This window comes from Listeria rocourtiae FSL F6-920 (assembly GCF_000525975.1).
Classification (GTDB): Bacteria; Bacillota; Bacilli; order Lactobacillales; family Listeriaceae; genus Listeria_A; species Listeria_A rocourtiae.
In genome coordinates, this window is sequence record NZ_AODK01000027.1 from 1 (window position 1) to 57,671 (window position 57,671).

Below are 57,671 nucleotides of genomic sequence, written 5' to 3' on the forward strand. Positions count from 1 at the left end.
AAGTTTTTCGAGGAGTTGGCCGTTGAAGCTGGATCCGGAGGCGCTTCACGGGATTGCTGTACATGGATTACATGCTCGCTTCGCTCTCATGCATATTGAGGCTCTAATTCGGCATACTACGCTTCTTAAGAGCCACAACAAAGCTGAAACGGCCCGTTCAGCTCCGAAAAAAACTGGAGCGGCCGTAGTAAAAAGCCGCTCTTACTTTTTATGGAGGGCGTGAAGTTTTCGAGGAGTTGGCTAAGAAGAAGGCAGTTTCATTGCATTCAACTGCATATTGAGGTTCTAAAAAAGCATACTTCGCTTTTCAAGAACCACAACAAAGCTGGATCCGGAGGCGCTTCACGTGATGCAATACGTGGATTACATGCTATGCATATTGAGGCTCCAAAGAAATACAGTACATTTCCTTAGAGCCTCAACAACTTGACATTACATGCATACTAATCTATATTCTACATAGGTATTCGTCTATATACGAGGAGGTTAAAAATGAACTATGAAAAAACTTCATTAGTACTCAAAGCTATGGCAGATCCAAGCCGAATGAAAATCATCCACCTCTTATCATCCGGTAGTTTATGTGCCTGCGATGTCTTAAAACATTTCGACTTCACTCAACCAACGCTTTCCCACCATATGAAATCGCTAGAGAAGGCCGGAATCGTTTCTGTAACAAAACAAAGTCAATGGCATTACTACGCATTAAAAGAAACGTTTATAAGAGATTTCATGGATTCCATGGTACAATTACTTTCTGACCAGAAAAACCAATCATACACAAAAAAGGAGATAGTTATTACATGACATATGCACTCGAAATAGCAGGCTTAAAAAAAAGTATATGCGACCGGTGTCCAAGCGCTACGGGGGATTGATTTATCCGTACAAGAAGGGGATTTTTACGCACTGTTAGGTCCAAATGGTGCCGGAAAATCAACGACAATCGGTATTATTACATCACTAGTCAATAAAACGTCAGGAAAAGTAAAAGTTTTTGGCTATGATATTGATACAGATTTAGTCCGCGCAAAACAACAAATTGGGCTAGTTCCTCAAGAATTTAACTTCAATCCATTTGAAACCGTCCAACAAATCGTTGTGAACCAAGCTGGCTATTATGGTGTTTCTCGCAAAGAAGCACTAAAACGAAGCGAAACATACTTAAAACAATCTGGTCTCTGGGAAAAACGGGATGTCCGTGCTCGGATGCTATCTGGCGGTATGAAACGACGATTAATGATTGCCCGAGCTTTAATGCATGAACCGCGCCTTCTCATTTTGGATGAACCAACAGCCGGTGTCGATATCGAACTAAGACGTGAGATGTGGGACTATCTCAGAGAATTGAACATAAACGGTACAACAATTATTCTGACAACGCACTACCTCGAGGAAGCCGAAATGCTCTGTCGCAATATCGGAATTATTCAGTCGGGCGAGCTAATCGAGAATACAAGTATGAAAGCACTTTTAGGCAAATTACAGTTTGAAACGTTTATTTTTGACTTAGCGCCTTCTAGTAGGAGACCTGAGATTACAGGATATAAATACAATTTAGAAGACGATGCCACTCTTGAAGTCGAAGTAGAGCGCAATCAAGGAATTAATGACGTTTTTGAGCAACTGACCAAACAAGGAATTCAAGTTTTATCCATGCGCAACAAATCCAATCGTCTGGAAGAACTATTCCTGAAAATCACAGAAGAGACACACCAAGCGGAGGGGAATCATGTTTAATCTTTATTTTACAGCTTTAAAAAGCCTAGCAGTCAAGGAAACCAACCGCTATATGCGAATTTGGATTCAAACCTTAGTACCACCAGTCATTACGACATCTTTATATTTTGTTATTTTCGGTAACTTAATCGGAAGTCGGGTCGGCCAAGTTGGTGGATTTTCTTATATGGAATTTATCGTACCTGGACTTATTATGATGTCTGTTATCACGAGCTCCTATTCTAATGTATCATCTTCCTTTTTCTCGCAAAAATTCCAGAAAAATATTGAGGAAATATTGATTGCGCCAGTGCCTACACACGTTATCATTTGGGGTTTTCTCCTCGGAGGAATTGGTCGAAGTATTCTAGTTGGTGCGCTCGTAACACTTGTTTCCCTATTTTTCGTACCACTCGCTGTCCATTCATGGCTACTCGTCGTTCTCACACTACTCATGACAGCGATTCTATTCTCGCTAGCGGGTCTATTAAACGGTATTTTCGCCCAGTCTTTTGATGATGTATCCATTATTCCAACCTTTGTTTTACAACCGTTGACGTATCTCGGTGGTGTTTTTTATGCGATTTCGATGCTGCCGCCATTTTGGCAAGCCATATCAAAAGCCAATCCGATTGTTTATATGATTTCAGGATTCCGTTTCGGCTTCCTTGGAACGACAGATATTTCAGTCATGTGGTCTATCGCTATCCTTATTCTTTTTATCGTTGTGCTATACGCGATTTGTTGGTATTTAATCGACAAAGGACGCGGACTGAGAAGTTAATAGTGAAAACAATAGCCTAATCCCGATAACACTTGGGATTAGGTTGTTCCATTTTTATACATTGCCATCCTTCTCCTCGCATAATATACTAAAGAAAAATCGCTCTTGAAAGGAGCACAACATGAAGAAAAAAACATTCCTTATTCCAGGCATCATCATCCTCTTTTTTGCAGTAGGTGTTTTTTGGACAGTCCATACTTTGAATCAATCGCCCACAGCCAAACCGCTCAAAAGTGTCACCCAGAAATCCGTTCAACAGCTTTCCGAACAAACACAAGCCACGCTCCAAGCCTTAGCTAATTCAGGAGGCGATTCTGATTCACAGGAACAATTAGCAACACTTATCAAAAACGTAAACAGACTCGAATTAACGAATAATTCCAATAGTTTCTATGTCAAGAACTTGAAAGCCTGCTTAGAAGCACTACAACAATACAGATTTGGAAACGCCGATAAAAAAGCGCTCGGTAAAGTTTATCCTGCTTTTATCGAAAGTGAAAAGAAGTGCAGTGATATCACCAAAACAACCCAATATCAATGGTTTTACGCAGCTGCGGCAAACTACGAACAAGGTCTCAAACAAAAAGGTGTTATCACGCTAACGATGGTCGGTGATAACTCGTTTGGTACCTATCCCGAAACACCTGAACACCTCAAATTCGATAACGTTTTTAAGAAAAATAATGGCACCAACACCTATGTTTTTCAAAACTGTCTGCCATGGTTTAATTCAGATGACTATACGGTTATCAATGCGGAAAGTGCCTTTACGAACGCCACGAAAGCCGAAGTAAAAATGTGGCGTATCAAGAGTGACCCTGCACATGTCGCCTTTTTACCTGCGAGCGGTGTTGATGCAGCAAATCTAGCTAACAATCATACCATGGATTATTTTCAAATTGGTTATGATGACACCTTGGAAGCCTTTAAAGACAATAATATCCCTGTTTTCAATAAGGACATGCCGCTCATCACTAAAATCGGAGGTATCGAAACTGTCTTACTCGGCTATGATTGTCGCTCCAGTCAACAATCAACGAGCTATCTTGCAAAAATAGAATCCGACGTAAAGAAATACAAAAAGCCGAATACTCTAGTCATTGTAAATATGCATTGGGGTGTTGAATATCGTGAAACACCCGTAGATTATCAAACCCAATACGGTCATGCGATTATTAACGCCGGTGCTGATATCATCATGGGCTCCCATCCCCATCGTCTAGAAAGCGTCGAAAAATATAATGGCAAGTACATCGTGTATAGCATGGGTGACTTCGCTTTTGGAGCTGATCCAACGCTGCTTTCTCGGATGACCTCGATGTTCCGATTGCGCTTTACAGAAGATAATGGTAAGGTAGTCTTAAAAAATCTTTCCATCGTCCCAACTTATGAGAATTCAGATGGCGCCCTGCATGAAAATAATTATCAACCTCTTCCTGTTTTTGGCGATGATGCAAAGAAAATTGTGAATGAATTAATCAGAATAAGTAAGCCAATTCAAGGTGGAGTGACAGAGTACGACTACTTTGATCCCTTCATCTAAAGCTAAACTAGAAAGAAGGAAAAACATTTGAATGAAATATTTCAGTTACTAAAAAAGGGAAACAAGTCGGCGCTCACTGCTGCAATCGTCAACGTTCTTGTCTCTATTATTAAAGGAACCACCTATATATTTACAGGAAATGTGGCGATGTTCGCTGAAACGTTACACAGTCTAGGTGACGCTGCCAATCAATTTTTCGTGTTTGTTGGTTCTGCACTAAGCAAAAAACGCCCGACGAAGCGCTTCCCCAATGGTTTTGGTCGTGTCGTAAACCTTGTTCTTCTCGGCGCCGTTTTGATTGTAGGTATTATGGCATTTGAAACAATTAAAGAAGGAATTTCGCATATTTTCCATCCGACAGAATCGACCGGTTTTATCATTAACTTGATTGTTCTCGGAGTCTGTACCATTTTAGAAGGTTTTGTTCTCGTAAAAGCAATGCACGAAATTGCGCACGATGTTGGCTTGGAATCCCGCGGTTTGAAACTTTTCAAAGATAGTCTCGCGAATTTCGGTAAAGCAAAAGCCGCGACTCGTCTCGTTTTCTTAGAAGATTCCGTTGCAACTGGCGGTGGACTTTTGGCAATGATTGCAATTATTATTTCCTATTTCACACCGTACCATCAAGCAGAGGGAATCGCATCTGCCTTAATTGGGATTATGATGTTTATCGTTGTTGGTAAAGTATTCTTGGATAACGCAGCTGGGGCGATTGGTGAGTCCGATGAAGTATTGCAAGTACAAATTGGCCAACTCGTAATGAGCGATCCAGACGTTAAAGACATCCAAGTTATCACTGTTTTAAAAGAAGGCGACTTTTTCCATGTGGAAGTGGAGGTGGAACTCGATCCCGAAATGACGCTTGCACAAGTAGATGATGTCAAAGATCGCCTTGAAGAAAATATTCTAAACGTCAAAGGAGTTGTTGATGTTCTCGTTTCATTTGACGAAGATGATGCCATCCGAAGCTGGGAGTATGGTGACGGTAGGTAATTTACAATACGAAGAGGGTGGGACAAACTCATTTCTACACAAAAATAAGCAAGATATCAGGATTCCCTTTTTGAGGGTAGGACGTAAATATTGCTTGACACAAATCGAGCGAAAGCGTTTGTATTCAGGGGATTTGGTGGAAGCCGGAAGCGGAGTGTACGACTGTACATGAGAACCGGAAGTCCGCCAAATCCCCTGAATGCGAGCGCTTGTCGCCGATTTATTTGGGTTATGTCCCAGACCCTTTTTTAGTTGCAACTGAGTAGTACAAACAAAGATAGCGCAATCATTTCTGCCTTATCAAAATAACAATCTGAATACTTGCAAATTTTTTTAAATTTTTTCCATTGACTCTTTTCGTAAATTGCCCTATAATAGTCAAATAGTTAATTAAGTGAACTAATTATTTTTAAATCAAAAGGAGATTGAACATGACACAAACAGCACACGCGGAACAACCCGTTGATATTCACGGGAAACCTTATAATCGTATGTTATTAATGACAGTAATGCTTGTGGGGGCATTCGTTGCTATCTTAAACCAAACGATTCTTTCAACAGCTCTTCCGCACATTATGGTCGATTTAAACATTACAGCATCTACAGGGCAATGGCTAACAACAGCATTCCTACTTACTAACGGGATTATGATTCCAATTACGGCAATGTTAATCGGTAAAATTAACTCGAAAACGCTATTTTTAACAGCGATGATTGTCTTCACAGTTGGTACAGTAATCTCAGCTTTCTCAGATAGCTTTGCGCTACTTCTAACTGGGCGGATCATTCAAGCGGCTGGGGCCGGAATTCTAATGCCTCTAATGCAAACCATTTTCCTACTTATTTTCCCACCTGATCGTCGTGGGGCAGCGATGGGCATGGTCGGATTAGTTATCGCTTTTGCTCCTGCTATCGGACCGACTTTATCAGGTTGGATTGTGGATAGCTATGATTGGCACATGCTTTTCATTATCTTGATTCCAATCGCAGTTCTTGATATTATTTTTGCCTTTTTCGCAATGAGAAAAGTAGTTGAACTTACGAATCCAAAAATCGATATTATTTCGATCGCCCTTTCAACAATTGGATTTGGTGCCCTTCTTTACGGCTTTAGTAGCGCGGGTACGGATGGTTGGACAGACGGCCTTGTGATTACAATGTTCATCGTTGGTGCTATCGGCTTAGTCCTATTCATCTGGCGCCAACTAAAAATGGAAAAACCGATGCTCGAACTTCGCGTTTTCCAATCACCAGTTTTCACGCTATCCACTATTATCAGTGCGATTGTTATGATGTCTATGATTGGTGCAGAAATCGTATTACCACTTTATATTCAAAATATTCTTGGTGAAACAGCGCTACATTCTGGATTACTATTGCTTCCAGGTGCTATCGTGATGGGTGTTATGAGCCCAATTACTGGTATTATTTTCGATAAGATTGGGCCGAAATTGCTTGCGATTACTGGTATGACATTACTCGTAGCTGGAACAATTCCGTTTATGTTCTTGACAAAGGATACGTCTACTATGTACATTATCGTCTTTTATGCCGTGCGTTTCTTCGGTATTTCAATGGTTATGATGCCGATGTCAACAGCTGGTATGAACTCGTTGCCACTGAACATGATGAGTCACGGTACTGCGGTGAATAATACGATTCGTCAAGTTGCTGGTTCGATTGGTACAGCGATTCTCATTACTGTATTGAGTAACGTAACGAAAGACAATATGCCAGGAAAAGCATTAGCAATGTCTGATCCACAAGCATTCCAAAATCAAGCTATGACAGCAAACCTTGACGGCATGAAAGCGGCGTTTCTCGTTGCCGTAGCCTTTGCGGTTGTAGGCTTGATTCTAAGCCTATTCGTGAAAGATATTCGTCCTCAAGGAAAGAAAACTGTAACTAAATAATGAAAAAGAAACGTGTACGCTAAATTTTTTCTTAGCATCGCGTTTCTTTTTTCAGTGTTACTCGCAAAATATGCTAAGATAGTAAAATAAGTTGATATTTACAGAAAAGGGGATTTTTTTGCATGGAGTTTGTTTTGATTCTATTGCCGATTTTCGGGATTTTCGCAATTGGTTTTATTGGACAGAAAACGCTTAAGTTTGATATCCCGAATTTATCGAAGTTAACGCTTTATTTAATGTCGCCGTTTTTGGCGTTTAATACGTTCTATACGAATAAATTAACGATGGACTATGCCTATTTATTGATTTTTGTTGTGGGGCTTTGTTTATCTATTATCGCGATTATTTATGTCATTGCAAAGGTGATGAACTATGATATTCAAGATGCGTGCGCGATGATTCTTGCTTCGGCTTTTATGAACAATGGGAATTATGGAACGCCCGTTGTTTTGCTAATTTTTGGTGCTACTGGGCTTGATATTGCAGTTATTTTAATGGTATTGCAGCAGCTTGTAATGAGTACAATTGGGGTCTTCTTCGCGGCACGAGGCAGTGCGCAAACGGCCAGTATGAAAATGGTTTGGCAACGTGTCGTCCGGATGCCGGTCGCTTATGGGGCACTACTGGGCATTGTCCTCCAACTCATCCATCTACCAGTTCCAGCGGGCGTGATGACTTGTGTGAAATTGGTCGGGGATGCAGCAATTCCAACGATTATGATTGTATTGGGCATGCAATTAGCGGTTATCTCATTTCGCCGAATCGATATTACTAAAGTCTCGATTTCGCTTATTTTGCGTCTCCTCATTTCCCCTCTTATCGCTGTATTGTTCACACTTATTTTACCAGTAGATCCAATGACGAAACAAATCATGATTTTACTTGCTGCAATGCCAACAGCTGCTAACACAACTTTACTCGCAGTACAATTCAATACGAAGCCAGATCTCGTATCCAGCACAACTTTTATCAGCACTGTTCTTAGTATTGTCACAATTCCGGTTGTTTTATGGCTTCTTTTTCCTTGAAAGTGATGACAAATGAATTATGATATGATATAGTTAACAAATTGAACAAAATAGCAAACATATCTTCATGCAACTATGAGCCACCGCGCCGATTCGAGGCACGGTGTTCCTTCACGTCTGTCCCATAGCCAAATGTGAATCTATGAGCTAGGAGTGTGTCTATTTTTGGAAAAATTTAATTGTCGCTTCGGAGTACCGTAAACTCAATTTACTACAGACATTATTTAAGTCCCCGCAAACATATCAAAAGAAAGAGTTAGCTGACTTATTGCACTGCTCAATCAAAACACTAGAGCGCGATATTTTATCGTTGCAAGACCTGTTCAATCCTAACATCGCTCACGTATATGAAGACAGCTCTCGAAATATTTTGCTTTCTGTCGGTAAACATGTCAATTTCGACTACCTCTATGCGCTTGTCGTCAGCAGCTCTCATTTATATTTACTTGCAAAAGACATTTTTACTGGCAAAAAAAAATAATTTAGCCGAATGGGCGACTGATAACTATAGTAGCCTACCGACCATGTATCGCCGTATTCGTCAAATTGATACGTATCTGGCTGATAGTAACCTTGTTTTAGAAACACAGCCTCTTGCTATCAAAGGGCCTGAAATCAATCTTCGTTATTTCTACTACCAAATTTACAGTAAATCTTATCCCTACACTAAATGGCCCTTTCCAGACATCCCCTATGAAAACATCAATCGATTTATCCTCCAAGTAGAAGCCTTTTATCACATCCATTTTTCACTATCTTCACGAATTAAATATGCGATTGCAATTGCCGTTACATTAAAACGCGTGAAGCAAGAACACGCCTTTACCATCCAAAATCACTGGTTACAAAAATGGGATGAGCTCAATGCATTGCAACCTGAGAATGCCACCATTGATTACACCATTCTTGAAAAAATCATCGGCATGCCTCTTTCAAAACACGAACGCTATTTCACGCTAATCACTGCTTTTTGGACCCATTTTACGCATACAGATAGTTTTTTCCTAGAAGCTAGAGCGCAGTGTAACTCGGAAATTTACTTGCCAAACCACGTACTAGCCTCTGAACTTACTAGTATACTAGATGAATATCCTGACAACGAGAAAAATATCGCCCTCACAGAAACACTGGACTTCTTAGTAAACTTCACGTTTATCAATAAAATAAATGTTTTGCCAGATATCCCTCTTCCTCAAGTTTCTCCAGAAAAAGCTCATCTCTCCAAACAAATCCACAACATCTTAACAAAATATGAAGAAAATCCACATTTCTCATATATTCGCCCAAATAAGTCTGTGATTACCAATTATCTAGTTGCTGTTTATTACATCTTAATGCAGCAAGCCCAACAGCATGATGCCCTTCACGTCAAAATCATTTCACAAAACGGTTATTTATGGGAAGAGTTTCTTCGTGGCGAAATTAAGCGGAAATACTCTGCGGATCAAATTATCGTTTGCCAGGAAGTAACAACACACGAGCTACATTCTGGAATTGATTTAATTATTAGTGATTTTCCTCTTTATGAGCAAGCAGACATGCACACCAATGGATTGCTTTGGAATATCCCGCCTTCTCCTACAGATTATGCCCAGTTGGATACTATTTTAGAACGAGAAAAAGCATAAAAATAGCAGGAAAATCGGACTTAAGCTTAGAATCCGATCTTCCTGCTATTTTTATGGTATTAATAAAATTTTTCCGGTACTTTTTCTGCTCTCCAGCAAGTCATGTGCCGCTTTTCCATCTGATAATGCGAATTTCCGTGGCTTGTTCACTGTTATTTTCCCGGTACTAATCATTTCAAAGAGGGCATGCGAGCGCTTGATTCGCTCTTCTTTACTCGTTAAAAAACTCCACAAATCACCGCCAGTCAATGTTTTTGAAGCATCCATCAACATCCGTGGATCCACAGGTACAGGATCACCACCGGACATACCGTAAAAAAACGACTGTGCCTTTCTCACGAACAGTTTGGAAACTATCCATTAGCGTTGAACCCACAGAATCATAGACTACATCGATTTTTCCAGTTAATTTTTCGGCCCAACCATCACTGTACAATAAAACCTCTTCCGCGCCCAATTTCTGTGCAATTGCTGCTTTCTCCTCACTCGAAGTCAGACCAATTACTTTGCCGCCAAGCGATGTGATGATTTGCGTCAACATTTGGCCAACGCCACCTGCAACAGCATGAACAAGCGCCACATCCCCATATTTAATCGCATAGCTATCCTTTGCCAAATAGCTAGCCGTCAAACCTTGTAACAATACCGAAGCCGCGATATCATCTCCAATCAAATCTGGTATGGGAATTGCCTGTGTAACAGGGATCGCAACAAGTTCCGCATTTGCAAGTGGCACATCAACAAACGCTACACGATCACCAATCGTAAAATCCGTCACATCCTCACCAAGTGCTACAACAACACCAGCCCCCTCATATCCAAGCACGTATGGCGCTCCACCAACAAGGTGATAGTTCCCCTTACGACGATAAATATCTGCAAAATTCAAACCAATCGCAGTCATTTCTAGTAAAATTTCTCCCTTGCCAGCCACTGCATCTGGTATATCTACATATTGTAATACATCTGAACCTCCAAATTCATTAAACACCAATGCTTTCATCTTTCGCAGCTCCTTATATATAGAAAAAGCCCGCATCATCCGCGAACTTCTTCTTAATTCTAAATATTATTCGGCAGTAACTTGTTGTTTTACTTTTGCTTCTGCTTTTTCACGCATCCGCTCACGAACGCCTTTTTTCTTAATTTGTTTACTACGCAATTGCCCACATGCAGCATCAATATCTGTCCCATGTTCACGACGAACAACACAATTAATTCCTTTGCGTCTCAGTGTCTCATAGAATGCATCAATAACTGCAGCATCACTGCGTTGATACTGATCATGCTCGTCAACCGGATTGTAAGGAATCAAGTTCACCCAAGCCAAATGACGCTTCTCACCAATTAAAGCTGCCAGCTCAAGCGCTTCTTGCTTATGATCATTGACATCTTTTAGCATGATATACTCATACGTGATACGACGATTCGTTTTCTCCAAATAATATTCGACTGCTTCCATCAATTTTTCTAATGGATAGGTTTTGTTAATCCGCATCACACGCGTACGCAAATCGTTATTTGGTGCGTGTAAAGAGACGGCTAAATTAACACGAATATCTTCATTAGCAAAATCAATAATACGCGGTGCTAGACCACTTGTTGATACCGTAATATGGCGCGCTCCAATAGCTAAGCCCTTCTGATCGTTCACAACACGAAGGAAATCCATCACATTATCGTAGTTATCAAATGGCTCACCAATCCCCATGACTACGATATGGCTGACACGATCACCATTGCCCTTCGAATCCAGATAAAGTTGCACATTCATAATTTGTTCGACAATCTCGCCAGCGTTCAAATCACGCTGTTTCTTCAGCAACCCACTTGCACAAAAAGTACAACCGATATTGCATCCCACTTGTGTCGTTACACAAACACTAAGCCCATAAGAATGTGTCATCATAACCGTCTCAATCAAGTTACCATCCGATAATTGGAACAAATACTTCGTTGTCCCATCTTTAGATTCCTGTTTAATTTGTTCATTCAATGTGTGCATCGTGAAGTTCTCCTCCAGCATGTCCACACATGATTTATTTAAGTTCGACATTTGCGCAAATTCTGTGACACGTTTGACATAAAGCCAATCCCACACTTGCGTCGCACGGAATTTCTTCTCGCCCTTTTCCTCAAACCAGTCCCCAAGCTGCGCCATCGTTAACCCGTAAATCGAGCTTTTTCCCATTCTTCAAAAACCTCTTTTCAAAATTTCATTACGCCTTATCCAAATTATAACGGTTTTAGCGCCTCATCGCAAGGCTTCCTTTGCTGCATATTTGGCATGAAGTTCCGCAGTTTTAAAGATTGGTAGCGCAACGTCCGACTCACGAATCAGTAATTCCAGCTCCGTGCACCCCAAAACAATACCCTGCGCCCCTTCTATGCTCGCTTTTTCAATAATAGCTAGCACTGCAGTCCGCGATTCCTCACGGATAATACCCAGACACAACTCCTCAAAAATAATCCGGTTCACTATCTCCAAACCAGCATCAACTGGAATCTGGACTCCAATCCCGCTCCCTGCATAACGCCCTTTATAAAAATCCTCCACCATCGTATAACGCGTACCAAGCAATAAAATTTGCCCCAATCCCCGCTCCTGAATAGCCCTAATCGTCGGCTCCGCAATATGTATAATCGGAATCTTAATCATTTCTTCCACCTGATGTATCACTTTATGCATCGTATTCGTACAAATCAAAATAAATTCTGCACCTGCTTGCTCCAATTTCACTGCTGCATCCGCGAGCAATACCCCAGCCTCATACCATCTATTCTCTTGTTGCAACTTCTCAATTGCATAAAAATCCATACTATACAAAATAATTTCAGCTGAATGAAGCTCCCCCAATATTTCACGAACCTGCTCATTGATAATCCGATAATACTCTGCTGTTGATTCCCAACTCATCCCACCGATTAACCCGATTTTTCTCATCTCCACACGTCCCCTCCTAAAAAACTTAGCCCTATCTATGTCAAATAAGTATACCATGGAAAGAAGCTACCTAAAAACTCTTTTTGGATTGCATAGTGTTACGAAAGTGTAAGCTTCTTCATTCATAATGTCATCTTAGACAATGGTTTACAATTACTTTTATCGCTACACTGAATAGTATAAGTCATCTATAAATAGGAGGCATTTACATGGAGGTAATTCTACAAGCACAAAATGTTTGTAAAGTTTATGGTATAAAAGGAAATCTCTATACAGCTTTAGACAATATTAATCTGGAAATTGAGAAGGGGGCTTTTGTCGGTATCATGGGGCCAAGCGGTGCCGGTAAATCAACGCTGCTTAACGTCTTCTCCACCATCGACCAATCTACTTCTGGTGAAATCAAAATCTCTGGGCAAGAACTGGAAACAATGAATGAGGAACAGATGTCTTCGTTTCGTCGCGATAAGCTAGGATTTATTTTCCAAGATTATAACCTGCTCGATACACTGAGTGTTCGCGAAAATATCATATTACCCCTTGCACTCGCAAAACATTCTGTATATGAAATGGAAACACGACTAGAAGAAGTAGCCGACACATTCCATATTCGCGATATTTTAGATAAATACCCTAACGAAATCTCTGGGGGACAAAAACAACGAACAGCTGCAAGTCGCGCAATAATAGCCGATCCCAGTTTAATTTTTGCAGATGAGCCTACTGGTGCTCTTGACTCAAAATCAGCGACAGATCTATTAGAAAATTTAAAGAGACTGCATGAACAAAAATATTCAACCATCATGATGGTAACACATGACGCCTACGCTGCTAGCTTCTGTAAACGAATTTTGTTTATTAAAGATGGCACACTCTATACCGAGGTTTATCGTGGTGCACAAAGTCGTAAAGAATTTTTCCAAAAAATTCTTGATGTGTTATCACAGTTAGGAGGAGATATAAATGACATTATTTGACCTAGCAAAAAAGAATATAAAGCATAATTTCATTCACTATTTTCTCTACTTTGCCTCCATGATTTTCTCTATCATGATTTATTATACATTTGTATCACTGTCGAAAGATCCAAAAGTCGTTACTCGTATCGATAATGATGACAATCTTGCCAGTATTTTCAACGCATCATCTATCATCTTAATTATTTTTGTCGCTATCTTTATTTTATATTCCAATCACTTCTTTACCCGTAAGCGTAAAAAAGAAATTGGCATATACTCCCTTCTTGGTCTTCGTAAAAAAGAAATTGGCCGGATGCTCTTTTATGAGAATTTTCTAATGGGGGTTGTTGCTCTCGTTATTGGGATAGGTCTTGGTACACTCTTGTCAAAACTATTTGTCGCGATATTAATCCAGATCATGAAGCTTGATGCGATTAGTAATTTTGTCTTTTCTATCGATGCTATGGTTAATACGGTTTTGATTTTTATTATCATTACATTGATTACATCGATTACCAGTTACCGCATTATTTACCGAACGACATTACTTGATCTATTCCACTCAGAAAGTAAACGTGAAAAAACACCAAAAAATAATCCACTCTTAGCAATACTCGCGCTCATTTTAATTCTAGGTGGCTACTTTATTGCATTGCAACCCCTAATAACGGCGGATTCTATTTGGGGAAAAATCAAATTTGAACCTGGCATGCTAGTCATTCTGACGTCCGTTATTACCGGAACCGTGCTCTTACTTAACAACTTCCTGCCATTCCTACTCAATAAAATTCGTAAAAATAAACGTATTTTCTATAATGGCACGAATATTATAGGCAATTCACAACTTGCATTCCGAATCGCTTCAAACGCCAGAACGCTTTCTACTATCGCCGTTTTGACTGGCATGACATTGGTTGCAATTGGCATGGTTGCAGGCATCTATAATAACACCAATAAAGATGCTAGTTTAAATAATCCTGCTACTTTTGAATATCATATTGTGGATGAAAAAAGTAATAAAGCAGCATTAACACTTGCCCAAAACAACATACAATCCCCAATGGCTGGGCATCAGGAAACAACCATTAGTTATGTAAAAGCGACAAGTGATAGTAAAATGCCATTTGCATACGAGCCTAAAGATGGTTTTGCAGTTATTGGCCTTACAGCTTACAATAAACTACTCGCTCTAGAAAAACAAAATAGTTCAGAACTAGCACCACTAGAAAACGATGAAGCCATACTTATCTCACCTGATTCGGCTACTGAAAACGATGTACTAAATCAAAGCTTCACCTTAAAAAATAGCACCGATCAAAAAGTAACAATTACAAAAATCATTACTGACTTACCCTTTAGCACGCTTTATCAACTCATTATCGTCTCCGATGATATAGCAAAAACGCTACCTAGCAAAAATAACATAGCAATCCAGTCAATCATGATTGAGCAGCCAAAAGATGCCCTTGCACTTAGCAAACAAATGTCGAAAGTGCTTCCAGAAAATGCAATGTTTCGAAGTTATCCAGAGAATTACGACGCACTGATGAGAGGAAATGGTGTTCTGCTATTTATCGGTATGTTTATTGGTATGGTTTTTCTAGCCGCAACTGGGAGTATCATCTACTTCAAGCAACTAACCGAGGCCTATAATGATGTAGCAACTTATGATATTTTAAAAAAAATTGGTTTAGATCGAAAAGAAATTCGCAAAACCATTGCCAAGCAAGTACTCGCTACTTTTTTAATCCCTCTTATTTTAGGGATTACACACAGCTCTATCGCACTGATCTCCCTTGCCCACTTGTTGCAAATGAATATAGCATTCGCAGCCATTATAAGTACGGGAACCTTCACTCTGATGTTTATCGCTTATTACTTCATAACAGTAAATACGTATACCAATATTGTAATAGGCAAAAAAAGAAATGATGGATGACTTATTTTTTGTCTAAGTAGCATATACCCCTATCAATTCTTCTTTTCTACACTATTGTTTCTCATAGAAAAACCTCTTAATGTAAATTTTACAAATAAGAGGTTTTTCTTTTTCATCCTTTATGTCAATAAACAAACTCTGCAACAATTGCATCCACTGTCGTATTCTCATGTAAATCACTATGTTGCGCGCCCCCTCCTGTCACAACCTGCTCACTATAATCAGCCACCGCATCATCGAAAATCAGGCGTGATGCTAGAGCGCTCTGAACCGGCACAACACCATCTGATACAGAATCTCCATCCAAGTCTCCGGCAATCGAAAGTACCTTCAAGTTTGCATCTAAATTTCCATTTTCTTCAATATATGTCTGCAGCTCTGTAGTCCGCTTCTTCACATCCATAAAGTCCGTCGTAGCCGCATTATAATCTGTATCCAAATCATTAAATGGCGTCCCGATAACGACCATTTTTTCCATTCTCGGTGCCGCATCATCCACTAATTTTTCCGCATATGTCGTCAGCGCCAAGCCACCATTTGAGTGACCAATCGCGTTGTACTGCGTTACGTTATACCGCTTCTGAAGATCCTTCATCACCGTATCAATCCACTCTGCTTCTTGATCGATTGGCGCATCATTATTCTCAAACACTACTTGAATAAAGGGGTTTTGCGGCTTACTACTCAGCGTCCCTTGGTATTCTAGCGTGCCATCTTTTTGTACCAGCACAATGACCCTATCTGTAGATTTTCCATATGTAGACATAATTCGTGCAATCATCCCATTAAACGAATTCGCCGTTCCATGCGTTCCATGAACAAGCAAAATCGGCGTCGTCTTCGATAAATCAACATCCTTAACCTTCGCCGAATACGCCCTAATCGATCCAAAAACCGCAACCGCTAAAAAGAAACATCCACCAAACAACGCCAATTTCCGCCACATATCCCATCCACCCCTTCGACTTGCTATCATGCATTTACTTTACCCATAAAAGATGAACAAATTATTACTAAAATATTAGGTTTTAAAGAAGTTTTGAAAACGTGGTTTAAATCTTGATTATTTATATCCAATAAAATTTTAGGCCCTATTGATTGAGAAGGTTTTTAGTCTGACTGCAATCTATTCGTTTGGCTGGGGTTTCGTATGCATTTGTAAGTGTTACGGGTGGATTACATGCTCGTTTTGCTCTCATGCGTATTGGCGCTCTAACTCAGGCGAGATCTTTTTTGTATCCCATCTTATTCTCTGCTAGAATCGGGGGGCTCCTTTTTGCTTGCTTTGCTGGCTTATGGTTTCGCCTACTCGCTTACGCTCCTAGCCATATTGGCACTCTAACTCAGGGTGGGGCTTTTGAGCTCTATCTTATTCTCTGGTGGAATCGAGGGGGGGGTTCCTTTTTGCTTGCTTTGCTGCCTTTATGGTTTCGCCTACTCGCTTACGCTCCTAGCCATATTGGCACTCTAACTCAGGGTGGGGCTTGAGCTCTATCTTATTCTCTGGTGGAATCGGTGGGGTTCCTTTTTGCTTGCTTTGCTGGCTGATGGTTTCGCCTACTCGCTTGCGCTCCTAGCCATATTGGCACTCTAACTCAGGGTGGTTCTTGAGCTCTATCTTATTCTCTGGTGGAATCGGTGGGGCTCCTTTTTGCTTGCTTTGCTGCCTTATGGTTTCGCCTACTCGCTTACACTCCTAGCCATATTGGCACTCTAACTCAGGGTGGGGCTTGAGCTCTATCTTATTCTCTGGTGGAATCGGGGGGATTCCTTTTTGCTTGCTTTGCTGCCTTTATGGTTTCGCCTACTCGCTTACGCTCCTAGCCATATTGGCACTCTAACTCAGGGTGGGGCTCTTAGGCTCTATCTTATTCTCTGGTGGAATCAGTGGGGTTCCTTTTTTCTTGATTTGCTGGCTTCATGGTTTCGCCTACTCGCTTGCGCTCCTAGCCATATTGGCACTCTAACTCAGGGTGGGGCTCTTCGTAAGAGTGCCAATAATTACTTTGACACATAGAGTAATTCGTGTTATTATTACTCTACCAGGTAGAACACTGTGTGCGCAGTTGTATTTTTGAATATTTTGGAGGGGTAAAAAATGATAACTATAAAAAAAACATGTCGATCAGTTATTTAGTGATATTCCAGCGACGGAGGAGAGTTTGTTCATGAAAGAGGAGATTCTTCGTGGTTTGGAGGATAAGGTTGATATCTTGATAGCTAAAGGGAAATCGGAGGAGGATGCGGTTAATAAAGCCATTGTTGAGCTTGGCGATTTGACGGATTTGCGAATGGAACTGGCTGAGTATCGTGTGAAGCCATCTAAATCGTACCTTGCTTGGACGCATTTCCAATTTTCACTCGTTGGAACGGCGCTTATCATCGGCTTGCTTCTTTTTATTAATATTTATTATACGCCGACTGTTCTTTGGGTCGTTTTTCCAGCTTTTGCGATTGTTTGGTGGCCACTTGCAATGTACTTTAGATGTCTGCGTGTGCAAGGGGAGGTCATGAATTGAAGGGGTTAGTTAGCTTTTCCATTGTTGGAAGCGCGATTTGTATGTTTTTTCTCGTCATGCTGAATTTTTTCCTAACACCAACGCTTGATTGGAGTATCTATCCATGTATCGCCCTCCTTCTATGGCCTTTGTCAATGTATTTCGTCTACCGCCAAAATTTAACGCAGTTTGCTTTTTTCACTAGTTTCGTCTTCATTATTTTGCTAACTGTCATTAATTTGCGTGAGTCGCCAGAAGTGCTTTGGGTTTTATATGCTCTATATCCGCTCGTTTTCTGGCCAATTTTTACGTTTTTCGGAAAAAAAGCGTACACGATGACTGCCGCAGTGATTGGTGCTACGACAACAATTATTTATTACGCCTTGCTTAATCTAGCGTTCTCACCAAGTTATCCTTGGGTAATCGCGATTATTTTCGCTATCGGTTGGTGGCCTTTATCGCTATATCATTCCAAACACAAAAACTTTTTTGCTTTTTCAATCCAAGCAAGTATCTGGATTGGCGGTTTTGTGATTGGAATGAATTGGGCTTTCTCGCCAGACGTAATTTGGGCGATTTATCCGATTTTCGTCGTTGTTTGGTGGCCTATTTCCATGCATTTTTTTTAGTGCAAAACGTCACATGAGAACTTTATAATCTGACTCATGTATGGTACATTCAAATAGGAATATAAATCTTATTTGAAGGAGCTACTAAAATGGAAAATCAACTAGACGAAAAAGCTATTTTGCGGGCGCAGTTGACGAACCCTCGTTGGATGACGCTGACGCTCGCAATCATTTGTTCGCTGTTCGCAATATTTACTTTGTTAGGTGTGTTTGTTCTTTTTAGCTTGTCTACAGAAGGCATTAAAGCCGACGCCATCCATGCCTTAAAAATCGCTCGAATTTTAGCCTCTTTATTCTGTTTACTTTATGCTATATTCGCCTTACTATTGTTCAACAACTATTCCAAATTAAGAAAAGGAATTCTTGTCCCTAAAATGCTCTATTTTGCGCTAAGTGTATTCGTTATCTTATCCGCAGCGAATAGTATCTTCAGTGGCCAATTAGGCGGCGTCTTTTTACCACTTATTATCTTGTTATTCACAATCAAAATCATCTTGGATCTAGGGAAAATTAAATAGTTTATTAAGAAAAACTGCTGAGATTCAGCAGTTTTTTTTTGCGTTCACTAAAAAATAGAAAAACAACGCTATCTAACAAATTAAAGCATTACAAAAAATTTTTTTACAGTAAATATCAAAAAGTACTTTTTTTTTTTACTTTTTTAATATAAAATGACTTAGTTTCACCTTGAATTTAAAAGTAATATTTTTAACTTATATAGTATGAATCCGTTACCAAATTGTGTCTATTTTATGTCTATTTAACTTTTTTTTGTGTTTTTCATCGCATTTTTCTGGGTAACAAGTAAGGAAACGTACTTTTATCAAACGAATGTGTCGAAAAAGTGAAAACGGAGGTGTCGTTACCATGAAAAAATATGTTATTGCTCTTCTGCTAGCATTATTCTTGGTAATCGCTATAGGCGATAAAACATTTGCACAAACTGTCGCGGAACAAAATATGTCACTAAATAATTGGAAGATATCTTTGACTGGTAAAGCTTTCCCCACTTCCAATATTGCTTTAAAAGTAGCTTTGAACGAAAAAGAGAAGGCTCTACAACAAAGTGTGCTCTCTAGGCTAAATAAAGATTCCAAGAAAAATTATCTCTTTTCAAATATAACAGCCTGGAAAACTAGCCCTACACAAATGACAATGATTGCTCTTAACATTGAGAAGATGGCAACTTTATATCAAACTCCTAACTCAACTTATTATCGTAATGCCGCTTTAAAACAGGATATCCTCTATTCTCTTAATTGGCTGTATACCAATATTTATAACGAAAAAACGGTTAGAACAGATAAAAACTGGTATGATTTCCAAATTGGTACACCAATCTCACTGGTAAATGTCTTTACTTTGATGAAAGCAGATATTCCAAACGCTACTTTACAAAAATATTTAAAGACAATTGACTACTTTGAACCAAAAGCAGCCAATGCCAAAGATGTAGGAACTGGTGCTAACCGTGTCGACAAAAGCTTCGTCATAACATTGCGCGGTGTTCTTGGTAATGACCAATCTAAAATCAACCTTGGAGCTGATATGGTGAAACGCGCTTACATGCCAGTAACTTCCGGTGATGGTTTTTATGCCGATGGCTCTTTTATTCAACATACAAACACGCCTTACACAACAGGGTATGGTGCGGCCGTTCTTGCTCGCAGTGCAGATTTTTATCAACTGCTTTCTGGAACAAAATCGCTGAGTAATTTCCGCTCCCTACCAACTATATTTACTTATTTAGATACTACTTACCTTCCTGCTTTTTATAAAGATGAGGTTCTTGATATGACTCGTGGACGTAGTGTTTCTCTAAAAGCAGTCACTAATCAACAGGTCGCCAATACAATGCTCTATGATATGTTTACAATTAGTCAAAAAAATACGAACGTTACCTATCGCAATAAGTACGCCCGAATTCTGAAATCTTCTATTATCAGTCAATCCTTAAATCCTGATTTTTACAAAAACCTAACACTCGCACAGGCACAAACATTCCAATCTATACTACTCAACAAGAAAATAATCGGCACCTATCCAGCGTTGACCCAAAACAAAATGATGTCAGCCGCCAGTCAAATGATTGATACAAAACCTGGTTACGTAGCTGGAATTAGTATGTTTTCCAAAAAAATCTCCGCATTCGAGACCATTGGTGGCCAAAATAAGCTCGGTTTCTACACAGGAACTGGCGCTTTCTATCTATATAACGATGATCAAGCCTTTGAAGGAAGCTACTATCCAACTGTTGATATGACTAGCTTAGCCGGCACAACAACAGACCACAAAACAAAACCAATTGTTGCAGATAACTTAAAATATTTCAACACTCAAGCATGGTCTGGCGGTGTATCTGATCAGCAAAACGGCTCCGCAACGATGCATTACAGTATGAAAAATGTAACTGGAAGCTCGCTCGAAGCTCGCAAATCTTGGTTCTTTTTAAACGGCAAAATTGTGGCGCTTGGTGCCGGTATCACATCGAAAGAAAACTTAAACACCGAAACCATTGTCGAAAATAGAAAATTATATAATACTCGCCTTAATACATTTATCGTCGGAGGTCAAACTATCAATCTTGGTCAAACAAAGAATATCAATACAAAATGGGCTCATCTAAACGGAGCGCTCCCAAGTCAAAGTATCGGCTATGTTTTCCCAACGGCTACAAACGTCACAGCCTACAAAAAAACGAAATCAGGCAATTGGAATACTTTAAACTCTCGCAACGGCAGCATCATTGCAAATGCAGACTATGCCGGCATCACAATATCTCATGGCAAAAAGCCTACAAACAAATCTTACAGCTACATCATTTTACCAGGGAAATCCAAGCAAGCAACCGAAGCTTACAGCAAAAAAAATCGATGTTGAAATCCGTGCCAATAATTTGAATCAACAAGCCGTATTCGATAAATCACAAAATCTTTGGATTGCGAATTTCCGTCAGGCTAGTACACTAAATGGTATTGTCGCTCAAACTCGAGGCTCCATCATGATTCGTAAATCAGCAACTCTACAAAAAGTAACTCTTGCAGATCCATCAATGGAGCAAAATAAAATCGTCTTTTTAGTACCAAAAGTTACTGGTCACAAAGTAAAAAGTAAATCCCCAGAAGTTAGCGTTACAACATCTGGTAAAAATTGGCGCATCCAAGTGAATACTTCCGCAAAAAACGGAAAATCCTTCAGTGTTAATTTCGGAAAATAATATTTAAAAAGACACTAAGATGAGTAGGCGAGACCATGGCCGTGGTCTTTTACCTACTCATCTTAGTATCTTTTATTTAGCGTTCAATACATGCAATAAAAGTTGCATAATCCTTCAGCCCTAGAATATCCGCTCCATCATGCTCGTTCAATACATAATAAAGATAACTAAAAACCTTTAATTCCGTACTCACATTTGGATTTACACAAGCAACTAAAGCATTTTGTACCATTGTTCCATCCACAAGTACGCTATGCTCAAGATGCACAAACACCGCAAAAAATGCTTGATTGCGCTGCGTTGTACAGTGTGGTAAGGCCAAATGGTTAATTACTAAGTTGTTGCCTTTTTGCTCTCGTTCTTGAATTTTAATTGACTCATCTGCACTTAGAACTTCTCGCGCCTCTAATTCTAAGCAGATTCCTTCTACAATTGCATTCCAATCATCTTCCGGCTCATTGTTGTATGTCATCGCTAAGTTTTCAGGGAAAAATGTTCGGATATTTCTACGTACATCAATTTTTTCCAACATATCTTGAATCGCTCGTAACTCTGGCTTCGTGATGACCTGCTTCACATCCATGCAAGCTACATCACTGAACTCCTGAAAAGTAGGGTGATTATTCAAAATTAGCTTAATATCCTGTTGTTCGAGCGCCATTTCCAATTCTTTCCGATGCGTCACGATGATGACCTCAACTCCTTGTATCTCTTTCTCAATCATCTGCTTGTTGATGCTCGCAACCGCATATTGATCTGAAAACAGGAGAACCTTCGCCGCAACCTGCTTCATCCGTTCCATCGCACACGAAAAATAGAGCCCAATTAAGTCAATATCATACATTTCAATGCCAAACGCTTCATTCGCACTCGACACAAAAGCAATACTTAAGTCAAAAGCAAGTGGATAGACCGCCTTAATATTGGCGATATTATGCAACTTCCGGTCATGAAGAATAATCGGGTATGCAATACTCCGCCTCAGATGTCCCACTAACTGCTCCACCAACTCCAAATCATAAACGGGTGTGCTATACTGCTCCGCCAGTCGTTGCAACATTACCTGAATCTCAGCCTCTGTCACTGATTTGGCCTTCTTTTGTTGCTCTTCCATGAAAAAGTGAATCAACCCTTCTGAAAGCGAAAACCTTGTCGTTACATTTTTCACTCCATCATCCAACACATCCGCAGCCAAAATTAAACTAACCAAATGGGCAGAATGAATATTCGGATAATAATTCGCCTCAGTCAGCGTCCTTATTTCTTGCAATAAGCTCCGATAATCATCCTGCGAAATCCCCAATCGCTCACAGAAAAAAGAAGGATTTTTATCAATCAAATTCGCAAGCAAAATCATTTTCCGGTACAACGGCTCATCCAAATAATGTCCATAATTCGGCTTCGATTTAATATCCAAGCGTTTTGTGTAATGTCTCCGCAAAAAGATAATTTTCTCCGATATCATCGGTTTTGACAAAAACAGAGTAGCAGCTAAATCATCTAATGTCCGAAAATCATGGCGTAGTAGTTCCAACAAAATGAGCTCATCATCATACATTGACTGGTGCAAAAGATTTCTATAAGCCACTTTATCCTGAATATGCAATTGATAACCACCCGCTTGACTCGAACTAATGCCTCCAATCGCTTGAAGCAAATGATTTATTTGAGAAATATCCCGCAAAATCGTTCTTTTGGATGTTCCTGTCAATTTTGCAAGTTCTAAGCCGTTTGCTTTCCCATTTTCGAGTCGTTCCATGATTTGTACTTGTCGCTGATTTAGCATCGTTTTACCCCCTTAATGTTAACATTGCCTTATGCATCCGCTCTAAACCATCGACTAATTTACTTCTTGAACAAGCCACGTTCATTCGCAAAAAGCCTTGTCCCCCATACGTTTCACCTGGCATAATAGCCACTTTCCCAACGTGTATCAACGCTTCTTGCAAGACGTCTTTCGTTACGCCCAACGCCGAAATATCAAGCCAAGCTAAATATGTTCCTTCTGGTATTTCAAATTTAATTTCCGGTAGATAGCTTGCTAAATAATTTTTCAAAAAAATGCATATTACTTTCCAAATGCACCACTAGCTCATCCACATAGTCCGCGCTCTCATTATAAGTGGCCATCGTGGCATACATCCCTAAAATACTAACAGAAGAAAGCGCATCACGCTGTTTCAATTGTTTCAAGAAATCAGCACGCAAATCCTCATCTGGTACTAACAAATAAGATCCCATCAAACCCGGCGTATTCATCGTCTTGCTTGCTGACGTGCAGATACACATATTAACAGGTTGCTCTACTAGGCTCAAGATTGGCGTATAACGCGCATCTCCATACACAATGTCCATATGAATATCATCAGAAATGATAAAAACACCATGTCGCTCACAAAGTTCAATAATAGCGCTTAATTCTGCTTTTTGGAAAACACGTCCCGTTGGATTATGTGGATTCGTCAACAATAAGATCTTCGCTCCCCGCAACTGTTTCTCCAAAAGTTCAAAATTAACACGATAAGTACCATTATCCCATAAAAGCTCATTTTCGACTAGCTTACGATTATTCTCCTGAATCAGGCTATAAAAAGCATCATACATCGGCGAAAAAACTACAACCCGATCCTGTTCCGCACTTTTCAAACGCAATAAAACCGAAATCGCATAACAAACCGTTGGGCTATACAGCACCCAATCCATTTCAATATGCGTATGAAACCGCTTCTGATACCAATTTACAATACTACCTTTAAAAGCTCCATGATTCCATCGTGAATACCCAAAAACTCCGTGCGCCACCCGTTCCTGAATTGCATCAAGCACTGGCGTTGCCACTTGAAACTCTGTATCCGAAATCGAAAATGGCAATAAGTCTGCTTCCCCAAATCGATCCTCAATATAATCCCACTGCGTACAATATGTATTTTTACGATTCACAACCTCATTAAAATCGTATTTTCCCATCCCAATTCAGCTCTTTCCTATGAGAAGCCCAGCGCGTCCGCCAAGCTTCAAATTTTTATCCAATGTAACGACAAATTTCAGCATCTTTCTCTGTACCATATCCCTTAAAAAACGCTCAATCAGCTTTACCGAACTATAATAATCTGTCTTTGAAATCATTGATAAATTCGCATACAAGTAACGTGTTGGCAAACAGGACGCCACAAATGGACGACCACCAATATTTTATGCCATTTCTATCAAACACTGCTTCAATTTTCGATGAGGGATTCGGTACAAAAGTTCACGGACTTCTTGCCCATCACCACTAGTTCCCGATGCCATCACCAGTTGTTTCAGTAAATTCGTCTCCATCTTTACGTTTCGCCTCTTTCCGTTTTAACCACCATGTTTTCAGCACAATAATGAGGAAAATATTCAACGCTAAACCAAATGCTAGAACAAGATAGAACCAGTACCACGGCGACATTAAACCAATAAGCGGATCAAACATTCCAATTCCAGGTGCTAGCCTTTGAATTCCAAACATAATGGTCAACATCCCAGTGATACCACCACTTAACGTATTCGCCGTAATCATTGGCAATGGAGCAGCAAGCGCATATGGAATCGCCGGCTCTGTCGCAACCGTCGAACCAACAATAATCGAACTAATCGCTGCACCTTTTTCTTGTTTCGTAAATAATTTTGGTGCTAAGAAAGTCGAAATACCAGCAGCCATTGGAGGCATCAATGCAACAACACCAACAATCGCGTACCAATCATAAATTCCTTTGTCGAGCAAAGAGAAACAGAAGAACCAAGCCGTTTTGTTCACCGGTCCACCCATGTCAAACGCAAGCATCGCGCCAACTAAGAACGCCGCAGCTAGTTTCATTTCAGTGGGAATCGTGTTCAAGAAATGAAGCATACCATCCATCATACTACCCATCACAGGTCCTAATACATAAAACGTCAAAATCCCGAAGATAAATAACGTCACAAACGGAATAAGCATCGAACCAAGCAGTGGCTGCAACGCTTTGCCCAGCTTCACTCTTCGGAAGTATTTTACAAAATAACCAATTGCAAGTCCTAGAACTACCGCACCTAAGAATCCAGCACCCGACTCCGTTCCGAGCATCGTATTGTCATTCGCCAAATACGTGACCAGAAACGCAGGTGCAAATGCTGGTTTATCGCCAATCGAACTCGCAATATAGGCCCCCATAATCGGAATCATGAACTTGAAACCTAAGTAACCAATCGTTTCAACGACCCAAGCAAACGACGGATCACCATTCGCCATGTCCACATATGGCATTCCAAACTGTACGAGCATATTTGCAATCGCAACGAGTAAACCGCCACCGATAACGAACGGTAATGCAGCCGAAACCCCTGCCATCAAATGGCTCATCACGCTTCCAGTCGGTGCCTCTTGACTCCCCATTTTAATGTTGTTATCCGCTGTAAATAATGTTGCCTTGCCTTCTAAGTCATCGTAAATCGTCTCAATCTGCTTCAAAGCCTCCGAAACCTTCAGCTCAACAACCTTCTTATCAGCAAAACGGAATCGGTCCTCCTCACTAATAGTCCGTCCCAACGCCAGAATCACATAGTCTGCCGCCTTAATTTCCGCTGGTGTCAAATGATTCTCTACACCACTCGCGCCTTGCGTCTCCACTTTTATCGTATATCCTAAGGAAACTGCCTTACGCTCTAGGGCTTCTGCCACCATATACGTATGCGCAATTCCCGCAGGACAATTCGTAATCGCTACAATATTTAAACTTGTCATCTTTACTCGCTCCCTTTTATGAAATAACCCCTTGAACTAGCGCTAAAATCTCATTTTCCGTCCCCGTTTTCAATTTTCCAACAAACTCTGGATCCACCAATTTTCGACTCAACTGCGACAACAATCGTAAATGCTCCTGCCCGCCAGTTTCCGGTACAAGCAGACAAATCCAACATTGTACTGGCTGTCCATCCATTGCTTCCCACTCTACTAAATTAGCTCCACGACCTACTAAAACACCCACTTCCGATACAAAAGCTGATTTTGCATGTGGAATCGCAATCCCCCCACCGAAACCAGTTGTAGACTCATCTTCTCGCAAACAGAGATCCTTATAAAAGCCCGCTGCATCCGTTACCTTTCCATTTTCTACAGCTAAATCCGCCAATTCCCGCAAAATTTCCGATTTCGTTGTACCTTGCATTGCTACATTTATTCCACTAGTCATCATGATTTCCATTACAATCAACTCCAAATTCTATATTACTTGTCTTTTTGACACCATTTCTTTGTCCTATTTCAGTATAGTTGATAACGCTTACTAAAAAAACAACAGAAATGTCACACTGATGATGACAGAATAGACGCGAATTATTTAAAGTAATATTTGAAACTTTTATTCTTTGTTTTTTATCTCTAAATGCTAAGCGGTAGTTTTATCGTCCATATGTGAAATCTTTATGAACTTTCCAAAGTAAAATGTATGCTATGTTCAACGTACTTGACGCTTCGTTGCATAATCCAAAACTTTTTTCTTAATTCCAGATTTTAGTTCACTATTCATATAAAATTATTAATAATACCTTATAATCATATAAGAGCTTATAAAATTGATGAACAGCTCCAAAAAAAGAATTTTTCATTACTTTTATAGAAGCGTATCTATCCTTTTTATAACCCTATTCCTTCCATTGTGAATCCCATTGCCTTTTACTGGTTCACCCGCTAAACTAAAAATAGAACCTAAAAGGGAGGAATTATTAATGAAACAGTTTTTCAACAAGCGTGTCGCTGCCCTAGTCATTATTTTTGCAATCTTTTTTGCATCTTTTGCACCAGCAGCAAACGCAAGTATTCTTAATCCAGCTATCTACACAGTTTCTGGAACAGTTTACGCAGATACAAACGGCAATGGTGTGATGGAATTGCACAACTTAGATTTACCACTGGCAAACATGACGGTAACACTTCACAAAACATTAGCCGACGCACAAGCCGGAACAAATGGAGTAGCAACAGCGAAAACAAATGCAGTTGGAGTTTATAACTTCACGAAACTTGTAAAAGGGAACTACTTCATCAAGTACGGCACAGAATCAACAACAAAGCCAGTCGTTCAAGCGAATTCAGCAACGGATGCAGCTGGTAAACAAATCGCAGGAATCGCTGCGGTTACAATCAACACACTAAACGTTGTCACTTGGGCTGATTTAGCAACAAAGAAAACAACAAACTTAACAATGACACCGTTCCAAGACCTAAATGGTAACGGCACAAAAGAAAGCAATGAGTCAATCATGGACGGCAAAACACTTATCTTCATTAATCTACAAAAAACAGCAGATCTTATCTCAAGCGGTCGTTTGTCCGAGCTTGATTTAAACTCTAAAATTCTAGGCGCGCTTGGCGGTAGCTTAGATATCGAAGACGCAATCCTTTTCAGAACGAGTAGCAAAGGAGCTGCAATCACAATGCCCAATGTTGATTCAGGCATGTACGTGATGGTCCGCTCACCATTTAATCTAACAGTTGGCGACTTACTTGGAAACATCGACAAAGTAACAGCTATCATCGATATCATTTCAGGTGGAGATATCCAAGGCATCTTAGATAATCCGACATTACTTGACACCGGCGACATCTCAACAACACCGAATAACGATTACATTAAAGCACTTGCAAACTTCTTACCAAAAGCAATTAAAGCAACAGAAAAAGTCGATGTTGAGAAATATCTTGGTACAGAAACAGCTACAAGCTTTAACTCAACACTTGCAGAAGTTCAATCTGTAGCAACACTTCTAAACCATATACCAGCAATGCGTTTTGCTAAAGTTGACATTTGGGGTAACTCTTATGATCTTACCGGACTAAAATTCACAAAAACAACTGATTTCCAATTCGGAATCCGCAAACTTCCAGTGATCACTGGTGACCTTTTCGTGGATAAAAATAAGAACGGTAAAAAAGACTTATTAGAGCTTGGTAAAGCAACGAAAGTGACAGCCTATGATGCAAACGGGAACGTTCTACAATCCGTAACAACATCGTCACTCACTACCAAATTCACGCTAGATAAATTAGCATTTGATAAGACAATCTATATTGGTATTGATGGCACAAATGGCTACAGCCCCGTTTATACAGGAACAGTTCCTCCTGCATTGCAAGGCTTACGTTTAGTTGGTGCATATACGTTTGATTCAACAAGCTCTGTCCAAGAAATCAAACAGAATATACCTTTATTACCTTAATATGATAAACCACTATGTGATTCGTACTTCTTTCGTACAACATCACATAGTGGTTTTTTTAAGTTAATTGTTGATTTTTATAGACAATTCGATTTTTTTATAACATAAATCCTTTAAAGACAAACATTTTGTAAAATGGCGATAGCGTAATCGTGATAAAAAAAAGGCAAGTTCATGTAAAAGGGCGGTGCCTAATGCCCGAGGGACTGTAACAACGGAAAACTCTAAGTATCGCGTGATAAAGTCAAAAAGAGACAACCGTCCCCACAGTAACGGTCATCTCTTCGCTATAATACGCCATTGTTTCAGGTTGTCTTTATTGTATCAAACCATCTTCCTAAATAACTCGTACTTCTTACTTTGCAAATTTTCGTTTTAGTAGCATATACAATCCAACTAGAACTGCACCAAAACCTGCTGTCATTGGAATGACCGGTATTGTGTCACCTGTTTTCGGCAAATCTTTACCATTTTTTGATGTAATCGTTTCAGGAGTCTTTGCTACTGGATTTTTTTCACTATCAACTAATGCAGGCGCAGTTGGCTTATTATTGTTCCCGTTTTCAGGTACTACAATCACACCTTTATCTGGCTTCTTATCAGGGTCTGTCACTTCTGGTAACGCCGCTGCTTCTCCAAGTGTTACATTCGTTGCTGTAGCCCAGCTACCTATCGGTGAGATTGTGTAAACTATATCCTCACTTAATTCCCCACTCACGAGATCAAAAATCCCTGTTGTACTTTGACGAGAAGAATAACGATATTGCGCAACAAGTGTCGTACCGTCAGCGCCCTTCAATTCGACTTGGCGACCTGCTAATAAATCCATTCCAGGATCTTTATCCAATGTTAACTCAAATGATTTTGAATTGATTGCCGTGGCTTTTGCAATAACTAATGGTGCCATTTCTTTCGCTGTAAAACTAGCATTAGCAATGTCTGCCCAATCAGAGGTAATCGTATATGTCACACCCGGCGTCAATTCTTCACCAGCTGGTAAACGGAATTTCGGTGCTTGGCGACGGTCAGATGCCTGCGTAAATGGTACGTAGTTGGCCGTATAGATATCGCCATTCGATCCTGTAAGCTTTACACTACGATCACGTAATGATGAAATTACTTGGAACTGTTTACCGCTTGCATCACGGTTACTGTCATCAATCGCGAAGGCTTGATTGCCACGTCCACCAGCATACGCTGCGATAATATTGGCGTAATCAACCACGCCGTCCGCTTGAAATGACTCAAGCTCAAATGTATCGTTAGTTACCTGCTTGGAATCTCGCATATTAATTTTTGCAGAACTACCAACAAAAGTCTCCACTGGCGTACCTTTATAGCTAAGCGTGTAAGTTTTACCCGGCTGTTGCACCGTTACAGGCACGATATAAGTACTTTTAGAGCCAGATTTTAAACGCGGTACATTCACAATACTTAAACCATCACTGAAGACAAAATTTTTCTTAATCGCATCTAAATTGCTATCCGTCACTTCATCCGCAGAAAGTGCCTCTGGAAAAATAATTTGTAGCGTTATCGCGTTCAACGACTCCACTTTGTATGCCGCTTTTTGACCTAACGTTACATTTGTGGTTGCTGCCCAATTATTTTGCGGTATAATTTCATAAGCGATTGCGGAATTTAACGTACCACCACTTGTCACATCAAAAGTACCAGTCGTACCTTGGCGCGAAGAGAAACGATAACTCGCTGTCAATTCACTGCCATCAGTCCCTTTTAGACGGACGCTACGCCCAGCTAGTAAGTCCATACCGGGATCGGCAGCTAGTGTTAATTTAAAAGATGTTTCATCCACAAAAGTAGCAGAATCGATGGTTAGCGGTGCCATTGCACGAGCTGTAAACGAATTATTAGCAATCGTTGCCCAATTTGAAGTCACAGTATAAGTCACGCCCGGTGTTAATGTCTCTCCAGCAGGTAAGCGAAATTTCGGTGCTTGACGACGGTCAGATGCTTGTGTAAATGGTACATAGTTAGCCGTATAAACGTCACCATTTGTTCCAGTAAGTGTCACACTACGGTCACGCAATGATGAAATCACTTGGAACGATTTCCCTGCCTCATTTTTATTATCATCATCAACTACAAAAGCTTGATCCCCGCGTCCACCAGCATATGCAGCGATAATATTCGCATAATCAACAACACCGTCTGCTTGGAAAGACTCAAGTTCAAACGTATCACTCGTCACTTGGTTCGTGTCACGAATCCCAACCTTCACATTACTTCCCGTGAAAGTCTGCACCGCTCCTCCTTTATAACTTAGTGTGTAAGTAGCGCCAGGATTTTGAATCGTCACTGGAACAATATACGTATCCGTAGAGCCCGATTTCAAACGAGGCACATTGACAATGCTAAGCCCACCGCTGAATTTAAAATGTTCCTTAATCGCGGCCAAGTTACTATCTGCCACATCTTCAGCAGGTAATGTTCCATCAAATTTAACTTGAAGTGTCATCGCATTTAGCGAGCGTAATTCCGTAATTTCCGCCACACTTACTGTTTTCGTACCAGATTCTACTGCCGAAGCTTCGATTGATAACACTTGCGGCGCGACACCTGCGATAATGGTTGTAGCGACTAATATAGAAGACAATACTTTCTTTGATTGCGTCATTTTACATTCTCCTTTTATTTCAAAAATTTATTGTACTTACATCGTAGCATCCAAATCTAAACTAAAGATATGCTTGTTATTAAATATTTCTTAACCAACATTAAATTCCAATATCATTTTTTTCAGCCTCTTGAAAATTTATGATAGAATTCCTAATATCCTATTTTTATAACGTATACTTAATATGTCAACAGCTTCACACTCCCATACAAAAATCCCCATTTTCCTCAAAAGCTCTCTAGTGCGTGCCCCCTCTCCACTAGAGAGTCCTTATTACAGTTATTATTTTTTAGGAGGAATTCTGCATGAAAAAACTAATGACCCTATTTTTAATCCTACCTTTACTGGCCTCATCACTCCTATTTCCTGTCCACACCGATGCGTCCGAAATGAACTTCTCTGTGAGTGCGAACATACCTGAAAACCAAATCGATAAAACAAAAAGTTACTTCCATCTGAAATTAGCGCCTGGAAATGAACAAACTGTATATGTAACAATTACGAACGAAACCAGTCAAGAAATCACCATCCTGACTTCTGTGAATACAGCTGTTACAAATGATAATGGTATCGTCGACTATAGCCAAGAAAATCCAAAAATTGATAACACACTGAAATATCCGTTATCTAAAATCACAGAATCCGCTGGCGAAGTTGTTCTTCCAGCCCATTCTAGCAAAAATTATCCCATTAAGATAAGCATGCCAGATAAAGCCTTTGATGGAACAATCTTAGGTGGCGTGTACTTTAAGGAGAAAACAGCAGATAAAAGCGAATCCCAATCTAAAGATATTCAAATTGAAAACCAGTACGCTTACGTCATTGGCATGATGCTTTCACAAAATGATACGCAAATCAAAGCAGATCTCAAGCTAAATGAAATTACGCCGACGCAAGTTAATTATCGAAATGTTGTGACCGCTAACCTTCAAAATACTGAAGCTACAATCCTAAAAGACTTAGACATCGAAGCGCAAATTTTTAAAAGAGACGGTTCAAAAGTTTTGCATGAAAATTTTAAGCAGAATATGCGCATGGCACCGAACTCCAATTTTAATTTTCCAATAAGTTGGGGTACAAAGGAATTCGAGCCCGGTAGATACCGACTTGATATGATTGCAACAAGTGGCGAACAAGTCTGGAAATGGTCTGAGTATTTCACAATAGATGGTAAAACTGCAGATGCTTTAAATGAGACAGCCCTGGATATTGAAAGAGACTACACTTTGTTATATATTATTGCTGGATCTCTACTCACTCTCTTGATTCTCTTCCTCGTATTCTTACTAGGCAGAAAATCAAAAAAAGACGAAGAATAAACGCGAAAAAAGGAACTGATCCACTATCACGGGACAAAATAAAAAAGCATCGCTTAATTCAGTGTAACCTGAATTAAGCGATGCTTTTTGAATGGGAACGAGAGTGGCTTATCCATTAGGGGTCAAACAAGAAGCGATTAAAAAGAATCCTGACATTCATCGCTGACTGGAACTCCTTTTTGTGACCGCCAATTATTGCAAATGCTGAGAAATACTACACACTTTCCGTTGGATTATCCTTATTAAAAGGCCAATACCTCAGCAACTACGCACTTCAAATGGCAGGCTTCAATGTTTCAGGTTTAAAATAATATCACGCTTGCCCCCCTAACCAGCGAGCAATTACTTTCTAATAATAGATACCAAAAACCTGAAAACTGGTCATAAAATCCAAGCTCTCAGGTTTTTCGGTATTACTTATCCTCAGCCTTCCTCCGATACCAAAAATAAAACATCGCAAGTGGCCACCAAAGTACCGCAAAAATAGGGAAAATACACCACAAAACATCCGGCGAATATAGTATATTAACGACGATAAACAAAATAATCAGTAACGCTGCGCCCCAAATAGAAAAACCTAAGTTCACCTTTGCCAACGCGCGTCTCTTCTTCGTATTCGGCTTGGCTACTTCTAATTCCGCGATAATTTCATCTATATCACCAAACTCAATAATCGCTTTATTCACTGCATCCTCTTCCGATTTTCCATCTTCCATCAAGTCCGCTACTTTTTCAACTAAATTATACGTAATCTCATCCTTAATTTGCGCCGCCTGTTCGCTTTCAGGGACACCTTCAAATAATTTATCCACAAATTCTGTAATCCTATTCACGAATCAATCTCCTCCAAAAACAGGTTCATAATGCCCTTAATCTCTTGCCATTCACGCGCCATTTCACGCAGGTAAGCACGACCAAGACTTGTAATCGTATAGTACTTCCGTTTACCACCATGTGAGCGCTCTCCAAAATAAGATTCAATCAACAATTTCTTTTCTAACCGTTGAAATACCGCATATAGCGTTGCCTCTTTAATTTGAAAGCGATCACCCGTCCGTTCACTAATTTGCTTCGAGATCTCATAACCATATGAATCTCCCTCCGCCAAAATTCGTAAAATAATCGAGTCCACATGCCCTCTTAAAATATCACTACGAATCAAAATCACCCCTCAAATTACTCTACCTGATAGAATTATCATCCTCTATAACTTTACCACCTGACAAAACATTTTGCAACCTACTAATATTCGTGGTACGCTTATCAAAAAAAGGAGATGTTCCCAATGCAATTACGCTTAGACAAAACAAACTATACCATTGCCAAATTTCCACCTAACTTTCCAGTTCCCATATGGTTTCAAGCCAGCATAGCAACATTCAAAAGCATCACATACACCGACGAAGAATGCTCCATTATCATTCCAACTGAAAGCTTAGAAACAGAAAAATCCGAATCCATCGAATCCGACTGGTTCCTACTGAAAATTGAAGGGATTCTCGACTTCTCTCTTACTGGCATCCTGCACAAAGTAGCCACACCACTCGCCGAAAAAGAGATCAGCATCTTTGCCGTCTCCACCTACAACACCGACTACATCCTAATGAAACAATCCAATCTAACGGAAGCAACCCAAGCCCTAAGCCAAGCCGGATACCAAATCCTAGAGTAACAAAAAACACGATTCCCAAAACCAAGAGAATCGTGCCTCTATATTAAATCTTGCATCCACCGCCAGACCAGCACGAACCGAAAAACGCTTAGCTGCTAAGCAAAGGCGAGTACCGAAGCGGAATGTACGACTTGTACAAGAGCATCGGGACGGAGCCTTTAACGACGCAGATAAGCGTTTCTCGGTTCGTGCGTTACTGGTTAGTTGTTGATGCCGCGGTAAGCGTCACCGTTGTCGTTTCTTTCTTACCTTCACGATAATACTTCACTTCCATCTTGTCCCCAACCTTCACATCATTCGAGTACAAGATTTGGCGTAGTGTCATTGAGTTTGTTACTTTTTTTACCGTTCATCTCAACAATAACATCGTATTGTTTCAAACCAGCTTTCTCAGCAGCTGAACTGGCTACGACTTGTTGCACCATCGCACCATAATCAACATTCTCTGGCAATTTCAAGATTTGTTGTTGCTGCACTTCTGGAATCGTATCGACATCACGCAAGGTTACTCCAAGTGATGGACGCTCTACTTCTCCATTTTTCTCCAACTGAGCAATAATTGGCTCAACCGTATTACTTGGAATCGCAAAACCGATACCTTCCACATTTTCTGTTGAAATCTTCATCGAGTTAATCCCGATAACCTGACCTTCAATATTGACTAGCGCTCCACCACTGTTCCCAGGGTTAATCGCCGCATCTGTTTGAATAACTTCCGCTTCCCAATCCTCTGTACCATCGCCATTCGTGTCAACAGGTACCGTACGATTTAGGCCAGAAACAATGCCTTCTGTTACCGTCCCAGCAAATTCTGTTCCTAGCGGACTACCAATTGCAATCGCTGTTTCACCAACTTTTAACGAATCTGAATTACCAAATTCAGCAATCTTCGTCACATTCTCATCACTAATTTCAAGAACCGCTAAATCATTCCATTTATCCGTTCCAACAAGTTTCGCTTCCGATTTCTTACCGTTCGAAAACTTCACTTCTAATTTATTAGCACCTTCAACAACGTGATTATTGGTCACGATATATGCTTTACCACCAGATTTTTTTATAAACAACACCAGAACCAGATGAAGCTTCATCTTCTGTTGATGTACCAGAACTAATCGATGTTCCAGCTTGGAAATTCAACACGCTAACAACCGCATCCTGCACCTTTTCAAGCGCTTGTGTCGTAGCAGTTGTATTTTCAACAGTTACTTTTTTGGTTGTTCCACTGCCAGTCGTTGTTGTATTTGAAATTGTTTTGTTATCATCTTGAAGCGCGCTCCATGAGAAGGCAAGTACAATTAAAGCACCAATTAAAACACCTAAAAGACCCGTCAAGAAGACTGCCAGCATTGTTTTCTTCTTACCTTCTTTTTTCGGTGGTTCGCTACCATTTCCACCACCAGTGCGTGTTGGAGGAACAGGTGGAACAACATTATTTCCACCGCCATTACCAGTCGCCAATCTCACTTCTGGCTCGCTCGCCGATTCATTAAAGAAAGCATGTGTCGAACTAGCAGATGCCTCCTCTTTCGTCGCCGTGGCAAACTTTTCACCCTCTGGCGTCACGCCTTCTGTAGAATGAACAGCTTCAACTGGAATGTCGCGTGCAACCTGTGGCTCGGATGACGTATGTACCGCCGATTCCCCAGCTGGCTCCGGTTTCTCATAAGATTGTGAATCTGGTAATCTTTCAGGAGAAGCTCCACTCGCTAACTCATCCTTGCGTGTTTCTAAATCTTTGTTATTCTCATCCATGCATCAATCATCCCTTTCCAATTTGTAGACGAATCCATATAATTATTCTATACCCTAATTATGAAAAAACTATGAAATTTTATTAAAATTTTTTGCTACGGTGCCCATTTAAACCGTAAAAATCGATGTCGGAATCTCAGGATCCGTGTCAAAAAGTTCAACCTGCTCGCCAACAATGATTCCTTCGCCTGCCAAAGTTTGCGCAACTGCCATTCTCGCTAAATCCTTCATATTATTATCTTTGCTCAAATGCCCTAGATAAATCCGCTTCGTCGCATCACCAATCACTTCACTCATCGCGATGCCAGCATCCTCATTCGAAACATGTCCTTCATCGCCCAAGATACGTCGCTTCACATTCCAAGGATAACGCCCCATTCGAAGCATCTCCACGTCATGATTGCTTTCAAAAAGATACGCATCAGCATTTGCAATATGCCCTTTCATCCTGTCACTCACATAACCAGTATCAGTAATCATTACGAACTTCTTTTTCCCACTATGAAAAATGTAAAACATCGGCTCAGCGGCATCATGCGAAACGCCAAATGACTCCACTTGCAAACTACCAAATGATTTCACTGTTTCCATATCAAACTGAAATTTCTGCGCTATATTAATTTCTCCAATCGATGTCTCCATCGCAGCCCAAGTCTTCGCATTCGCATACACAGGCACCTCATAACGACGCGCTAACACGCCAAGTCCTTTAATATGATCCACATGCTCATGTGTCACTAAAATCGCATCCACATCAGACATACTTCGTCCAACCTCGCTAAATAAATGCTCAATTTTCTTACCACTCAAGCCACAATCCACCAAAATCGTCTGGTCCGCTGTCTCAACTAACGTCGCATTACCCGAGCTACCACTTGCCAATATGCTAAAACGGAGCTGATCCGTCGCCTGATTCACTATCTTGACTTCCTTTGCAAACATCGCTCCTGCGCCTCCTTAAAAATTCCATACTCTCATTGTACAACGAAAAAAATACAAATGCACGAAAAAGGAGAGACCTCAGTACAACCGAAGTTCTCCAAATCTCTATTTTAGCCGCTTAGCCTTAGCCTTTTGAGCAGCATCTTCTCTCATATTTGGCACTTCATTCGTATCCACACCACTCGTATTAATCACAGACCCTTCCAACCCGTTCACAAGGAAGAACGTCGTCTGCTTATCATGTATCACTTCAAAAGCCCAAACCGGCAAATAAACATCCGAGCTAGGTAAACTAACTAAGTTATAATAGCCCAACGTCGTATTAACAATCTTACTATTCTGTTTCAAATCACCGTGTTGGTGTAATACTTCCAACGCATCTGTTCCCGAAATCACATCGTCCTTTTCATCAAACATCTGCGTATCGCCAAGCATCGTTTGCCGATATGAAATAACCTCATTCGCCTGATTCAAAGTGAATATGATTTGACCGTTCGTATTAAATAACACCGGTCGCCCATCAATTTTCTGATTAAATGTCATCTCGCGTCTTTCACGATCAAAGCTCCAATACGTGTACCGATCCCCTTCAAAAACATCACTCTTTAAAAAAGGCATCAAATCAGCGCCATACTTGTCCGGATCAATCTTTACCGGCTTTTTCAATATCGAATAAATACGCTGATTATCATTTTGCACCATAATGCTTTGCCCTTTCAAATCATTAATATCTGTCTGTGTAAAAGCAAGCGGCTCCGTTGATAAATAAGAGCCCACCTCCGGATTAGATGGAATTTTTCCATACGTAATGTTCTCCGACTTCAACTTCTCCTCCAGTGTTTGGCTCACTAGCGGTGTCGGTGAAGATGACATCCTCGAATCAATAAATAGCACCAATAGAAAAATATCCAAAATCAAAAAAGCGATGATAAATATAGTTTCCGTTTTCTTCCAATCCATTACAATTCGCCTCCCACTACAGGAGTCCAAGTGCCATTATACTTATAAAACCAAGCAGGCTTCAGCTCCACGACACGATTATAGCTATTATTATTCTGCTCGTATCCCATCACATAACCTGGAACAATCATCTGAATATCATCAGGATCTACCTTCTTAATTAAATCTTCATAAACACTCACAGAACTAGGCAATGTCACCTCTTTAGATTCGGTAGAAATTTGCGCACCTAGCTTAAAGAACGGACGTTGATACTTGTACACGCCTTCTGTCCCTTCTGTCACTAAAATCTGCGACATCCCGTCATCATTAAACACTGGCAATCCCTGCACAAATAGTGAGAATGCTGTGGTAGAGCTATCCGCTGCGTACCCCGAATAATAATAATTCCCCGTCCAACCCCAATGATCGTTCACAAAATTAAAGCTCGACTGGATCTGCTCCGACTTCATCGCACTGCTTAGCTGAGATGTATCACGACGTTCTTGCGCCGGATCAACATACAAAAGCACTTTATCATCTGGGTTCACAGTCATTGAACTCGAACCATTCGTAAACGAGTTATCCTGTCCCTTCACCTTGCTACCATCGCCAAACAAGGCATTCTTGAATAATCCAATATCAATCGTTTCAATCACATACTGCTGTTGTTTCAACTTTACAGGCGCATCACTAAGAAATAGATGCTGCTTATTCTTATACACTTCGTTCACTGGTGCCATCACAGCTTTCTGATCTGTCAAAATCTGTTTCAGCGCATCCACTTGATCCTGCTGAATCGATCCTTGGTAAATCTGCTCATTCGAATCATTCCCAAAATAAACCGAAAACAATCCATTCTCTGACTTAGTTAAATTAAATGTAATCCGATTAAATGAATTCAAATCAAAATTATCACCTTTTAACCGAAAAACCTGACTATAAATTGAAAGCGGCACAGCATTCGGAAAAACAAGTTCCATCGAGTTATTTTGATGCATCATCCCTTGATAACTCGCCGTCATTTTATCCGTACGCACTAATTCAGAAAAATCAAATGTTGTCCCTGCCTTCACAAGAGCATTAATCATCGTCATATTCTGTGTCATATAATGGTTATCATTTTGATGCGAATAAACCATCGTTGGTCTAAAAACTTGCTCTGGTTGCCGTAATTTAGCAATCTGCTCTTTTTTTTACAGTTTCATTGTCAATAACCTCATAATCCGGTTGCACTTTCCAGAGGCTGTAGCTTAGGAAAATACTGATAACTACAAGAACGGTAAGGAGAATTCCTCTTATTTTTGTACTTTTCATTCCCAATCATCCTCCGGTAAATCATTGTACGGCAGTGTGAACGAAATAGTTGTTCCTTTTCCTCGATTACGTTCTGCCCAAATTTCACCGCCGTGTGCTGTAATAACATCACGTGCAATCGCAAGCCCCAAGCCAGTTCCGCCCATTTCCCGTGACCTTGCTTTGTCCACACGGAAGAAACGATCAAACACTTTCGTCAAGTCCTCCTCTGGAATTCCAATACCTTCATCACTGATACTAACTTGAATTTTATCCTCTCTTTTACGCAAGAAAAAAGCGATACGACCGCCGTCTGGTGAATATTTATTCGCATTCGAGATAATATTATCCATTACTTGCATAATTTTATCCTCATCGATTTCAATAATAACCGGCTCGCGCGTAAAATGACGTTTAAAAGTGATGCTATCCTTCTTCATCATCTCAAAACGATCAATAATATGATTAAAGAAATCATTAAAATTCACAAAATTCTTATCTAGATTCGTGCGCCCACTATCCATCCGTGACAATTTCAACAAGTCGTTTACCAAGCGAATCATCCGCTCTGTCTCACTTTGCGTCACTTCTAAGAATCTAGGTGCAATTTCCTCATCACGCCAAGCACCATCACTAAGCGCTTCTAAATAACTATGCATACTCGTAAGCGGTGTCCGGAGCTCATGTGACACATTCGATACAAAATCGCGGCGTTCCTGATCCACTTTTTCCTGATCTGTAATGTCATGTAAAACAGCGATAATTCCATTTACAAAACCAGTTTCACGCTGAATAACCGATAAGTTCGCACGTAAAATATATGGTACATCAAACGTACTCCGATCCATCGTCAACTCATCTAATTCCATCAAATCATCAAAAGAATAGTCCTCCGACACACCAAGCACATCAATAATTGGTTGCCCATTCGCACTCTCATGCGCCATTTTTAACATCTTCTCCGCAGGTGTATTAATCAGGATAACTTTTCCACGACGATCCGTTGCAATCACGCCATCTGTCATATAAGAAAGAACCGATGATAATTTCCGCCGTTCCCCCTCTGTCATTGCTTGCGCCTCTTGCACCCGTTTCGTAAGTGCATTAAAGGATTCCGCCAGTTGCCCAATTTCATCCATGCCGTATACTTTTACTTTTCGCGTATAATTTCCTCGAGCCATCGCAAAAGCTTGGCGTTTCATATCCGTAATCGGTTTTGTAATCGTCCGTGATAGTAAAATACCAAGAATCGCCGTAATAATCATTGCCAGCAATGTTCCTGTTATAAAAATACTCGTAATACTATCAACCTGCTCATAAACCGACTCAATATCTGTAGCCAAATAGATGGCGCCAATAACCTCTCCTTTTGAAGTAATCGGGGTAACATCCACCCAAATTTGTCGTTTTGGATTTTTCCCCATGAAGATTTTATTTTCGCCATTCCCGCTATTTATTGTATTTTTGATCATCTTATTCGTTGAGACTTGCCCAACAATGCCTTGATTGTCCACATCTGATGTCCCAATAATTTTCAATTTGTTATCCACAACTAGCACATCTTCAAAATCATTGCTACCGCGAACGAAATCGAGCAACATACCTTGGATGTCGCTTTCAAGCTTCGTCTGGTCATCGTTCGTATATTTCAACATTGCTTCGCGAACGTTGTATTCCAACAAATTCACACTATTTGTAATCGCTGTTTTAAAGTTCTTCTCCAACTGATCCTGCAACTCCCGCACAAAATAAGCCCCTATTACTTGCATTGCTACTAAAATGAGCAACAAATAAATCATGACAAATCTAAACTGGACCGATTGAAAAAACTTCATTCTCCGCATAATCTTTACTCCTGTTCAGGGTTAAATAGTTGGCTATACCACAACGTTTATAGTGTATGTGCCACAAATTAGTGCCACAAATCATTAATATTCTTTCATTATACCACAAATATAGCAGTTATAAAAAAAGACTCCTAGCTAGCACATTAGGAGTCCTTTTTGAGTGTCTTTATGTCGAAGACAATTCTATTATACCATAGTTCGATATATATTAAAATAATGCTTGACTTTATATGCATATGCATATATAATAAGTATATAAGGAGGTGAGGAAATGCTAGAAAGTATAGAAAAAATCGCCAATATCGTTTTTCTAAGCGTATCAACATTAGCCCTGTTGAAAGCCTTGAATAAACAAAACGATAAAGACGATTCTAAAAAGGATTGAGTGTGAGGGCTAAATGCCCTCCCTCATTTATACTTTCATTATAGCATATATCTCATGAAAAAAAATATTATTAATTATTTTATTGGTTGCTGTTGTGTTGAACCTCGTCATGGTACTATTTAATATGGAAAACAAAGCCTTATCAAGTGTCGTTATGGTCGGTATGGTTCTCTTTATTTTAGATCAATTTAGAGGTGGTAAAAATGAATGAAAATAAGACACCTGAATCTCAACTTAGAGCATCTGAAAATTGGACAAACAAAAACAAGGAAAGAAAGCAGTATATAAACCGCCGTTCCGTAGCTAAACGCTTCATCCAAAACGATGCCACGATGGAAGATTTGGACATGCTGCTAGACATAATTGAACAAAAGAAAAAAAAGCCCTCGAAATTAATCGGGGGCTTGGTTGTGTTTAAAATCCGCGCATCTTCTTCAATAACTGCAAGTTCTGCGAAGTGCTACCCTTATAGTCTTTAATACCGTACTGCGTGGCGTATTTCGAACGTGAACTGTAGTCAGATGCCTTCTTAACTGATTTTAGATAATCAACCAGTGAAGTACCTTTATATCCTGATTGCACTGGTTTAGATGGGACAGCTTTTAGTTTATTCAATAAAGCCGTGTTCTGTGCCGCTGTTCCTGTGTAATTTGCGATACCATACTTAGTCGCTATTTTTTTTACGATTCGCCATGCTGGAATCGATTTTTTTACTGTTCAAGTAATCTACAATACTACCACCTGTGGGCGGTTTAGAAGGAGCCGGCTGTGGCTTACTCACTGTATTTCCTAAAGTATCGGTACCATAACCCTTATAATTGTTCTGCAAGTGTGGTTTATCCACAAAGCTAGTCCAATCTCCGCCCCATTCAAATCCTAGCGCCTTAGCTTTAGCAATGAATTTCTTAATATCCGCACGTCCATATTCATCCCATTTTGTTGCTGATCCTTTCGTTGGAACAAAATCAAGCGCTTGACCTACTAAATGATATGACTTCATCGTTTGCGATGCACCAGACGCAACGTTAGCCTCTTGTTGCGCTTTTGTTCGGATAGTTTCATAAATTAATACCTCGATGTTGTTATCCTCCGCATACTTGAATAGTGCTGTTGCCTTTGCCTTCGTATCATTTGCTAGTTTTGCAATGTTACCCCAACTTCTATCACTGTAATGTAATTTACCCATTATTTATCATCCTTCCTTGGTTCCGTATACTTCATAACTTGCTTACTATCAGAAAATCCAGCCGTTGTAGGGTCAACGTATGTTGCAATCAACGCTGTTACTACCCCAATAATCGCAACTGGCTTACTTAGAAACTCTCTGAACGCTTGACCTAAAAGGCTCCAACTTTCCAAATCTGATATTTCAAATCCTCCTGCTGTCCACACTATTGTTACTAGGGTAATAAGAGATAATGTCCATGTGCGCCAATTGTTTCGTAACTTCCAGTTTATCTTTTTCATAGTATCACCCCTATTTCTTTTTACCACATCGTGTGCATTTACCGTTTTTCCATTGATGAATTCCCATATTACAAAGCATTTTACCTACTGCTGACATATTTTCACCCCCCTCCAAGATTGTTCAAAAATACAGCTATATAAAAACTGATTACACCGCCGATTACCGACGTGACAAACACAGCGATTAATGCCGCTATAACAATCCGTACTAACCAACGCTTCTTTTCTTTCGATTCTTCTATAACTCTTTCGGCAATTTCAGCCCTTTCTCGTTCTCTGTTCAACTCGATATTAGAAAATTTTTGATCGTGGGCTAAAACTTTTTCGAGAACAGGTGCCATACCGTTTTCTACCGCTTTTTGAATCGAAATTGGTAATTTTATTTGATTATCTTCTAATTCATCTATTCGCTTACTGTGCCGATTTAGCCGTTCTAAATTCGCATTTGACTGTTTATCAACCTTATCCACTCTACTTGTAAGCTTTGTCCATTCTCGGTTCGTAATCTTCACCTCTTGCTCCAAAATAACCACCTCACCCCATAAAAAATACACCTTTAGTAGGTGTTATTTTCATCTTCTATTTGACGATTGATTAAATCGCCGTTTTCAACCATCACCACTTGTTGCCTTTCCTTATCTAATACGGCGATACCATCAACAATTTTAACGGCATCTACATTGTAAAATAGTTTTTCATCTGCTTTAATTTTAAAGAAACGTTCTGGTGAATCATCATTTTCTTGCACATTACACCATTCCTGAATATAACCATCCTCGCCTACAGATACATAAACATCCTTCATTATTATTCCTCCTTATCTATATCCTATAGTGCGTACACACCATCCGTTGTTGGGTGTAGTTCCGTTGTCAGCATGACCTCTAATTGAAGTGGCGTTGTAAACTAGTACTTTTTTTGCACCATCAGTTCCCGCCATTCCTTCCCATCCTGTACCAATGCTAGGGTTCAATGATGATTTTGGTATAAAAATGGTTCTTGTACCATAGTTAAGTGGTCCTGTTCCTGGTGTATATCTTGAAACTTGTACAAATAAACCTACTTTCACAGCATCAGCCGGAAAAGTGAAAACGTTTGTATCTAAAAAGTAAGCAGAACCATTAAATAATTCAACATACGGCGCAAACGCGTTTACAAATTCTTGTGTGGCAACATCCTTTGTTGCGATTTTTAAGTTTGTTGCATCGATAGTACCTGTAACCGTTGAGTCTCCCGCTTTTTGCACAGAATCAGTTGTATTCGCAACCGGCTTACTATCAATCGTCAAACTGTTAATCAAAAAATTCATTTTCTTAGTAGCCGTACTATATGTCGCAAATCTAAAGTTGTTCGTCCAATCGCTCAATCCAAAACCAGATTGGTTAAAGAATATGCCTGCGCCTGCTGTATTCGTCGCGTAATTGAACCCTCTAACTAACCTTTCACTCGCAACATCAAACTGCAAGTTACCAGTCATTGAATCCCCTGTTTTCTTAACCACATTCATAGCCGTTATCTGACTTTGTAATGTGTTAAATTGCGTCTGCAAAGCCGTAACCTGCGCTTGAAACGCGGCGAAGTCACCTATATAATCTTGCGCGTCAATCTTGCCTTGTGCCGGGTCTTTGTCCACATGATACGTAAACCGTGGCATCCCTGACAACTGTGTACCATCTTGTTTTATTAGTACAAAACGGGCATTGTCAATCCCGTTAGGTCCCGAAGGTGTAGAAAACGCCTCTTTTACAAACGTATATTCAAACTTCCCATTTGTCGGGTCCGTAAAATTAATCACGGGATCAGTAACAATGTGGATATCATCAGGTGATGCAACAAAATTCGCTCGCCATCCTGTTATATTTACCACAACTCCTGACGCAACGACTGTTACCTGTAATGTAAATGAACCGTAGTCACCCTGTACAGCCTCTAATCGCGGTATATCCCACGAACGTGTATTTATATCAAGAACTGCCTGCAACACTCGCAATCCTGCCATTATGCATCACCTTCCTTGTTTATTAATGCGTGAACCATTTCTTCTAAATCGGATACTCGTTTTTCGAGTGCTTTCTTTTCGGCTTCATTTTCACGGGCATACTGCCATAGCCACATGATTGTTTTTTGCATGTCCATTGCCATCATGTCGTCTGAACGCAATTCAGGCGGTAACAATTCAGCTATAAAGCCGATTTTTTTATCAAAGCTGACATAATCACCTGTGGATTCTTCATTGAACGCCGATTCTACATCTTGCCTTAATCGATAATTAAACACCTCTACTGTATTAATCATGTCTTTCGCTGAATATCTTTTTGCCATATCCGAATCCGTGAATTTCTCAATATCCTGCTTAATCAAAGCGCTAGACATTTGAGTAAATGATTTAGCCACATGATCTGCATACACCAATGTCGGTGTGTCCCATGATGTGTACACGATACTAGCAACTTTCCCGCCTGATGAACAACCAAGAGAGAGCCAAGCTGTCGAGTATACCAGCGGAACCTCTGCACCTGCGAATGGAGATAATCGTATAACTTTATCGGGATTAACTGCCCCCGTATTTTCATTTATCGCTTCAATCGCTAATCCTAAATCGCCATTGGTGTTCAAACTAACACGCATAGCTGGATAAAGGCTTGTATCTCGTTTTGCTGATAAATTAAACCCAGCACCTCCACCCATCCGCATTATTTCGCGATATTGTGGCGCCGGTAATGGTGGCATGAAGTCAGAGTATATTGTATTGAAATAACCTGCGGAGCCTCGAATAGTCACCCCTTCGATATTAATCGCTCGCAATGTACCTGCGCCTATAAAATCAGCTAAAAACACACTGTCAATGCCCCATGCCGTTGTGGGTATGCTACCAATTCCGTCCTTATAAAACGCAATACCTCGCCTGTTCATCATCATAATGTTTTTAGCTGTGTTTATGTCGCCTGTGTCAAGGAAATACATTGTAGACGGTCGATACGTCGGCGCTGTTAAGATATCCCCGCCGTTTGCACCTTGGATGTCTTGTCCTAAGCGATCAAGTTCTGATGTCATCCAATCCTGCGTGGGTACTTGTTCAATAACACTCTGGATATCCTTCTTAAAGTTATCCGTGAAATCAGCCTTCACATCGCCCAGTTCAATGGATTCATAACGCTCTGTGATGACGTTAAAACGAGTACGTACAACCTTCGCCGTGATATTTATTTTTAACTTCGGATGGTACACAGTGACTGTATCACCCAGAACAACACGTTCCAGGTTCGCGTACTTTTCGTACTCTTTCGTTTGCCACAGTGGTTCAAATTCCACTTTGACGTTCAACGTCGGTTCATCGTTTTTCGTCTCTTTGAAATACTTTTTAGCAGCAGTACGTAATGATGCAACGTCCGTTACCGTTTCATCTTGCGAATAATCTACTTCTAAGATACGGATAAACGAATAATTATTGATATAGTCACTATCGATGTATTTTTCAGGAAGTATAATTTCTTGTTCCGCACCACTCGCATTGTTTTTAACAGCAAACGGATAAATACGAGTGATAACACTTTCCACATTGACATCCATTTCCAAGCCAGTAAGATTTTTACGATATAAAATACGGGCTACATTATCGCGCCCGCGTCGTTTTAATAATCGAATTTGGAAGTTATCACGTGCTATCTCACCGCCCCACACGTCTAAGAATGAGCCTTCTGTACCCGCAACACATTGTAGTGCGTTCTTACGTTTTAACTCGACATTGTTCTGTGTAGCTATGTCTGAATAACCGCTGAACTTCGATGTGTAAGATGTGCTTTGAAATAATTTTGCAAATGCCACGGTCGGCGTTGTGTTCTCAACCTTCAAACTCTCAACAAAGTTACCTGCTAGATCGTTTGTGATGTGTTTTGCCTTTATAACGATCTGGCTATCAAGCATCTGTTTCACTGGATTATATGCACGGAATAACTGCGCTTTTTCGTTTGTCTGCGCATCATCTGTCTTTACCTTGAATATCGATTCTTCCCCTATTTTCGAATATAACCGGGACTCAATTGGATACGTTAATTCTAGTTCACATGGTCCGTTTAACGTTTCATCTACAACGGCTGATATCGTATCTTTTAATAACCCTTGCCCGTTTTTCGAAAAGTCGGTTTCTCGCTTGTCGTATAAAACTGGAATCATTAGAAATACCTCCAGTATGGATTGACTTCTATTTTCGTCACATTACCAATCCAATCAAAATAATTTTTGCCTTCTTCTAGTACTGGAAATTCGAGTGTCTCCATAAGGTTGTCTGCTAATACCATAGCGCCGTTCACAGTTCGAAAAGCAACCATTGCATCACAATCTAGCTCGATGAAATCGGTTAATCCTTTAAAGATAAACACCTGGCTATTGATGTACAGTGTGATGTTTCCAGTACCGTATATCTTCATATAAGGTTGTGAGTAAATTGTTCCTTCATTTTGAATAAAACTACCCTTTTTGATTGATACAGTTTGCGTTGTTAAATACTCGAATGGATCAAACGTGAATGTCACATCAAAATAACCGTATTCGCGAATTGTGTTATCCGCATCACCAAATTGTACTTTCTTCATCTTTCTATACACGTGCGGATCATCAGACATAATAAATTTACTGCCTCGCTTAAAATACGGTTTCGCGATGCGGTACGTCTGCTTAAAGTCTTTCACATCATCTAAAAAGTTGAACGGTATTTCATGGTCCACATCATTATAGGCGTACGGTATAGTCAAACTACCGTTACGCCCTCTGATTATTTTTGTATCGATATCCTGTTCTGCTGTAACAATCTGCGGTCGTTCCGGGATGCATAAGCCGTAATCAGAACAGGAAACGTTATCTATCAGCACGGTATACATCATGCACGACCTCCCCAGGCGGTTGTTTTCGTATTCGTGTTCTTGGTAATGCCTTGTGTGATTTTATCGACCAATCTATTTTCATCCGCTGCGCCGTACAAATTGTTCGTCATATTAATAGTCACATTTGTATCACCAGCTTGCGCAAGCTTATTCTCCGCCATTGCCGGGAGATTGGAGAAAATGCGATTTGATACTGCATCAGCGAACGGGTCCATGCGTTTACCCATCAATGGAACAGCCGCTTCGGGTCCTTTCTCACCAATACCGATTACCGATGCTTGATTGAAGAATCCACCGTTTGCGTGCCAGTCAACGCTTAATTTTGGAACACTTGGCGGTTTCAAACTAAACTTACCGTCTAAACTAAAATGCGGTAATTTCGGCATATCAATCTTAGGAAATTTCAACTTTAATCCGCTGAAAAAGCCTTTGATCGCATCAATTGCTCGTTTTATGCCATCTTTCGCCGCATTGATTGGTGTCATGATTGCAGTTTTAACGGCATTAAACGTGCTTGATGTAATGCTTTTGATACCATTCCACACGTTCGAAACAGTGGATTTTACACTGTTGACGGCACTTGATACAACCGATTTAATCGAACTCCAAATGCTTGATATAGTGTTTTTTATACCATTCCACACGTTGCTAGAAATACTTTTAACTGTATTCCAAACACTATTTATTACGTTTTTAGTGGCATTTATAGCTACAGTAACGTTATTTTTTATCCTATTCCACACAGCCATAATCACACCGGCAACCGCATTCCATACGGTAGATGTTATGTTTTTTATTGTGTTTGATACAGTCCTTATCACATTGCTTACCGCATTCATTGCGCTTGTAATAACGTTTTTGATTTTATTTAAAACGCCAGCCATAAAGCTGTAAATCACATTCCAAACGTTTACAATAATCGTTTTTATTCGATTCGTTGTATTTTGGATGAAGGCAACAATCGGATCAAAAATAACATGAAAAGCATTTGATATTTTTTGCAATACACTTAAAAATACGGAAACAATCGCATTCCAAGCGGTTTGTATTGTTGTTGAAATGCTGGTCCATATACCAACCAAGAAGCTAGATACTGCATTCCACACCGTTATCGCTACCGTCTTAATACCTTCCCACAACATCGTGAAGAAACTAATGAGTGGTGTAAATATGATAGTCACAACACTAACAAGGATGTTCCATGCGCCAATGAGCAAGGATGAAATAATTGTCCAAGCGCCCATAATTACTGTTTGAACCAATAAAAAAAATGAACGTAAATACGTTCACTAGTCCGTTCCATACAGTCATTGCTATGTTTACGATTCCTTGCCATACACCTGTTAAAAAACTAATTGTGCTATTCCACAGTGATACAGTTATATTTTTAATGCCCTCCCATATCATCGCAAAGAATTTAATAATCGGAGTCCAGAAAGCAGTTAAGATGGACCAATAAATATCCCATGCTTTTACAAAGAAGTCGGATATCGCTTGCCAACCTGCCATGAATACGTTTTTTATACCTTCCCATACGCCTGACATGAAGTTTTTGAAGTTATCCCATTGCTTGCCAAGCCACTTTGTGATGTTCCCCCAGTTTTTAATTATCACAATAATTATGGTTATGGCAGCAACGATTAGTCCAATCCAAGCAAGAACTGTACCCCCTACCACCGCAATCGCGGCAATCGCTGGTAACAATGCAGACACAGCAACTAAAACAAGTCCCAAGATAACAATAACATCCTTAGACGTACTAGAAAGTCCGCTAAACCATTTAGCAACTTTCTGCAAAATACTTGATAAACTATCTAATATTGGCGCTAATGTTTCGGATATCGCTGCGCCGAGCTCGCTCATTGCTAATTTTATATTGTTTAATGCTTGATCTTGCTTATCGATAGAATCTAGCGTTTCATCGAATGTGGTTGAAACCGTGCCAGACGTATTTTTTGCACTATCAGCTAAATCGTCCAAGTTCAAAGTACCGCGCTTGATAGCATCAACCATTCTTACAGCACCCTTTGTACCGAATACTTCGGAAGCGATGTTTAGTGCCTCTGTTTCACTTTTAGCTCCCTTTATTTTATCTATTGTTCCTTTCAATCCTTGTTCAAGTGTCTTACCATCTTTTGCATATACTACTGTTGCTTTTCCTAAGCTAGATAAAGCCGCCGCGGAATCAACACCATTTTGCTCCAATTGACCGATTAAAACAGCACCTTCTTGATAAGACAATCCCATCGCTTTAATTTGCGGTGCGCCAGATATAATTTTGTCGTTCAGATCATCCACACTCAAACCAGTTGCTTGTGCTACGGATGTTGTCGTATCTAAAACGGTACCTAAATCATCATACGATAAACCATAAGCCTCAATGCTTTTTCTAGCATTAATGGTTGAATCTGTAACGTCCGTGCCGTTAATTTCTGCATATTTCAATAGTAGTAAAGAGTTTTTTTCTAATACGTCATCAGTGAATCCAAATTGCGTATTTAACTCACCTACAGCATCACCAATGGATTGAAAATCAAACTTGGAGTTACCAGCAATATTATTAAATACTTCGCCTAGTGCTTCACCAGCCTTACCAGTCGCACCCGTTTTGGTGATAATAGTGTCCAGTCCGTCGTCCACATCGCGGAAAGCATCGAAAGCATATTGTCCAACTTCTTTTAATTTCTCTCCAATTTCCGCCAACTGTTCCGCTGCCGCTATCATCATTCCGCCACTAAGCGTTTTATTTAGTTTATCCATGCCCTCATCAGCATTATTTGAACTAGTTTTCAGCTCGTCCAGCTCATTTTCAAGCTTAGAAACCCCGCCTTTAGCTTGGTTTAAAGCTGTTTCCATTCGTAAAGCTTCTGTGGAATTCTCGCCATATTCCTGTTTTGTGAGTTCTAGCTGTCTTTCCATATTTTCTATTTTCTTTTCTGCTAATTCCGTTTGATCCGCGACATATTTTTCAGCGTGTGCTAGTTTTTCAGCTTCAGTTGCCGTATCTGCCATCGCTTGTTGTTCTAATTTAAATTCACTTGATAATTTTTCAGTTTGTGCTTCAAGATTCTTTTGAGTATCTTCTAAATTTTTAATAGAAGAAACACGACTTTTTTTCTGCTGCTTTGGCTTCATCTAATTTCTGACTGGTAACCCCAATCTTATTAGCCAACTGCTGTTCTGCAATCTCGGCACTACGCAATTTCGTTTCCATTGTAGCAACTTCGGTTGAGTTTTCGCCGAACGCCGTTTTTGCTTTTTCGAGCTGGTCCGCTGTGGCTTTCGTTTTTTGTTGCGCTACATCGTATTGTTTTTGCAAACCGTTTAAATCCGCCGCTAACTTATCCGATTCGGAACCCGTCAATTTCAGTTGTTCTTGTTCCAATTTCAACTCTTGCCGTAACTTTTTACCATCGTTATTCATTTCAGCTATTGCTTTATTAAATTCCTGATTGAATACCTTGAACGTTATTTTAGGTTGATTATTTGCCACTTATATCACCTCTTTTTCTTCGCTTGTTTTTCTTCTTCATTATTAATAAATGATTCGATTGCAGTTTTATTCTCCGCCATAATGTGGACAGTTTGAATGGGTAAATGCCAAAAATCGAAATCATTAATACCGATGATGTACACATAATAAGCATGTAAATCCTCGACACTATCAATTTCGAATTTCGGCATTTTTTATTTTTTTTGCGCCCGCTTTACCTGTTTTCTTTTCGAATTTTTCTGCTAGCTTATTGCGCCCTTGTTTCGTAATAACAGCAAAATAAACAATCATATCGACTTCCATATCTAGGACGTAGGACTCCAAAAACTCATTGTATGATTTACTATCTTGCTTGCCGTTATGCTGAATATAAGCCGCGTACACTGCTTGTAAAAGTGGTAATGGACTCATATCTACTTCTTCTTTCATGAAACCTTTGAAGAACGCACCATCAATCACACCATCGTTTTGTAAAGTAAGTAAAGTTAAACCAGAAACTGCTGTTTCCACAGTTGATGTTGATCCATCGATAAATTCAATTTGCTTTTCCATTTTATTTTTCCTCCAATATAAAAAGACGGGGATTAGCCCGCCTTCTCGGTTTATTATGTCGCTGTTACTTCTTTATAGGCTGGGAAGTAACTTCCTACTTTTGCCTCTACCTTCACAATAGCGCCTACCGTAATACCGCTGATATTACCTGTGTAGTTACCTGTTGCATCAGCAGTAAATACCGTTTTCGCTACATTGTTCACGCTAACTCTCACTTGTCCGTTGTTTTCGGTCGTACCAGATACAACACCCGTTGATGCAACAACCGGATTAATCGTAAGTTTCGGTAATTCAATGACTAAGTTACCCGGCATACCTTCAATCGTTGTTGCACCTCCTGATGATGAACCATCTAACGCTTTCACTTGATACACGGTATTAAATGTACCGGTAACATAATTATCTCCAATCACATAAGGATTAGCCGTTGAACCGTTATTCGCATTGATGACAGTAGATGAGACAGATACAACTTTCACTGGTAAGGTTTCCATAACTGCATTACCGCGACCATACAACAACACTTTAACCACATCGCTTGTACTTGTGATTAAGTTTTTCGCATAGTATCGATATGTGCCATCCTGATTTACCGCTACGGTAGGTTTAACCTCTCCGTTGATTTCAAGTGCAACCGATTTTGCATAGTATGCGCCTAAAATTCCTGTCATGTAGATGTTTACGACACCAGCCGCTGCGGTTCCTGTTGCAAGATACTGACTGCCTGCGTATACTCTTACGTTATTTGATGATGGTGTATTTAATGATGTTCCAGTTGCGTAGGTTGTATCTAATAAATAACGATTCATAACTGGCGCTGGAAGCCTTGTTTTTTGGCTAACTGCTGTTGTCATTTCGCTCTCTAAACCATATTTAGTCACAGATGACACTTGAATTCCGTGTGTACTCATATAACTCAAATTATTAAGTGTATATGAGTTGGTTGTTGCTTTAACTGGGATGGTTGAACTATCTACATATACATAATAAAAAGAAGCCCCTGTTGATACGTCCCAAGTCCACGTGATACTAGTATCTGTGAAACTTGAGACTTTTAAGTTAAGGGGCTTAACTGGGAAAGACGAAATCAGCACGCGTCATCGCTGATGTGAAATTGGTATGCCACAGTTCGACGTACTCATCAGCAGTTGCTGGTGTTAGTTCATCAATAAACGCATCGTAGTAACATTTGCGATAGTCATCAATCATAGCTGTAAATTCGATTTCAACCTCTGCTACTTCATCCGCGCCATTTTCTACCGTGATTTTTAGACCGGTACTTGATGTACAATTTGGGAATGCGATCAGTTTTGTAACATCTTCGAATTCGTCAATCACATCTGCGGTCAATACGAACGGTTTACTCATACTGTCTGCACCGTATGCGTACACGCCGACTTGCAACCCTTCATTAGATAAGCCATAAATATCACGCAATACAGCTACTTTAATGTGCGCTGAAATAGTCAATGTCATTTTTTTGCGGTGTGCTTCTTTTTTTTGACCTCTACACCTTCACATTTTTTTTTACTAATTCCAATAATTCCGTTTCACCTTCGACACTACCTGTACAACCAAACGGCGTACTTGCAGTATCTCCATCAAATTTAATACCTAGGTTCGTGATGCGCGTTGCGTCAAAATCTTCAATAATTGTTGGCATTATTAATTACCTCCTAATGTTCTATTTATTTCTTCTAATACGTCTTTTTCGAGTTGCTCTACTATTTCTGGAACTGATTCATCCAGTCCCTTTTGCATAAACCCTTGTGCGTTTTTGTTATGCGCACCGATACCTTCATCTGGAAAAACGAGATAATTAAATGGCTTTTTACTTGTGATTTCAAAGCCTAGATTACTCGGCGTAACTTTAAAAGGACTAGCAGATTGGGCGTGTTTTTTATTCAAAACGCGACCTCGCCAGTCCTTCGATATATTAATTTTCTTTTCGATATTCTGAATAGCTAACGGTGCGCCTTTTTCTTTGAGTGATCTATTTATTACTTCCTCGGAACGATTCGGTAATTTAGCCATCACATCAAGTAACCGGTCAACATCAGACGATTCTAATTCCCACTTAGCAGACATTTTTAACCGACCTTGTAAATTCGAATGTCAGTGCATCCACATACTTATCTTGTTTTCCTTTTTGTATCTGCCCTTTGTCCGATGATAAAAAGAAATATGGACCAGCGTCTGCTACACCGCCAAGCGATGTAATAATGTCAAGTTGCAAACCGTCTAAATCTGCGATTGTTTCTGCTGCAACCTGAATCGTAACAGATTGTAAAAGAGTGAATTTTGATGTATCTGATCTTGTAAATCCACCTGTGGAAAAGATGATATATTGGTATACCTCGTCTAATTCTTCCTTTAATTCAGCTTCACTCACATTGTCTTGGAAAACTTTCAAACTTGTATCTCGTTCTAAACTCTCAATGAGATATTTATTTAGTTTTTCAAGACGCGCCTTATTTTGTTCATTCATTATCATCACCCGACTTTTCAAGGTACCAAAAAAGACGTACATTACGGTCTGGATCAATCGTAATAACGTCGTAAATGTCTGTACCTATTTTTACTTTTTGATATACCTGGGCTTCTTTTCTGTACGGTGTTTTTATTTTAAGTGTCAAATTACCACCAATGGCATTTACTAGCATATAATCCTGTTCTCGGACAGACATTTCTTGATAGAATAGCTTCCCCTGCACCGCAAAAATATCTTCGGAACGCTTTCTATTGTCATCCCTAACAGTCTTTAATGCACCATAGTATAAAACGCCGTCATTAAAATAATCATGGTTGACTTTCTGCATCAGCAACCGCCACCTTAAACTGCAAGCTTTGAATTTGTCCCAAAAAGTTTTCTTGGAAATATTCAAATGCGTTATTATGTGCATACCGTGTACCATCGAAAAGTAGTTGTTTCGCTTCATCTTCTTCAACAAAAGTGAAGGACGTACCGGTTACTCGCTCCATGTACGCCCCTACTCTATTAATGATGTTTTTTAGTCGTTTATCCTCTGTGGTGTCGTCCCATGTAATGCGGAGATAATCTTTTACTTCTTGTAACAATTCATCAGATACCGTCATGATTATCACTCTCTTCTAACAGGGAGATAAGTGTGGCTTTGTTATCATTCGCGGAGTACGAAACACTACGACTGTCTAACTCTGCTCTTAACTCATTATTCGTCATACCTGAATAACCCGTACTTTGTAATTGTACGGGACTATCAGGGTGTAGGCGTTACTGGATTCACCACATTCACATTGATTGCTGGTGTAGTAGTAAGATCCGTGATATCAAACACTAAGAAAGAATCGTTATCTTTCGGACGACCATTCGCATACTGTTTAGAGTAGTAAAGCGTTTCGTCATCCAATAGGCGATATTCCGTTGATGTACGGATTTGTTGTTCTGAACCAATGCCCATGAAGTAATCGCGCGCACGACCCGCTACGGCTTTACCAACTGGTACCGCTACAGATTCAATGATTTTCAATGGGATTGGTAGAATACCTGTTACCCATGCGCCTTGCGGTGTCATGTATGTTGTAGCTGGGAAAATCTTAGCCCAATAATCCGCTGGGTTAATGATTAGAATTGCATCCGTTACCGACTTCAAACCTTCATTCGTAAGTGGCAGCATGATTTCATTAGCCAATGTAGCAGGTGTTAAATCGTTCAATGGTGTTGCTGGTTTTGACGTATGTTCACCACTAACAACGTTGTCCACATCGCGCATCATACCGATAGGCATGTCTTTCCCAGTACCGTCAACGATACCATGTTCCAAACCTAGCGCCATGGATTCAGCTAGTACTGTACGAACGTAACGATCTAACCATGCAGGACCAAGATCAAGCATCGCATTACATACCGGGATGTAAGCAGATAGTTTGTACATGCCTGTTTGGATTTTATCGAAACCGTTGTCTAGTAGTTCTTTAATCTCCGCACACAACGGTCCCCACCAAGCTGTACCAACATCACCGATTGAGATAATCCATTCTGTTGTTGCGGTTGTATTCACGAAATTAATTTCAGATAGCAACGGATGCGCTACAGTTAAATCTTCAAATACACGTTCAAAAACGGTTGGCGGCAATAGGTCCGTAACGCCAGCGAAACCATTACCTGCGATAACTGCATTGTAATATTTCGTTTCTTGAGCAGTTAGGACATTAGCGCCACGACCAGCCAATACGTTATTATCCACATTGCGTGTTTCCACTTCGCTTTTCGCTTTCTCTAAGATGTTATTTTGAATCGCTTCCGCCATTTTCGTAAATGCTTCCACCTGTTCTTCTTCCGTACCACCAGTTTTAACGGCGTTTAGGAATGCGTTCTTAAGATTAATTTCGTTTTCATTTTCTTTTGTTTGAATGTTTTTCATTACCATTTTAATTTTCCTCCTCTAAATAAAAAATCATCGCTTGATATTAGCGATGTTCATAAAAATATTTTTTTTGTGATGCCGCTACTTCTGTTGTGTCGAAGTTGTATTTTTCGCGTAGACTTGCTGCCGTTACGTTATCTTCCACAGGTTCAGGTGCCACAGCGTCTGCAATCTTGTCACAGAAACCATGTGTTACACAATCCTCTGCGGTAATCCAATCTTCTTTTGCTAATAAGTTTACTAACTCTTCACGTTCGCCTTTAAAACGACCTGTATACGACTCTGTGACAGCGTGGTCGATATTATCCATATCGTTCGCTACCTTGCGTAATTCGTCCGCATTACCCGCAACAACCGTCCACGCTTTATGAATCATCATCATAGCGTTTCTAGGCATAATAATTTCATCCGCCGCCATCGCAATAACACTCGCGCCTGATCCAGCCAAAGCATCAACATGTACTGTAATCTTCGCGCTATGTGCTTTCAATAGATTATGAATCGCGATAGATTCGAATACGTCGCCTCCGCCACTGTTGATGTGAATATGGATTTCATTTGCGTTCGATTCGTTAATTGCTTGGCGAACACTGTTTGAATCAATTTCATCAAACCAACCAGTCCCAATACTTCCGTAAAGGTAAAGTTCGGCTGTATCTTCGCCTTCAACACTGTTCTTAAATTCGAAACGTTTTTCAATTTTAGGCATTTTCATTAACTTCACCTCCCTTCGTTGGTTCGACTTCTTCACCTTGTGGTGCATAGTTTTTGGAAATATAACGTTCTTCATTCTCTGGTAGCCCTGTCCGCTCTCTGCCGACCATTGCCAGATTGTCATCCACAGTATTAGTGCCAGTTCTAAATAGTAACTCCAAAGCACTTGCGCTGTCTTTCAAGTCCTGAACCTTAATCATGCTCGTGTCCATTTTCATGTAGGTTCGTTTCAGAACGGCATCGCGCCCATAGTATTTCCTGTTCACTTCGGCGTTTACCATTTCAGCAATTGGGTTTAAACAGAACATTAAAAAAGCATTCATTTGGTCGTTTAACCCGACCGTATCACCC

56 protein-coding genes and 5 pseudogenes (1 of these 61 running past the window's edge) are annotated in these 57,671 nt (G+C 40.1%); 21 read left to right on the forward strand and 40 right to left on the reverse strand.

Translation table 11 applies throughout. The features are described from left to right. Nucleotides 1-492: 492 nt before the first annotated feature. From PROCOU_RS09530 to PROCOU_RS09565, 9 genes and pseudogenes are all read left to right on the forward strand, one after another. Nucleotides 493-807: an ArsR/SmtB family transcription factor gene (locus tag PROCOU_RS09530; RefSeq protein ID WP_036071882.1), complete on the forward strand. Its 315-nt coding sequence runs from the start codon at nucleotides 493-495 to the stop codon at nucleotides 805-807. Continuing rightward, a pseudogene (locus tag PROCOU_RS09535) lies at nucleotides 804-1,740 on the forward strand (ABC transporter ATP-binding protein). Before PROCOU_RS09530 ends, PROCOU_RS09535 begins: the two are co-directional and overlap by 4 nt. After that, complete coding sequence (locus PROCOU_RS09540) at nucleotides 1,733-2,503, forward strand: ABC transporter permease (protein WP_036071884.1); 771 nt, start codon at nucleotides 1,733-1,735, stop codon at nucleotides 2,501-2,503. Before PROCOU_RS09535 ends, PROCOU_RS09540 begins: the two are co-directional and overlap by 8 nt. A gap of 121 nt (nucleotides 2,504-2,624) precedes the next feature. Then, nucleotides 2,625-4,046, forward strand: coding sequence for a CapA family protein (locus tag PROCOU_RS09545; protein WP_036071887.1), 1,422 nt, complete (start codon nucleotides 2,625-2,627; stop codon nucleotides 4,044-4,046). Nucleotides 4,047-4,073: 27 nt separating this feature from the next. Further along, nucleotides 4,074-5,039 carry a cation diffusion facilitator family transporter gene (locus tag PROCOU_RS09550; protein WP_036071890.1) on the forward strand — a complete coding sequence of 322 codons (966 nt, stop codon included), beginning with the start codon at nucleotides 4,074-4,076 and terminating at the stop codon, nucleotides 5,037-5,039. Between the two features lie 431 nt (nucleotides 5,040-5,470). Continuing rightward, entirely contained in the window at nucleotides 5,471-6,952 is a 1,482-nt protein-coding gene (locus tag PROCOU_RS09555) for a DHA2 family efflux MFS transporter permease subunit (protein ID WP_036071893.1), read from the forward strand. Between the two features lie 122 nt (nucleotides 6,953-7,074). Further along, nucleotides 7,075-7,980, forward strand: a complete 906-nt coding sequence (locus PROCOU_RS09560) for an AEC family transporter (RefSeq protein WP_036071895.1) — start codon at nucleotides 7,075-7,077, stop codon at nucleotides 7,978-7,980. Nucleotides 7,981-8,158: 178 nt separating this feature from the next. Then, a complete protein-coding gene (locus PROCOU_RS19320; protein ID WP_077913403.1) occupies nucleotides 8,159-8,461 on the forward strand; it encodes a helix-turn-helix domain-containing protein in 303 nt (100 codons plus the stop codon). Continuing rightward, nucleotides 8,370-9,608 (forward strand): AcpB/EbpR/MafR family transcriptional regulator, encoded by a 1,239-nt coding sequence (locus PROCOU_RS09565; RefSeq protein WP_159101206.1) that lies wholly within the window; start codon nucleotides 8,370-8,372, stop codon nucleotides 9,606-9,608. The genes PROCOU_RS19320 and PROCOU_RS09565 overlap by 92 nt, the downstream gene beginning before the upstream one ends. Nucleotides 9,609-9,659: 51 nt before the next feature. On the opposite strand, the pseudogene PROCOU_RS09570 reads toward PROCOU_RS09565, so the two are convergent. The 3 genes and pseudogenes from PROCOU_RS09570 to PROCOU_RS09580 form a co-directional block, all read right to left on the reverse strand. Then, nucleotides 9,660-10,611: pseudogene (locus tag PROCOU_RS09570) on the reverse strand (quinone oxidoreductase family protein). Between the two features lie 66 nt (nucleotides 10,612-10,677). Next, complete coding sequence (gene rlmN / locus PROCOU_RS09575; RefSeq protein WP_051994321.1) at nucleotides 10,678-11,799, reverse strand: dual-specificity RNA methyltransferase RlmN; 1,122 nt, start codon at nucleotides 11,797-11,799, stop codon at nucleotides 10,678-10,680. 63 nt (nucleotides 11,800-11,862) lie between these two features. Continuing rightward, complete coding sequence (locus PROCOU_RS09580) at nucleotides 11,863-12,552, reverse strand: aspartate/glutamate racemase family protein (RefSeq protein WP_036072023.1); 690 nt, start codon at nucleotides 12,550-12,552, stop codon at nucleotides 11,863-11,865. A gap of 209 nt (nucleotides 12,553-12,761) precedes the next feature. Between PROCOU_RS09580 and PROCOU_RS09585 the strand changes: the two genes are divergently transcribed. Continuing rightward, on the forward strand, nucleotides 12,762-13,529 hold the full coding sequence (locus PROCOU_RS09585) for an ABC transporter ATP-binding protein (RefSeq protein WP_036071899.1): 768 nt from the start codon (nucleotides 12,762-12,764) through the stop codon (nucleotides 13,527-13,529). Then, entirely contained in the window at nucleotides 13,516-15,450 is a 1,935-nt protein-coding gene (locus PROCOU_RS09590) for an FtsX-like permease family protein (protein ID WP_036071901.1), read from the forward strand. The genes PROCOU_RS09585 and PROCOU_RS09590 overlap by 14 nt, the downstream gene beginning before the upstream one ends. Nucleotides 15,451-15,574: 124 nt before the next feature. Here the strand turns inward: PROCOU_RS09590 and PROCOU_RS09595 are convergent, their stop codons facing one another. Then, nucleotides 15,575-16,396, reverse strand: a complete 822-nt coding sequence (locus PROCOU_RS09595) for an alpha/beta hydrolase (RefSeq protein WP_051994322.1) — start codon at nucleotides 16,394-16,396, stop codon at nucleotides 15,575-15,577. Nucleotides 16,397-17,618: 1,222 nt separating this feature from the next. On the opposite strand from PROCOU_RS09595, the gene PROCOU_RS09610 reads away from it, so the two are divergent. From PROCOU_RS09610 to PROCOU_RS17190, 5 genes are all read left to right on the forward strand, one after another. Continuing rightward, entirely contained in the window at nucleotides 17,619-17,969 is a 351-nt protein-coding gene (locus tag PROCOU_RS09610) for a permease prefix domain 1-containing protein (RefSeq protein ID WP_244266279.1), read from the forward strand. Beyond that, nucleotides 17,966-18,577, forward strand: coding sequence for a hypothetical protein (locus PROCOU_RS09615; protein ID WP_036071911.1), 612 nt, complete (start codon nucleotides 17,966-17,968; stop codon nucleotides 18,575-18,577). Before PROCOU_RS09610 ends, PROCOU_RS09615 begins: the two co-directional genes overlap by 4 nt. 89 nt (nucleotides 18,578-18,666) lie before the next feature. After that, entirely contained in the window at nucleotides 18,667-19,095 is a 429-nt protein-coding gene (locus PROCOU_RS09620; RefSeq protein WP_036071914.1) for a hypothetical protein, read from the forward strand. Between the two features lie 349 nt (nucleotides 19,096-19,444). Then, nucleotides 19,445-21,457, forward strand: a complete 2,013-nt coding sequence (locus PROCOU_RS09625) for a polysaccharide lyase 8 family protein (RefSeq protein ID WP_051994323.1) — start codon at nucleotides 19,445-19,447, stop codon at nucleotides 21,455-21,457. Then, nucleotides 21,360-21,794, forward strand: coding sequence for a polysaccharide lyase beta-sandwich domain-containing protein (locus tag PROCOU_RS17190; protein WP_244266280.1), 435 nt, complete (start codon nucleotides 21,360-21,362; stop codon nucleotides 21,792-21,794). The genes PROCOU_RS09625 and PROCOU_RS17190 overlap by 98 nt, the downstream gene beginning before the upstream one ends. A 76-nt stretch (nucleotides 21,795-21,870) precedes the next feature. Here the strand turns inward: PROCOU_RS17190 and PROCOU_RS09630 are convergent, their stop codons facing one another. From PROCOU_RS09630 to PROCOU_RS09650, 5 genes are all read right to left on the reverse strand, one after another. Then, nucleotides 21,871-23,580, reverse strand: a complete 1,710-nt coding sequence (locus tag PROCOU_RS09630) for a PTS sugar transporter subunit IIA (RefSeq protein ID WP_036071915.1) — start codon at nucleotides 23,578-23,580, stop codon at nucleotides 21,871-21,873. Between the two features lie 4 nt (nucleotides 23,581-23,584). Further along, nucleotides 23,585-23,851 carry an aminotransferase class I/II-fold pyridoxal phosphate-dependent enzyme gene (locus PROCOU_RS18515; protein ID WP_244266281.1) on the reverse strand — a complete coding sequence of 89 codons (267 nt, stop codon included), beginning with the start codon at nucleotides 23,849-23,851 and terminating at the stop codon, nucleotides 23,585-23,587. Next, the gene (locus PROCOU_RS09635; protein WP_244266282.1) at nucleotides 23,814-24,761 is read right to left on the reverse strand and encodes a MalY/PatB family protein; all 948 of its coding nucleotides are present in this window, start codon (nucleotides 24,759-24,761) and stop codon (nucleotides 23,814-23,816) included. The genes PROCOU_RS18515 and PROCOU_RS09635 overlap by 38 nt, the downstream gene beginning before the upstream one ends. Before the next feature lie 307 nt (nucleotides 24,762-25,068). Then, entirely contained in the window at nucleotides 25,069-26,541 is a 1,473-nt protein-coding gene (locus PROCOU_RS09645; protein WP_036071920.1) for a PTS fructose-like transporter subunit IIBC, read from the reverse strand. Nucleotides 26,542-26,557: 16 nt separating this feature from the next. Further along, nucleotides 26,558-27,001, reverse strand: a complete 444-nt coding sequence (locus PROCOU_RS09650; protein ID WP_036071922.1) for a PTS fructose transporter subunit IIA — start codon at nucleotides 26,999-27,001, stop codon at nucleotides 26,558-26,560. A gap of 523 nt (nucleotides 27,002-27,524) precedes the next feature. Here PROCOU_RS09650 and PROCOU_RS09655 point away from each other — a divergent pair. Continuing rightward, a complete protein-coding gene (locus PROCOU_RS09655; protein ID WP_036071924.1) occupies nucleotides 27,525-29,015 on the forward strand; it encodes an SdrD B-like domain-containing protein in 1,491 nt (496 codons plus the stop codon). Nucleotides 29,016-29,370: 355 nt separating this feature from the next. Here PROCOU_RS09655 and PROCOU_RS17195 read toward each other — a convergent pair whose 3' ends face one another. Continuing rightward, nucleotides 29,371-31,653: an LPXTG cell wall anchor domain-containing protein gene (locus PROCOU_RS17195; protein WP_077913408.1), complete on the reverse strand. Its 2,283-nt coding sequence runs from the start codon at nucleotides 31,651-31,653 to the stop codon at nucleotides 29,371-29,373. A gap of 305 nt (nucleotides 31,654-31,958) precedes the next feature. Between PROCOU_RS17195 and PROCOU_RS09665 the strand changes: the two genes are divergently transcribed. Then, nucleotides 31,959-32,972, forward strand: coding sequence for a WxLIP family cell surface protein (locus tag PROCOU_RS09665; RefSeq protein ID WP_036071927.1), 1,014 nt, complete (start codon nucleotides 31,959-31,961; stop codon nucleotides 32,970-32,972). Nucleotides 32,973-33,118: 146 nt separating this feature from the next. Beyond that, nucleotides 33,119-33,283, forward strand: a pseudogene (locus PROCOU_RS17525) (carbohydrate ABC transporter permease); the annotation flags it as partial. Between the two features lie 102 nt (nucleotides 33,284-33,385). Here the strand turns inward: PROCOU_RS17525 and PROCOU_RS09670 are convergent. Beyond that, nucleotides 33,386-33,805, reverse strand: coding sequence for a permease prefix domain 1-containing protein (locus PROCOU_RS09670; RefSeq protein WP_036071929.1), 420 nt, complete (start codon nucleotides 33,803-33,805; stop codon nucleotides 33,386-33,388). Next, on the reverse strand, nucleotides 33,802-34,134 hold the full coding sequence (locus PROCOU_RS09675) for a PadR family transcriptional regulator (RefSeq protein ID WP_036072031.1): 333 nt from the start codon (nucleotides 34,132-34,134) through the stop codon (nucleotides 33,802-33,804). The genes PROCOU_RS09670 and PROCOU_RS09675 overlap by 4 nt, the downstream gene beginning before the upstream one ends. Nucleotides 34,135-34,257: 123 nt before the next feature. Here PROCOU_RS09675 and PROCOU_RS09680 point away from each other — a divergent pair, with 123 nt between their 5' ends. Beyond that, the gene (locus PROCOU_RS09680; protein ID WP_036071932.1) at nucleotides 34,258-34,644 is read left to right on the forward strand and encodes an ACT domain-containing protein; all 387 of its coding nucleotides are present in this window, start codon (nucleotides 34,258-34,260) and stop codon (nucleotides 34,642-34,644) included. Between the two features lie 193 nt (nucleotides 34,645-34,837). On the opposite strand, the pseudogene PROCOU_RS09685 reads toward PROCOU_RS09680, so the two are convergent. The 6 genes and pseudogenes from PROCOU_RS09685 to walK form a co-directional block, all read right to left on the reverse strand. Next, a pseudogene (locus PROCOU_RS09685) lies at nucleotides 34,838-36,399 on the reverse strand (S1C family serine protease). A 108-nt stretch (nucleotides 36,400-36,507) separates the two neighbouring features. Further along, nucleotides 36,508-37,341 carry an MBL fold metallo-hydrolase gene (locus PROCOU_RS09690; protein WP_051994325.1) on the reverse strand — a complete coding sequence of 278 codons (834 nt, stop codon included), beginning with the start codon at nucleotides 37,339-37,341 and terminating at the stop codon, nucleotides 36,508-36,510. Between the two features lie 105 nt (nucleotides 37,342-37,446). Beyond that, complete coding sequence (locus PROCOU_RS09695) at nucleotides 37,447-38,301, reverse strand: two-component system regulatory protein YycI (protein ID WP_036071935.1); 855 nt, start codon at nucleotides 38,299-38,301, stop codon at nucleotides 37,447-37,449. Continuing rightward, nucleotides 38,301-39,464 carry a YycH family regulatory protein gene (locus tag PROCOU_RS09700; protein WP_279625181.1) on the reverse strand — a complete coding sequence of 388 codons (1,164 nt, stop codon included), beginning with the start codon at nucleotides 39,462-39,464 and terminating at the stop codon, nucleotides 38,301-38,303. Before PROCOU_RS09700 ends, PROCOU_RS09695 begins: the two co-directional genes overlap by 1 nt. Next, entirely contained in the window at nucleotides 39,457-39,597 is a 141-nt protein-coding gene (gene yycH, locus PROCOU_RS19325; protein ID WP_077913409.1) for a two-component system activity regulator YycH, read from the reverse strand. The genes PROCOU_RS09700 and yycH overlap by 8 nt, the downstream gene beginning before the upstream one ends. Continuing rightward, nucleotides 39,594-41,420 (reverse strand): cell wall metabolism sensor histidine kinase WalK, encoded by a 1,827-nt coding sequence (walK, locus tag PROCOU_RS09705; protein WP_036071938.1) that lies wholly within the window; start codon nucleotides 41,418-41,420, stop codon nucleotides 39,594-39,596. Before walK ends, yycH begins: the two co-directional genes overlap by 4 nt. 591 nt (nucleotides 41,421-42,011) lie before the next feature. Here walK and PROCOU_RS09710 point away from each other — a divergent pair. Beyond that, the gene (locus PROCOU_RS09710) at nucleotides 42,012-42,287 is read left to right on the forward strand and encodes a hypothetical protein (protein WP_208855811.1); all 276 of its coding nucleotides are present in this window, start codon (nucleotides 42,012-42,014) and stop codon (nucleotides 42,285-42,287) included. Between the two features lie 185 nt (nucleotides 42,288-42,472). Here the strand turns inward: PROCOU_RS09710 and PROCOU_RS09715 are convergent, their stop codons facing one another. The 22 genes and pseudogenes from PROCOU_RS09715 to PROCOU_RS09810 form a co-directional block, all read right to left on the reverse strand. After that, nucleotides 42,473-42,994 (reverse strand): M15 family metallopeptidase, encoded by a 522-nt coding sequence (locus PROCOU_RS09715; RefSeq protein ID WP_051994327.1) that lies wholly within the window; start codon nucleotides 42,992-42,994, stop codon nucleotides 42,473-42,475. Then, complete coding sequence (locus tag PROCOU_RS09720) at nucleotides 42,994-43,275, reverse strand: phage holin (RefSeq protein ID WP_036071940.1); 282 nt, start codon at nucleotides 43,273-43,275, stop codon at nucleotides 42,994-42,996. The genes PROCOU_RS09715 and PROCOU_RS09720 overlap by 1 nt, the downstream gene beginning before the upstream one ends. Before the next feature lie 101 nt (nucleotides 43,276-43,376). Then, nucleotides 43,377-43,799, reverse strand: coding sequence for a hypothetical protein (locus tag PROCOU_RS09725; RefSeq protein ID WP_036071942.1), 423 nt, complete (start codon nucleotides 43,797-43,799; stop codon nucleotides 43,377-43,379). A 32-nt stretch (nucleotides 43,800-43,831) separates the two neighbouring features. After that, nucleotides 43,832-44,080, reverse strand: coding sequence for a hypothetical protein (locus tag PROCOU_RS09730; RefSeq protein ID WP_036071945.1), 249 nt, complete (start codon nucleotides 44,078-44,080; stop codon nucleotides 43,832-43,834). A 12-nt stretch (nucleotides 44,081-44,092) separates the two neighbouring features. Further along, complete coding sequence (locus PROCOU_RS16615) at nucleotides 44,093-45,274, reverse strand: BppU family phage baseplate upper protein (RefSeq protein ID WP_051994328.1); 1,182 nt, start codon at nucleotides 45,272-45,274, stop codon at nucleotides 44,093-44,095. After that, nucleotides 45,274-47,448, reverse strand: coding sequence for a phage tail spike protein (locus PROCOU_RS09740; RefSeq protein WP_036071949.1), 2,175 nt, complete (start codon nucleotides 47,446-47,448; stop codon nucleotides 45,274-45,276). The genes PROCOU_RS16615 and PROCOU_RS09740 overlap by 1 nt, the downstream gene beginning before the upstream one ends. After that, nucleotides 47,448-48,155 (reverse strand): phage tail domain-containing protein, encoded by a 708-nt coding sequence (locus PROCOU_RS09745; protein WP_036071952.1) that lies wholly within the window; start codon nucleotides 48,153-48,155, stop codon nucleotides 47,448-47,450. Before PROCOU_RS09745 ends, PROCOU_RS09740 begins: the two co-directional genes overlap by 1 nt. Next, nucleotides 48,152-49,399, reverse strand: a complete 1,248-nt coding sequence (locus PROCOU_RS09750) for a phage tail protein (protein WP_036071955.1) — start codon at nucleotides 49,397-49,399, stop codon at nucleotides 48,152-48,154. The genes PROCOU_RS09745 and PROCOU_RS09750 overlap by 4 nt, the downstream gene beginning before the upstream one ends. Beyond that, complete coding sequence (locus tag PROCOU_RS09755) at nucleotides 49,341-51,290, reverse strand: phage tail tape measure protein (protein WP_051994329.1); 1,950 nt, start codon at nucleotides 51,288-51,290, stop codon at nucleotides 49,341-49,343. The genes PROCOU_RS09750 and PROCOU_RS09755 overlap by 59 nt, the downstream gene beginning before the upstream one ends. After that, nucleotides 51,247-51,648: a hypothetical protein gene (locus PROCOU_RS18520; protein ID WP_051994330.1), complete on the reverse strand. Its 402-nt coding sequence runs from the start codon at nucleotides 51,646-51,648 to the stop codon at nucleotides 51,247-51,249. The genes PROCOU_RS09755 and PROCOU_RS18520 overlap by 44 nt, the downstream gene beginning before the upstream one ends. 5 nt (nucleotides 51,649-51,653) lie before the next feature. Next, nucleotides 51,654-51,839 (reverse strand): hypothetical protein, encoded by a 186-nt coding sequence (locus tag PROCOU_RS09760; protein WP_036071958.1) that lies wholly within the window; start codon nucleotides 51,837-51,839, stop codon nucleotides 51,654-51,656. Continuing rightward, nucleotides 51,820-52,200 carry a hypothetical protein gene (locus tag PROCOU_RS09765; RefSeq protein WP_036071961.1) on the reverse strand — a complete coding sequence of 127 codons (381 nt, stop codon included), beginning with the start codon at nucleotides 52,198-52,200 and terminating at the stop codon, nucleotides 51,820-51,822. The genes PROCOU_RS09760 and PROCOU_RS09765 overlap by 20 nt, the downstream gene beginning before the upstream one ends. A 53-nt stretch (nucleotides 52,201-52,253) precedes the next feature. Then, complete coding sequence (locus PROCOU_RS09770) at nucleotides 52,254-53,294, reverse strand: fibronectin type III domain-containing protein (RefSeq protein WP_149023655.1); 1,041 nt, start codon at nucleotides 53,292-53,294, stop codon at nucleotides 52,254-52,256. Next, nucleotides 53,269-53,863: pseudogene (locus tag PROCOU_RS09775) on the reverse strand (phage tail protein). The gene PROCOU_RS09770 and the pseudogene PROCOU_RS09775 overlap by 26 nt, the downstream one beginning before the upstream one ends. 2 nt (nucleotides 53,864-53,865) lie before the next feature. Continuing rightward, a complete protein-coding gene (locus PROCOU_RS09780; RefSeq protein WP_036071966.1) occupies nucleotides 53,866-54,288 on the reverse strand; it encodes a hypothetical protein in 423 nt (140 codons plus the stop codon). Then, on the reverse strand, nucleotides 54,278-54,688 hold the full coding sequence (locus PROCOU_RS09785; RefSeq protein ID WP_051994331.1) for a hypothetical protein: 411 nt from the start codon (nucleotides 54,686-54,688) through the stop codon (nucleotides 54,278-54,280). The genes PROCOU_RS09780 and PROCOU_RS09785 overlap by 11 nt, the downstream gene beginning before the upstream one ends. Continuing rightward, nucleotides 54,681-55,019: a phage head closure protein gene (locus PROCOU_RS09790; protein ID WP_036071973.1), complete on the reverse strand. Its 339-nt coding sequence runs from the start codon at nucleotides 55,017-55,019 to the stop codon at nucleotides 54,681-54,683. The genes PROCOU_RS09785 and PROCOU_RS09790 overlap by 8 nt, the downstream gene beginning before the upstream one ends. Next, nucleotides 55,000-55,296, reverse strand: coding sequence for a phage head-tail connector protein (locus tag PROCOU_RS09795; RefSeq protein ID WP_036071976.1), 297 nt, complete (start codon nucleotides 55,294-55,296; stop codon nucleotides 55,000-55,002). The genes PROCOU_RS09790 and PROCOU_RS09795 overlap by 20 nt, the downstream gene beginning before the upstream one ends. Continuing rightward, complete coding sequence (locus tag PROCOU_RS17530) at nucleotides 55,283-55,402, reverse strand: hypothetical protein (RefSeq protein WP_149023656.1); 120 nt, start codon at nucleotides 55,400-55,402, stop codon at nucleotides 55,283-55,285. The genes PROCOU_RS09795 and PROCOU_RS17530 overlap by 14 nt, the downstream gene beginning before the upstream one ends. Before the next feature lie 37 nt (nucleotides 55,403-55,439). Further along, nucleotides 55,440-56,609 (reverse strand): phage major capsid protein, encoded by a 1,170-nt coding sequence (locus PROCOU_RS09800; RefSeq protein ID WP_051994332.1) that lies wholly within the window; start codon nucleotides 56,607-56,609, stop codon nucleotides 55,440-55,442. 40 nt (nucleotides 56,610-56,649) lie between these two features. Continuing rightward, nucleotides 56,650-57,330, reverse strand: coding sequence for a head maturation protease, ClpP-related (locus tag PROCOU_RS09805; RefSeq protein ID WP_077913410.1), 681 nt, complete (start codon nucleotides 57,328-57,330; stop codon nucleotides 56,650-56,652). After that, nucleotides 57,308-57,671 carry the final stretch of a phage portal protein gene (locus tag PROCOU_RS09810; protein WP_051994334.1) on the reverse strand. 812 nt of this gene lie beyond the right edge of the window, so only the last 364 of its 1,176 coding nucleotides appear in the window; its start codon lies off the right edge, out of view; the stop codon is at nucleotides 57,308-57,310. The genes PROCOU_RS09805 and PROCOU_RS09810 overlap by 23 nt, the downstream gene beginning before the upstream one ends.

What these genes read in the sequence shown, in the direction of transcription:
- PROCOU_RS09530 (WP_036071882.1), top strand. Translation starts at nt 493, where the DNA reads ATGAACTATGAAAAAACTTCATTAGTACTCAAAGCTATGGCAGATCCA.
- PROCOU_RS09540 (WP_036071884.1), top strand. Translation starts at nt 1,733, where the DNA reads ATGTTTAATCTTTATTTTACAGCTTTAAAAAGCCTAGCAGTCAAGGAA.
- PROCOU_RS09545 (WP_036071887.1), top strand. Translation starts at nt 2,625, where the DNA reads ATGAAGAAAAAAACATTCCTTATTCCAGGCATCATCATCCTCTTTTTT.
- PROCOU_RS09555 (WP_036071893.1), top strand. Translation starts at nt 5,471, where the DNA reads ATGACACAAACAGCACACGCGGAACAACCCGTTGATATTCACGGGAAA.
- PROCOU_RS09560 (WP_036071895.1), top strand. Translation starts at nt 7,075, where the DNA reads ATGGAGTTTGTTTTGATTCTATTGCCGATTTTCGGGATTTTCGCAATT.
- PROCOU_RS09565 (WP_159101206.1), top strand. Translation starts at nt 8,370, where the DNA reads ATGTCAATTTCGACTACCTCTATGCGCTTGTCGTCAGCAGCTCTCATT.
- rlmN (WP_051994321.1), bottom strand. Translation starts at nt 11,799, where the DNA reads ATGGGAAAAAGCTCGATTTACGGGTTAACGATGGCGCAGCTTGGGGAC.
- PROCOU_RS09580 (WP_036072023.1), bottom strand. Translation starts at nt 12,552, where the DNA reads ATGAGAAAAATCGGGTTAATCGGTGGGATGAGTTGGGAATCAACAGCA.
- PROCOU_RS09585 (WP_036071899.1), top strand. Translation starts at nt 12,762, where the DNA reads ATGGAGGTAATTCTACAAGCACAAAATGTTTGTAAAGTTTATGGTATA.
- PROCOU_RS09590 (WP_036071901.1), top strand. Translation starts at nt 13,516, where the DNA reads ATGACATTATTTGACCTAGCAAAAAAGAATATAAAGCATAATTTCATT.
- PROCOU_RS09595 (WP_051994322.1), bottom strand. Translation starts at nt 16,396, where the DNA reads ATGTGGCGGAAATTGGCGTTGTTTGGTGGATGTTTCTTTTTAGCGGTT.
- PROCOU_RS09610 (WP_244266279.1), top strand. Translation starts at nt 17,619, where the DNA reads ATGAAAGAGGAGATTCTTCGTGGTTTGGAGGATAAGGTTGATATCTTG.
- PROCOU_RS09620 (WP_036071914.1), top strand. Translation starts at nt 18,667, where the DNA reads ATGGAAAATCAACTAGACGAAAAAGCTATTTTGCGGGCGCAGTTGACG.
- PROCOU_RS09625 (WP_051994323.1), top strand. Translation starts at nt 19,445, where the DNA reads ATGAAAAAATATGTTATTGCTCTTCTGCTAGCATTATTCTTGGTAATC.
- PROCOU_RS17190 (WP_244266280.1), top strand. Translation starts at nt 21,360, where the DNA reads ATGGCAAAAAGCCTACAAACAAATCTTACAGCTACATCATTTTACCAG.
- PROCOU_RS09630 (WP_036071915.1), bottom strand. Translation starts at nt 23,580, where the DNA reads ATGCTAAATCAGCGACAAGTACAAATCATGGAACGACTCGAAAATGGG.
- PROCOU_RS09635 (WP_244266282.1), bottom strand. Translation starts at nt 24,761, where the DNA reads ATGGGAAAATACGATTTTAATGAGGTTGTGAATCGTAAAAATACATAT.
- PROCOU_RS09645 (WP_036071920.1), bottom strand. Translation starts at nt 26,541, where the DNA reads ATGACAAGTTTAAATATTGTAGCGATTACGAATTGTCCTGCGGGAATT.
- PROCOU_RS09650 (WP_036071922.1), bottom strand. Translation starts at nt 27,001, where the DNA reads ATGGAAATCATGATGACTAGTGGAATAAATGTAGCAATGCAAGGTACA.
- PROCOU_RS09655 (WP_036071924.1), top strand. Translation starts at nt 27,525, where the DNA reads ATGAAACAGTTTTTCAACAAGCGTGTCGCTGCCCTAGTCATTATTTTT.
- PROCOU_RS17195 (WP_077913408.1), bottom strand. Translation starts at nt 31,653, where the DNA reads ATGACGCAATCAAAGAAAGTATTGTCTTCTATATTAGTCGCTACAACC.
- PROCOU_RS09665 (WP_036071927.1), top strand. Translation starts at nt 31,959, where the DNA reads ATGAAAAAACTAATGACCCTATTTTTAATCCTACCTTTACTGGCCTCA.
- PROCOU_RS09680 (WP_036071932.1), top strand. Translation starts at nt 34,258, where the DNA reads ATGCAATTACGCTTAGACAAAACAAACTATACCATTGCCAAATTTCCA.
- PROCOU_RS09690 (WP_051994325.1), bottom strand. Translation starts at nt 37,341, where the DNA reads ATGTTTGCAAAGGAAGTCAAGATAGTGAATCAGGCGACGGATCAGCTC.
- PROCOU_RS09695 (WP_036071935.1), bottom strand. Translation starts at nt 38,301, where the DNA reads ATGGATTGGAAGAAAACGGAAACTATATTTATCATCGCTTTTTTGATT.
- yycH (WP_077913409.1), bottom strand. Translation starts at nt 39,597, where the DNA reads ATGAAAAGTACAAAAATAAGAGGAATTCTCCTTACCGTTCTTGTAGTT.
- walK (WP_036071938.1), bottom strand. Translation starts at nt 41,420, where the DNA reads ATGCGGAGAATGAAGTTTTTTCAATCGGTCCAGTTTAGATTTGTCATG.
- PROCOU_RS09710 (WP_208855811.1), top strand. Translation starts at nt 42,012, where the DNA reads ATGAATGAAAATAAGACACCTGAATCTCAACTTAGAGCATCTGAAAAT.
- PROCOU_RS09715 (WP_051994327.1), bottom strand. Translation starts at nt 42,994, where the DNA reads ATGGGTAAATTACATTACAGTGATAGAAGTTGGGGTAACATTGCAAAA.
- PROCOU_RS09720 (WP_036071940.1), bottom strand. Translation starts at nt 43,275, where the DNA reads ATGAAAAAGATAAACTGGAAGTTACGAAACAATTGGCGCACATGGACA.
- PROCOU_RS09730 (WP_036071945.1), bottom strand. Translation starts at nt 44,080, where the DNA reads ATGAAGGATGTTTATGTATCTGTAGGCGAGGATGGTTATATTCAGGAA.
- PROCOU_RS16615 (WP_051994328.1), bottom strand. Translation starts at nt 45,274, where the DNA reads ATGGCAGGATTGCGAGTGTTGCAGGCAGTTCTTGATATAAATACACGT.
- PROCOU_RS09740 (WP_036071949.1), bottom strand. Translation starts at nt 47,448, where the DNA reads ATGATTCCAGTTTTATACGACAAGCGAGAAACCGACTTTTCGAAAAAC.
- PROCOU_RS09745 (WP_036071952.1), bottom strand. Translation starts at nt 48,155, where the DNA reads ATGATGTATACCGTGCTGATAGATAACGTTTCCTGTTCTGATTACGGC.
- PROCOU_RS09750 (WP_036071955.1), bottom strand. Translation starts at nt 49,399, where the DNA reads ATGGGCGCTTGGACAATTATTTCATCCTTGCTCATTGGCGCATGGAAC.
- PROCOU_RS09755 (WP_051994329.1), bottom strand. Translation starts at nt 51,290, where the DNA reads ATGAAGCCAAAGCAGCAGAAAAAAAGTCGTGTTTCTTCTATTAAAAAT.
- PROCOU_RS09760 (WP_036071958.1), bottom strand. Translation starts at nt 51,839, where the DNA reads ATGCCGAAATTCGAAATTGATAGTGTCGAGGATTTACATGCTTATTAT.
- PROCOU_RS09765 (WP_036071961.1), bottom strand. Translation starts at nt 52,200, where the DNA reads ATGGAAAAGCAAATTGAATTTATCGATGGATCAACATCAACTGTGGAA.
- PROCOU_RS09780 (WP_036071966.1), bottom strand. Translation starts at nt 54,288, where the DNA reads ATGTCTGCTAAGTGGGAATTAGAATCGTCTGATGTTGACCGGTTACTT.
- PROCOU_RS09785 (WP_051994331.1), bottom strand. Translation starts at nt 54,688, where the DNA reads ATGAATGAACAAAATAAGGCGCGTCTTGAAAAACTAAATAAATATCTC.
- PROCOU_RS09790 (WP_036071973.1), bottom strand. Translation starts at nt 55,019, where the DNA reads ATGCAGAAAGTCAACCATGATTATTTTAATGACGGCGTTTTATACTAT.
- PROCOU_RS09795 (WP_036071976.1), bottom strand. Translation starts at nt 55,296, where the DNA reads ATGACGGTATCTGATGAATTGTTACAAGAAGTAAAAGATTATCTCCGC.
- PROCOU_RS17530 (WP_149023656.1), bottom strand. Translation starts at nt 55,402, where the DNA reads ATGACGAATAATGAGTTAAGAGCAGAGTTAGACAGTCGTAGTGTTTCG.
- PROCOU_RS09800 (WP_051994332.1), bottom strand. Translation starts at nt 56,609, where the DNA reads ATGGTAATGAAAAACATTCAAACAAAAGAAAATGAAAACGAAATTAAT.